The organism is Acinetobacter sp. YH12218 (assembly GCF_013417925.1).
GTDB lineage: Bacteria > Pseudomonadota > Gammaproteobacteria > Pseudomonadales > Moraxellaceae > Acinetobacter > Acinetobacter amyesii.
Genome location: NZ_VPDB01000008.1, coordinates 1 through 57,671, shown reverse-complemented (window position 1 = coordinate 57,671; position 57,671 = coordinate 1). Strand labels below are relative to the sequence as shown.

Genomic DNA, 57,671 nt, shown 5'->3' with positions numbered 1-57,671 from the left:
AAGCCGACGTGCATCCAGTAATTAACATACTGTTCGCCAGTAGATGCCTCAGATTGCGCAATTTCATTTTCATGATGTGGGAAAGTTAAGTCTGAACCGCCACCATGAATATCAAAATGGTTACCTAAGCAGCAGGTCGACATCGCTGAACATTCAATATGCCAGCCCGGACGACCATAGCCCCAAGGCGAAGCCCAAGAAGGTTCATTTTCTTTGGCATGTTTCCAAAGCACGAAGTCAAAAGGATGTTTCTTTTCTACTTCTACATCAACACGTTCAGAAGCACCAGCCTGCATGTCGTCAAGTTTACGACCCGAAAGACGACCATATTTGGCAAACTTTTCAACTTCAAAATAAACATCGCCATTTGCAGATGGATATGCTGTACCTTTGTTAACCAAGTTACCAATCATATTCTGCATTTGATCGATATAGTCTGTTGCACGTGGTGCTTCATCAGGTGCTGCACAACCTAAATTGGCAGCATCTTCGTTCATGGCCTTGATAAAGCGATTGGTTAAAGCAGTAATGCTTTCGCCATTTTCATTGGCACGAGCAATGATTTTGTCGTCAATATCGGTAATGTTGCGAACGTATTTAACGTTCCAGCCCTGACTGCGCAGGAAACGGATAATGTAGTCGAATGCAACCATAACTCGAGCATGACCAATATGACAGTAGTCATACACGGTCATTCCACAGACATACATGTCGATATGTCCTTCTTTACGAGGTACGAATTCTACTTTTTTACGTTGCTCTGAGTTATATAGAACAAAAGGTTGCATAGGTCTTCAAATTGTTTCTACCAAAAGATGGCTCATCTTAACCTAAGCATTTTTATTCATAAAGTTAAAACCCAAAAAAGCAGATATTTTTTAATGCTTGATGTCTTTGCGTTGCTAAAAATAGCGTAGAAGGCTCATTGGATTCGGTCTGAATCTCATTCGAGTGCTGAATTCAATTTATCTGTCCGGAAGATAAAAATGAAGAAATGCATCTTTTCTGCATAATTCATGAATTCTTATACATTTGGAAACGTGCTATTTGCATAGATATGATAAAATTGTGAAAATTTTTTATTTTGAAAGTGAGAGCGCACCTCTCACGGCTTAAGGTATAACAACTTTGAATCCACCAAATATGCCGAATCAAGTCGATTTTCAGAAAGTCGCATTAGAAACTTTGCGTATTGAAGAGCATGCTTTACAAGTATTAGCGACTCAAATAGATGATCGTTTTAGCCAAGCCTGCGAAATCATTTTACAGTGCAAAGGGCGTTTAGTGATTACTGGTATGGGTAAATCGGGTCATATCGGTCGTAAAATGGCCGCTACGTTTGCCTCGACCGGTACGCCATCTTTCTTCATGCATCCGGGTGAAGCGGGGCATGGTGATTTGGGCATGTTGGTTAAAGGTGATGTGCTCATTGCAATTTCAAACTCAGGTAAGAGTGATGAAATTATGATGCTCATGCCGTTGATCAAACATTTGGGCATTCCTCTAATTACCATGAGTGGCGACAATAAAGGCCCAATGCCACAAAATGCTGATGTCGCATTGACCTTGGGTAATATTCAAGAAGCATGCCCTTTGGGTCTAGCGCCGACTTCAAGTACCACTGCAACATTAGCCTTAGGTGATGCCCTTGCAGTTGCATTATTGGATGCACGTGGCTTTACCTCAGATGATTTCGCACGTTCTCATCCTGCTGGAGCGTTGGGTAAGCGTTTGTTATTGCATGTAAAACATCTTATGCATACAGGTGAAGACTTACCCAAAGTGTCGCCAGAGACACCAATGAATAAAGTCCTGTACGAAATTTCAAATAAACGTTTGGGTCTCACCACGATCGTCGATGAAAACGATACCTTATTGGGCATTTTTACCGATGGTGATTTACGTCGTTTGATTGATAAACAGCAAGGCTTTGATGTGAATATGAAAGTCTCAGAAGTGATGATTAAAAATCCTTTGACGATTTCACAAGAAGAACGTGCGGTACATGCTTTAGAACGTATGAACGAAAAGAAAATTACACAATTTGTAGTTGTTGATGATGCCAATAAAGTGATTGGGATTATCAGCATGCATGATCTGATTCAGGCTGGGGTAAATTAAGAAAATGGCATCGTATGTATTGCTAGAACAAGCGCGTCACATAGAAGCACTGGTACTGGATGTAGATGGAATTTTAAGTGATGGATTTGTAACGTTGACCAATAGTGGCGATGAAATCAAATCTTTTGATATTCGTGATGGCTTGGGCATGAAGTTAGTGCAAAAAGCGGGTATCAAAGTCATCATTATTACCGGCCGTAAAAGTAATATTGTTGAAAAACGCATGTCTGACTTAGGTGTCGATTTGGTCTTTCAAGGACGTGAAGACAAAGGTGTTGCCTTGACTGAAGCCTGTGCACAGTTTGGTATTGATCCTTCAGATTGCCTATATATGGGTGATGATTGGCCGGATCTTTCAGCCTTTGCTATTGCAGGGATGAAAGTGACCGTACCGAATGGACATTTAGAAGTACGTCGCCGTGCAGATCTTGTTACGCAGGCGATGGGTGGACGTGGTGCTGTTCGTGAAATCTGCGATATGCTTTTAGTTTCTAAAGGTGTATACCAGGAACTACTTGAAAAATATGCAAGTGCACCTTATTAATAAATTGATGCAGTCATTGGATTGAATCTCCGCTTATGGATACTAAAGTTTTATACGTGACAGCTGTGGTCATTGCTGCAGTAAGCGGTGGTTTTTATTATTTCGGTGGAAAGGGTAATAAGCTTCAGGCGGACTCTTCGAAAAGTATGACTTACTCAGCTGAAAACATTAACCTGACGCAGACTGATGAGCAGGGAAAATTGCATATTCGTGCGCAAGTCGATCGACTTGAGCAGGATTTGCAAAAGCAAACGTCTCATTTGGTCAATCTGAAAGCATCGACCTATCAAGATGGTGCTGTCGATGCCACGTTTTTTGCCAAACAAGCCAATGGTATGGACGATAACCAAAAAGTCGTGCTGAGTGACAATGTGGTTGCAACGAAATTGATGCGTGAAGGGCAAATGGAGTTTCGTACTGAGGAACTAACTGCTTTTCCAAAACAGCGTGAAATAGAAACGGACAAGACTGTAACGGTGATTTCACCACAAGCCGAATTTGTCAGCCAAGGTTTAAAAGCAAATTTAAACGGCGGTCAATACGAATTTTTTAATATTCGAGGAAAGTATGAACCATAATTTTAATCGAAAAACTGCAAAAACTTTCCTAAAACGTACAGCGCTACTCGGTTCACTGGCGTTATGTTCAGTTGCAGCTTTTGCTTTGCCTTCAGACCGTAATCAACCGATTTCATTGGTTGCCGATCGTGCAACATTTAATGAAAAAACTGGGATTACGACGTATACCGGTAATGTCATCATTGAACAGGGTTCGATGAAGCTTCAGGCAAACTCAATCGTTGCGAACTTAAACAGCAAAAAAGAGATCAGTACGATTACAGCAACGGGTGGGCCAGCACATTTCCAACAAAAAACTGACCCTGCCAAAGGCTATGCGAAAGGCCAAGCACAGAAAATCGTCTACAATGCTGAAACAGGTATTATCACCATGACGGGTGGTGCTTTGTTGCAACAAGATGGTGCAAGTATTCGTGGTAATAGCTTGAAATACAGTATGAATAAAGGCGATATCGTTGCTGAAGGTACGCCAAATAAATCTGGATCTTCTTCAGGTCGTGTACAAATCGTGATTCCGCCGTCAAGCACTAAGTCCTTCCCAGGAGCACGTGATTAATGGAGCAGACCTCGCAAGTTCAAACTTTATGTATTAAGCATTTAGCCAAAAACTACAGTAAGCGTTGGGTGGTAAAGGATGTGTCCTTTAGCATGCAAAGTGGTCAAATTGTGGGTTTACTTGGTCCAAATGGTGCAGGTAAAACCACAAGCTTCTATATGGTTGTTGGCTTAGTTCGTATGGATAAAGGTGAGATTCATTTAGATGATCTTGATTTGTCTGACTTGGCAATGCATGAGCGCGCACGTAAAGGTATTGGTTATCTACCTCAAGAAGCATCTATTTTTAGAAAATTAACCATTTCTGAAAATATCATGTCGATTTTAGAAACCCGTAAAGATCTAAATAAGCAACAACGTCAGCAACGTTTAACGGAATTGCTTGCTGACTTTAAAATCACACACATCAAAGATTCTCTTGGTATGAGTGTGTCGGGTGGTGAGCGACGCCGTGCGGAAATCGCGCGCGCGTTAGCTGCAGACCCTAAATTTATGTTGCTAGATGAACCTTTTGCAGGGGTCGATCCTATTTCAGTGGGTGATATTAAAGACATTATCCGAACATTGAAAGATCGTGGTATTGGCGTATTAATTACAGATCATAATGTGCGTGAAACCCTTGCGATTTGTGAGCATGCTTATATCGTGAGCGAAGGTTCAGTGATTGCAGAAGGTACTCCAGAAGAAGTCCTTGCAGATGAAACGGTACGTAAAGTTTATCTTGGTGATGATTTTATCGTTTAATTGAATAATATAAGAAATTTCCCGTTGAATGGCGCTAGTTTCATTCAGCGGGTTTATGTTATTGTCTGAAATGACAAAAACTGAGCGATTAATCTAAAAAATTAACAAGAATTCAGTATACTTTAAACTAAAAATACGACCTGCAAAAATCATGCGATTACGAAAGATGAATGGTCCAGAAGTTGGGCGTCCGCGTAAAAATAAGTGTAATTTCTTTTGTATATTATTATTACCCTTTTCCATTGGTTCAGTGTATGCAGCAGATACTAGCACTGCACAAAGTACCATTCAAAAGACATTAGATAAGATTTTTTTACCTAATAAGCCTAAACCTTCTGCCGAAAAAATTAACATCACCGAACTCAGTAAATATAATTTAGATACCTCACGTGTCCAAGAAATGCCAGCCGTTGCTTATGGTCGAACACAACAAGGCAGCTATAATCCAAACACAGTAGCGAAGAATCTAAGTTTTATTGATGCGATACATATCGCCGTCCAAAGACGTCCAGAAATCACACAAAGTATTGCTACAGTCGCATCGCAAAACGCTAATATTGACCTAGCGAATGCTGCATATTATCCCCAAATTTCAGGTGGATTGAGCACTGCAGATCTGACTAAAGGCGAGCGTGGACGTCAGTTGGTATCTTTAAATGCGACGCAGATGTTATATGACTTTGGTAAAACCAAAAGTGCTGTCGGTATCGAAGAAGCAAAAATGTTACAAGAGCAGGCTAATGTACTTGTAAATTTAGATGAAGTTTCTTTTGATGTTGCAAATGCCATTATCAACATTAAACGATATCAAGAAGTTGCTAAAATTGCGCAGCAGCAAATTGCCGGTGTGAGTCGGATTGCTGAGATTGCTAATTTACGTGCAACCGCAGGGATCAGTAGTCAAGCAGACCCTATTCAAGCCAAGTCAAATTTAGAAGCTGCGGAATCAAATTTAATTGTGCAAGAAACTCAACTTCGACAGTACCAACAGCGACTTCGTACCTTGTTAGGTTTTGATGTAAGTCAGATCAATTGGGTGATACCCGATCGGATCTTAACTGCAGCGGCTTTATATGAGGATCCGGACTTCAAGATGATTCCGAGCATGATGAAAGCACAGGCTGGAGTTCAAGTTGCCAAACTGCAAAAGCAACAGTCAAAATTAAGTGCTTATCCAACCCTCAATGTCAAAGGCAGTCTGAGTCAGGCGGTGAATGGCCGTAATCCAAATAATGATGAAGATGATGGTTTATATAATTCAATCATGTTGGAAGCCACCAGTAATTTTTACCAAGGTGGTGCAATTGCAGCGCAAACACGTGCCGCAAGCTATGCAGAAGAAGCAGCAAAAGCACAAGTAAATACAGTGTATTTGGATGTGATTGATCAAGTCCGAATGATTCGTGAACAAATCGAAAATAAAAAGCGTCAAATGTCGATATTGGTGCAGCGCCGTGAAACAACGGTAAGAACCAAAGAGCTGTATCAAGAACAATATAAATTAGGCACTCGAACGGTTGTCGATCTACTGAATGCAGAGCAAGCCATACATAGTGCCGCACAAGAAATTGTGACATCGCAATATGATATCTACTCAGCACTTGCACAGTACATCCAAGTGACAGGGCGTTCACGAAATATCTATGAACTTAATAATATATCTATTCAGGGGTTTGAAGTTCAGCCATGAGTAATACAATAAATTATCAACCGTGGCTACAAGCGGTTCTGAATATTGCAAAGCATTATCGAATTGAACCCTCTGAAGAACGTATACGGTTGCAGTTGGATTGGGATCAACACAAAAATGCCGATGAACTGGTCGCAGTTATGGCACGCCAAATTGGATTAAGTGTTCGTAAAAACAAATACGACATAAATCTGCTCAATCCATGGCGCTTACCTGTATTGGTTGAGTTTATCAGTGGTGAAGTGGGTGTGGTAGAACGCATCGACGTAGACGGTAATGCCAGTGTCCAATTGAGCGGAGATGAAGGTTTATCTCAAGTCTTCTCTATTGAACGATTGAGCCATGGCGTTCGCAATATATATATTCTGCGTCCAGAGTCATCTGTACCCGATGCACGTGTTGATGAATACATCAAGCCGTTTGAAAAAAATTGGTTCTGGTCGATCGTTTTAAAAGACTGGAAACGCTACATCGACATTATGTTTGCTTCATTAATGGCAAATATCTTGGCCCTAGCCACCATTTTATTCTCAATGAATGTGTACGACCGTGTCATTCCATCTCAATCTGTGCCGACTTTATGGGTACTTGCGGGTGGGGTGTTAATTGCAGCGATATTTGAGTTTGCATTACGTGTTTCACGAATTTATTTGTCGGATATTATTGGTAAACGTGCCGATTTGAAAATTTCAGATCGTGTATTTGGTCATGCATTAAGAATTAAAAATAGCGAACGCTCAAAATCTACAGGTACTTTTATTTCACAGATTCGTGAATTAGAAGGGGTACGCGAAATGGTCACCTCGACGACTGTTACTGCGATTGCCGACTTACCGTTTTTCTTCTTGTTCCTGTTCATCTTCTGGTTAATTGGCGGCAATCTATTTTGGGTTATGCTGTTGGTGGTTCCTTTGATGATTATTCCAGGGATTTTGGCGCAAAAACCATTGGCTAAACTTGCACAAATGGGTATGCGCGAGTCTTCGATTCGTAATGCCTTATTGGTTGAATCTGTGCAAGGTATGGAGGATATCAAATTACTTCGTGCTGAATCACGTTTCCAAAACCAATGGAACCACATGAATGAAGTGTCTGCTGATGTCAGCATGCGTCAACGTAAAATTGTAGGCTTAATGTCGGCATGGACGCAAAAAATTCAGGGTCTAACGTTTGCAATTGTTGTACTTGTCGGCTGTTTTGCTGTGATGAAAGGTGAAATGACCACAGGTGCTTTGGTGGCTTGTTCGATTTTGTCCTCACGAATGTTAGCACCGATTTCTGCATTGGCAGGGGTATTAGGTCGTTTACAACAGGCAAAAGTGGCAAAAGCCGGTCTGGATGAGCTCATGAAGAAACCTGTCGATCAACCGGATTATTCTCACCTTATTCATCGACCATCAATTAATGGTCATTATGAACTCAATGGTGTGTCATTTAAGTATGGTGAAGATGATCCACGTCCGAGTCTTTTAATTCCAAAACTGGAAATTAAGGCCGGAGAAAAGATCGCAATTTTGGGTCGTAATGGTGCTGGTAAGTCGACGCTTCTTCAGTTGTTATCAGGTATGCAAACGCCTGTACAAGGCAAAGTTAAATTAGATGGGATTGAGCTGTCTTTAATCGACCCCGCAGATGTACGTCGTGATATGGGGCTATTGAACCAAAATGCACAGTTATTCTACGGTACGATTCGTGAAAACTTGACCTTGGGTGCTCCGTTGGCTACGGACGAACAATTGATTGAAGTACTGAAAATTACGGGTGCAATTCACTTTGTTCAAGAGAAAAAAGAAGGGCTAGACCATATTATTTTAGAAGGTGGTGTAGGCTTCTCTGGCGGTCAACGCCAAGCATTGCTGCTTGCACGCTTATTGATTCGTCAACCCAATATTCTATTGCTTGATGAACCTACAGCGGCCATTGATGACGTATCTGAAAAGCAGTTGATCGATCATTTAAAAGGTTATTTACAAAACCGAACTATGGTGGTGGCAACACACCGTCGTGCGGTACTTGAGTTGGTTGACCGCATTATTGTGGTGAACGAAGGTAAAATTGTCATGGATGGGCCTCGTGATCAAATTCTGAATCAGAATGCTCAGAAAAAAGTAGCTGGGGCTTAAATCATGAGTGAAAATAAACAAGAAATACAACGCTCGACCAAAGTCAGCTTTAAAGAGCCACCATTACCAAAATCGAGTTTAATCATTTGGATTATTACGATTGGTCTGGCTATTCTTTTAATCTGGGCTTGGTTATTCAAATTAGAGGAAGTCTCTACAGGTACAGGTAAAGTGATTCCATCTTCGAAAGAACAAATTGTTCAGTCGCTTGAGGGAGGGATTTTAACCAAATTGAATGTGAAGGAAGGTCAAATTGTTGAACAAGGTCAAGTCCTTGCACAACTCGATCCAACTCGTTTTGCATCAAATGTCGGTGAAACTGAGTCTTTACTTGTGGCATCTCGTGCAACAGCAGCGCGTTTACGTGCAGAAGTGAATGGTACGCCACTCAGTTTTCCTGAAGATGTTCAAAAGATTCCGGCCTTAGTGAATGAAGAGACTGCTTTATATCGTTCACGTCGTGCAAACTTGGAAGAATCAGTTGCAGGCTTAAAACAAGCTTTGGTATTGGTTCAACAAGAATTGGCCATGACTGAGCCGCTCGTTGCCAAAGGTGCAGCAAGTGAAGTTGAAGTGCTTCGTTTAAAGCGTTCAGCGAATGACTTACAAAATCAGTTAAACGATGTCCGTAACCAATATTTGGTGAAATCACGGGAAGAATTGTCGAAAGCCAATACGGATATTGAATCACAGCAACAAGTGGTGAAAGGCAAATCGGATACGTTGAGTCGTACGGTATTTAAATCTCCAGTACGTGGTGTGGTCAAAGAAATTGATGTGATGACATTGGGCGGTGTGATTCCGCAAAATGGTAAATTGATGACTATTGTACCCTTGGATGAACAGCTTTTGGTTGAAGCACGTATTTCACCGCGGGATATTGCTTTTATTCGTCCGGGTCAAGAAGCCTTAGTTAAAATTACGGCTTATGATTATTCGATCTATGGCGGCTTAAAAGGTAAAGTGACCGTCATTTCACCAGACACGTTACGTGATGAAGTGAAACAAGATCAGTTCTATTATCGTGTTTATATCCGTACAGATAGTGATAAATTAAGCAATAAAGAAGGTAAAAGTTTTAGTATTACACCGGGTATGGTGGCAACAGTTGATATCCGCACAGGCTCGAAAACTGTACTTGAATATTTAATCAAGCCATTCAATAAAGCCAAAGAAGCACTTCGCGAACGTTAATAACGCAGTGCCAATCAAGCCTCCAGTTTTGGAGGCTTTTTTGTGGATGTAAGTCTTTCAAAAAACGCTATAATGTCCTTTGATACAGGATCTAAAGACGTTATGCCATTTACACTCGCCGCACAGTTTGAATATGAAGAAGACATTAAAAAAAGTCGTTTTCAAGCCATCGCAGTTCCTGTGGAAAATGAACAAGCCGTTAAAGAATTTCTCGAAGCCAATAAGGATATCTCAACAACACATCAGTGTTGGGCATGGAAAATTGGACATACCGTACGTTTTAATGATGATGGTGAGCCTTCAGGCACAGCAGGTCGGCCCATTCTAGCAACCATAGAAGGGAATGACCTAACCAATGTTTTGGTCTTGGTTAATCGTTGGTATGGCGGAATTAAGCTCGGGACTGGGGGCTTGGTACGTGCCTATGGTGGCTGTGCCGGTCAATGCCTTTTACAAGCTGAAAAAATTGAACTCATTGAGAAGAAAAAAGTGCAATTTAGTTGTCAGTTTAATGAGTGGGCAATTTTCCAATATGAACTCAATCAGCAGCAAATTGAATTTCAGGAAGACTACACAGTGGAAGGTGTAAATGTACTTGCATCATTGCAAATTCATCAAATCCAACCACTGCAGTTAAAGATACAAGATGTAACTCGCGGACGTGAACAACTGCATATCGTCGAGGCTGATGAAGATGAATGAACAAGATCCATTATTGAAATATCGAGAGCAACATAAGCATCGTCTGAATTATATGCCTTGGTTGTATTGGTCACTTAAACCGAAAAATCGTGGTTGGGCCGAAGCTTGGCAACAGGAATATCAAGACTATCTCAAATCGATGGAAACCGTTGAAATTGGTGAAAACTGTTTTATATCGCCATTGGCTCATATTTTTGCCGAACCGGGACGTAAGATTGTTATTGGAGATAACAGCTTTATTGCGGCGGATTGCACTTTGCATGGCCCAATAGAAATAGGCAATGAAGTGGCGATCAATCATCACTGTATTTTAGATGGTGGGCGAGTGGGCATCAAAATTCACGATCAGGTTCGTATGGCGGCATATTGCCATTTATACGCTTTTGATCATGGAATGGATGTTAATCAACCCATTTATCAGCAGGCTGTACGATCACAAGGGATTGAGATAGAGCGTGATGTTTGGTTAGGGGCGCATGTTGGAATCAAGGATGGCATTCACATTGCTGAGCAGGCTGTGGTCGGTATGAACAGTATGGTGACGAAAAATGTTGAAGCGCGTGCAATCATTGCGGGAAATCCTGCAAAACTCATTCGATATCGTGAATAAATAATCGCCAAATAGGTCATAAATCGTTTTTATGCTTACACAAATGCATGCACAGTGAAACAGAGTTGTGATAAGTTAAAAATAACAAACAACATTTTATAGCCAAGCAATAATAAAACGAGGGCTAATCATGAAACGAGTTATCGCCTGTATCGACTCTTCTCCATGCATTAATGCACTAGCTGATGCTGCTGCTTGGGTTGCTAAACAAACTCACCGTGAGTTGGTTTTACTGCAAATACTTGATTACTATCCGGCAAGTTATCACTTAGGTGAAATCAGTGGAGTGATTGGGTTTGAAAGTAATGCTATGCTCTTGAAAGAACTCGCGGAGTTAGAACAAAAACAAAGTGATTTAGCGTTAGATTATAGTAATAACTTGCTCAAACACATTTCTGAAATGATCCAAGATAAGCATGGTATTCAAACCACCCATATTCAGGAAAAGGGCGACTTCTTAGAGCAAAGTTTTAATGTGTTGCAAGATGACGATATTGTTTTAATTGGTCGCGTGGGTGAACGTTCAGCAGAGCGCAATAAGCCGCTTGGTAGTAATGTTGAAAACTTTATACGTGGTGCAAGTTGTACAGTTATGACTGTAGGGCCAACGTTTAAACCACCGACTCGTTTTATTTTTGCCTATGAATATTCGCCTAAATGCGTTGAGTTAATGAAGCGTGTGGCACAAAGTGATCTACTCAAACTCTTACAATGTCATTTGGTTTATGTTGGAGATCACCCACAAATCTTGGATGATCCAAAAAATTATTTAACCAATGCCGGTCTCGATGTGGTGACAGAATACCGTTATGGCGATGTTTCGGAAAATATTCTGGACTATCAACAAGAGCATGGCATTCAGTTAATCGTACTTGGCGCTTTTAGCCACAGTAAAATCCATCAGTTCTTCTTGGGCAGTATCACCACCAGTATTTTCAGAAATTCGAGTGTTCCATTGTTGGTTGTAAAATAAGTTGAGCAAACGAACAGAGTTGATTTAAAAACAATCAGAGTTATCCTCATAAATTGTGGATAACTCTGTGTGCAGTGTTTATAAGTAATTGTTTTGAAAATAAAATACTGTATTGATTATTTTTTATACCTTTACTCAAGATGTCTAAAAAACACCTCGATTAAGATTATTTAACGATTGCAATTGCAAAACCATCATGACCTTTACAACCTACAGTTTGAAGTGCCGTGCAGGATAAAATTTTCGGATGATTTTGCATAGCTTTGAACATATCACGAATACCTTCAATGCTTGGTTTATGGTTTTCAGCATTCAGAATCTCACCTGCACGAATCACATTGTCTAAAACAATCACTGTACCTGAATGAGATAAATTTAAGCTTAATTCTAAATATTCAGGGTAGCTCTGTTTGTCTGCATCGACAAAAATAAAGTCAAAAGGTTCGGTATCTTCAGGAAGGGCACGTAAAATATCTGCCGCACGACCACATTTCAGTTCTATCGTTTGTGCAAGCTTTGCATTATCAATATTTTCTTGACCGAGGGCAGCATGTGTATCACGACCTTCAATGGTCAGAATGTAACCATCTTCAGGTAAGGCACGTGCTAACCACATGGTGCTATAGGCTGCAAAAGTTCCAAGTTCTAAAACGCGTTTACACTTGTTCATTTGGATTAACATTTGAAGCAGCATGCCTTGATTAGCCGCTACAGCAAGATGATCAGGAAAGCCACGTTCATCCGTATGTTGAAGTGTTTGGGTCAATATTGGATCTTCAGGAATTAAATGTGAATCGATGTAAGCATCAATGTCTGTCCACATTTGTTGCATGTTGTCGCACCTCGTGATTGATGCAAGCATTTTAAACCTTTCCACCAACATCGCAATTTATTGTTCTATATTTGAATATTTTATGTACAAAAAAGACCTCCGAAGAGGTCTTGATATGACGATGTAATGTTTTAGTAATTACACATTGATGAGCGACTTGAGTGATCAGGCCCCCAAGTACGGTAGCCTTGAGTATCAATATGAATTTGTCCGCTGGCATATAAACCTAATCCCATATTGAGACTCTGCCCGTGTTGTGACCAAAATTGGCATAAACGGAACTTGGTATTTTCAATATAACTGTAGTCTTCGGGCTGCGGGTACGCAGGTCCAATACGGAAATCAATCGCAGAGTTGTATAAGTGACGAGATGAACTTGCACCACCGGCACACTGGTTCAAAGGCAAATCACGATAAACCGATGTCACTTCAAAGTCCGTTAAGATATTGGCAGCTACTAAATATTTAAAGACACGTAAGGTTGCAATTTGGTTTTGCCATAATTCACGGTTAGGTACCATATATTCTGAGCGACCACATTTTTGCCAGTCACGTGCAGTACGCATCAACTCAAATGAAGGAATGATATTGCCTACACCATTTTTCTCTAAAAAGACTTCATAGTCTCGAACGCGACGTAAATTATCGACAGACGCGACCCACGAATTGTAGGCATAAGGCACCACTTTAGGCGGGGCTTGTCTGATGGTCGTCACTTTTTCTTGAGGTATGTAAATACGTTTACCGTCGGGAGTTGTAATAGTGTGACCTTGTTTTTGTGGTGTAGTTGTACAACCAATGAAAACAAGAGGGAATATTGCAACGGACAATAATCCCTTGAGTAAATGCTTCATTATAGAAATCAATTATTTATAAACTCGTTCTATTTTAATCCAATTTGATTGAGAAAATTTGAATAATTTGCAATGAAATGTGTGCTTTAAGTATAAAAAAAGATCAGCATGTGCTGATCTTTTCATGAAAGCGTAAAATTACTTTTCAAGATATTGTAATTTATCAGCTTTACCGTTCCACTCTTCACGGTCGGCAGGTTGATCACCAATTTGAGTGATGTTCGGCCATTTTTGAGAAAGTTCAGTATTAAGTTCGATAAATACTTCTTGACCTTCAGGTAACTCATCTTCAGAGAAAATCGCGTTAGCTGGACACTCAGGTTCACATAGCGCACAGTCGATACATTCATCTGGATTAATAACAAGGAAGTTTGGACCTTCATAGAAACAGTCAACAGGGCAAACTTCTACGCAGTCTTGATATTTACATTTAATACAGTTTTCAGTGACAACAAAGGTCATGGCGACAGCTACCTAAAAAATATGGTTCTAATAAACTAATGGTGTATTTTAGGCAAAAAATAGGGTAACTAACAATTCCTTTTATTGATAATTATTATATGCAGTGCTGTTAAAATCACTAAAAACTGAACAATTTATGTAAATTTCACAATGAATGAGAATCATACTCAAAAACTAATTAAATTACATCTGTTTATCGAACAATATTTTTATGTGCATTTTAAGCATGAAACATTTTAGAACATTAATTTTTTATCAATTTATTGCTGAATAGCCGCGGTAGTAGATAGCAAACATTCACTAATTTACGCGTTTGAATGGTGTCAATGCAAAGAACACCTTCATTGGTGTTCTTTGCATATCTCATCTATCGCTTCTGCTCAATTTAGATCTTAAGTAAATCCTTTAAAGCGTAAAGCTGTTGTAATGCTTCACGTGGACTTAAGTTATCGATATCAATATCTGCTAAGGCATCAAGTACGGGCGATGTTTTTTCAACTTCAACTACGCGTTCAATGACTTCAGGCTCTGCGAGTGCCGAGAATAGATCGGTTTGTACAGCCGTATTGAGTTGCTGTTTTTGCTGAGTTTCTAATATATGAAGGCGATTTTGCGCTTCTTTGATCACAGCTGCAGGAATACCTGCAAGCTTTGCCACCTGTAGACCATGACTTTGACTCGCTGGGCCTTGTTGAACTTTATGCAGTAAGATCAGGTTGCCATTTAGCTCACGAGCAGTCACATGATAGTTATCTATATTGGCGTCTTTGCCTAACTCGGTGAGCTCAAAATAATGCGTTGCAAATAGGCATAAACATTTAATGCGACGGGTGAGATCGAGCACACATGCCCACGCCAAAGATAAGCCATCATAGGTACTCGTACCACGTCCGACTTCATCCATCAGTACCAATGATTGATTGGTCGCATGATGTAGAATCTGTGAGGTTTCAGTCATTTCCACCATGAAGGTTGATTTGCCTGTAGACAAGTCGTCGGCAGATCCTATACGGGTAAATATCCGATCGATCGGCCCTAATACGGCAGATTGGGCAGGGACAAAGCTACCACAGTAGGCTAATAAGCTGATTAAGGCAGTTTGGCGCATAAAGGTCGATTTACCGCCCATATTTGGCCCTGTGATAATCGCCATGCGGTGATTAAAGTCCAAACTAGTATCATTTGGAGTAAATGCTGATTTGCTCAGAGATTCCACAACTGGGTGACGTCCGGCTTTGATTTTGATCCCAACTTCAGGGCTATATTCAGGACGTGACCAATTTCGTAATCGAGCTTGATGGGCAAAATTAGCCAGTAAATCAATTTGCGCTATAGCGGCGCTCATCATTTGTAAGTTGCCAATATCTGCACGTAACTCATCAAGTAATAGCTCAAAGAGCATTTTTTCGCGCGCTAATGCACGTGACTCACTCGAAAGCACCTTATCTTCAAACGATTTCAGCTCAGGGGTAATGTAGCGTTCCGCATTTTTTAGAGTTTGGCGGCGAATATAATGATCAGGTGCTTGCTCAGCCTGTGCTCGAGTCAGTTCAATATAGTAGCCACTGACACGGTTATAGCCAATTTTTAAGGTTGAAATTCCGGTTTGTTCACGCTCTTTGATTTCGAGATCAATGAGGAATTGTCCTGCATGGTCACGAATTTTACGCAGTTCATCGAGTTCAGTGTCGAAGCCCTCGGCAATCACATTACCATCACGTAAAAGCACCGGCGGGTTTTCTACGATGGCAGACATAAGACGCTCATGTAAGCCGTGAAAATCACCCATTTCATCATTTAACTGAGCGATCAGCTTAGATTGATGTGCCTGAATGATCGGTTCAAGTGCATGTCGAAGATAGGGAATTTGTGCACAAGTTTGACGTAACTGAACAAGGTCTCGTGGTCGAGCACTGCCGAGCGCTACACGAGATAGCACTCGTTCAATATCGCCAATTTCCTTGAGAACTAAGCGGATCGGAGACTCATGATAGCCTTGCAGCATCGCTTGTGAAGCATCTAAACGCGCATCCAATAAAGCGGTATCTCGTAAAGGCTGCATTAAGGTACGACTTAATAGACGGCCACCCATCGCAGTTTGGCAATCATTGATTAGTTGGAACAGGGAAGTACCATGTTCAAATAGGGGATCAATCAGTTCTAAGTTACGACGAGTGACGGGATCGAGCGCCACGAAATCACTACTTTGTTCGAGTTGAATGCTGCGGATATGTGGTAAAGCGGTTTTTTGAGTGACTTTTGCATAGTGAATCAAAGCCGCTGCGGCAGCTTTCGCCAAAGGTAAATGGTCAATACCAAAACCTGAAAGTGTGGCTACTGCAAATTGGTCACACAGCGTTTTTTGCGCGTTATTTAAATTGAAGTCGACATTTGGACGCTTGGTAACAGGGCAGTCTAATTGACGTTTAATTTGCTCGACAATATTCGGGTCAATGAGATCTTCATCAATCAAAATTTCGCTCGGCATTAAACGTGAAAGTTCGATTGCCAATTGTTCCAGTTGATAGTCCATTTGCTGAACTTTAAAAATACCTGCACTGAGGTCTAGTAAAGCAATCCCGATTTGATTTTGTTGTAAGCAGATCGCGACTAAATTGGAACTTTGATGAGAGGCAATCAGTGCATCGTCTGTTAATGTTCCCGGGGTAATGATACGAACAATGCCGCGCTCAACTGGCCCTTTGCCAGTTACTTCACCAATTTGTTCGCAGATCACCACCGTTTCACCTTTTTTTACAAGGCGGGCTAAATAGCCTTCAGCTGCGTGGTACGGGACGCCAGCCATGGGAATGGGCTCACCATTGGCTTTACCACGATGCGTCAGTGTAATTCCTAAGAGTTTTGCTGCTTTATGCGCATCTTCAAAAAAGAGCTCATAAAAATCACCCATCCGATAAAACATCAGTGAATGCGGATTTTGCATTTTGACTGACATGTACTGTTGCATCATAGGTGTTAGTGTGGATGGGTCAGGTACTATATTTTCTGTATTCATATCACTTAACACCTTTAAAATTAATAATATTTACAAATAATTGCATACAAAACTTTTCCTGACGAATCCTATTGAATCTTGTCTAAACCTGAACAATCCAATGAATAAGTATACCTTTTGGTGTACCTTTTCTTGGTGTGTTGTTAAAATACTAAGAATAAGATGAGTCGATTTTTGAATTTCTGAAACGGATTCTAACAAAAACTGTGGCTTTGTTTCTAAGGGGATTTCTAGGTGAGTGAAAAAGAAACTCAAGCAACGAAAAAAGTTGCTTTATCTGCTAAAGCGATAGAGAAGATGAAGAATGATAGTTATAAAGCCGATATAGGTGAAAATGAAGGCTTGCGAGTATATAAAGGGAAGACTGGATTAACATCTTTTATATATCGTTATCGTAGTCCTATCGATAACTCGTTAAAAAAAATGAAGATAGGTACTTTTCCTGAATTATCTTTGGCTGAAGCAAGGATCGAGTTGCAAAAGTTAAAAGCTCAAAGGCGCTCAGGAATTTGTCCAAGTACTTACGCAAAAGAAGAAAAATTGGAAAGGCTAACTAAGCTTCAAGCAGAAAAAGAGAAAGAGGAACTTCATCAATTTACAGTTAAAGATTTAATCGAGTTATATCTTACAAACGTAATCGAAGATAGGTACGTAGATGATCCAAGATCTGGGCTAAAGAAATTGATTCGAGGGTCTCGTAAGAAGAAGGGGCAAGATGAAACAAGAAGAACGCTGTATGGAGATGCTGTAAAAGTCTTAGGGCATTTACCTGCTGAAAAAATTACTCGTAAAGATATCGTGCAGTTGGTGTCAGATATAGTGGCAAGAGGAGCCAATGTTCAGGCAGGTAGAGTTTTGTCTGAATTAACTTTAGCTTATGAGTACGCTATTGGGCTTGAAAAGTTTAAAGAAGATTTTGCTAACCCAGCTTTGTTGGCAAAGGCAAGTGCGAAACAAGCTAGATTAAAGCTGACTTGTACGAAAGGAACTAGAGTTTTAAGTGATGATGAATTAAGGCGTGTTCTGCAGTGGTTGCCAACTTCAGGATTTTCAGCAAAACATAAACAAGTATTGATGATCACATTATGGACAGGGTGTCGAACTGGTGAAGTCTGTGAAGCAAAATGGGCAGATATAAATTTGGATTCTAGAACATGGCATATTAGACAAAGTAAAAATGGTTCAGAACGTTATGTTCAACTATCTCGTCAGTGTGCTGAATTTATTGCTAATCTTCCTAATAAGCATTTGGAATATGTTTTTCAAATGGAAAAAAGTGGAAAACCACTTTTGCAAAAAACCATAACTGAGTGTAAGTGGAGAATGAAAAATCCAGAGAAGATGACATACAAACAAACATATAGATCAGAACAGCTTTGGTTGAATGACATGCCTGACTGGAACCCACATGACTTAAGAAGGACGGTGCGTACAGGATTGTCACGCTTGGGATGTCCTGCAGAAGTAGCGGAAGCAGTATTGGGTCATTCTAAAAAAGGAATACAAGGTACTTATGATTTGCATACTTATGAAAAAGAGTGTTCTGAGTGGTTACAGAAGTGGGCTTATCACATGGAGTCTTTAGTTAATTAAACATGCTATCTATAAGTTAAATTAAGCGACATTAATTGTCGCTTTACTATTTTTTTATGAAATTCTCAGTTGCATAAATAATTTATTAATGTACATTTGTTCTTGAAAATTAACATAAAATCTTTAAAAAAATCGAGGGGCATATGTCTGATATTAATAGCTATTTACGTCAAGAGTTACCAAAATTACATAAATCTAATGTACACGTTGCACCAAATCTACCTGAGAAAAAACTCAATAATGCCGTGAAGTCTTTTAAATATGCAGGCAGTCCTGATAATGTCGTAGCTTTATTGGATATCACAGTATTTGGTAGTGGTGCAGATGGAATTCTCTTTACAGGGGAACAATTAATTGTAAAACCTACATTTGCTGATCCAATCGCCATTAAGTTTAATGAAATTGTGAAGGTCAGATTTGAAGAAACTAACCCTAAATTTCCTCATGTAATTATTGTTACGAAAGAAGAAAAAATTAAATTAGAAAATATGAGTACTAGTTGTAGTTATAGTGAACTAACTCGTATTTTGAATCATGTATTGACGCAATTCGAAGACTTTAAAGAACAACGGCAGTCAATTCCATTAGAAGAAATGAGCGAACAACTAAAAATCGCTTATTTAAAAATTATCGTTAATATGGCTTATGCAAATGATCAAGTTATCGATAGAAATGAATTGGCAGAAATCTTCCTTTTAATGAATCGTCTTGGTTTGGAGCAACAAAGCCGGTTTGATGTAAGATCATACCTTTTTAATCAAGAAGGGTTATTAGAAACTGAAAAATTATTTGAAGAAATGAATAGTAATATTGTTGAAGGTCAACACAATACTGTTCATATCTCCTTGGCAAAAGATCTAATAAACATCTTTTTCTCAACCCAAAGTAGAGATCTTCTACAATTTGAATTTTTTAACCAAAATCGTTCCCTTTTCCAAATCAACGAGGCTGATATTAGTATCATCATTGAAGCATTGGAAATGGACTATAAATTGTTAGAGGAGGATTTCACAGACGATAAAATGAAAAAAGCCTTTTCTGAGTTGTCAGCAAAAGCTGCTGCTGTTGGCACACCTTTAGCTGCAGTATATTTGTCAGGCTCAGTAATTGGTATGTCTGCTGCTGGTATGACATCAGGTTTGGCTATGCTGGGTATGGGAGGTGTGTTGGGCTTTTCAAGTATGGCAACAGGTATTGGTGTTGCTATATTGATTGGTGTTGGTACGTATGCAGGTGTAAAAAAACTAACGGGTTCGGATGAGCTAAGTAAATATAAGCGTAAACAATTAATGCTTAATGAAGTTATTAAGCAAACGCAAGATACAATATCCACTATTGTTGGGGACATTAATTACGTTACTTCTAGATTAAATCAGACAATTGAGAAAGTGAGTCAAGTCAGTGGTAATGCTAACGCATTATTAGAAGTGAATGCAAAACTTAGACAACAAATGTCTATGTTAAAAGGGATTACTGGTGCGGCAGATATTTTGAATCATAAAGTGCATGAAGCTGAGGGAGATTCTAATAAGCTGAAATGTCCTTTAATTTTAGATATTTCCAAATTACAAGCTTTAACAACAGAACCAACAAAGAAAAAATTCTATGACTTTATTATGGATTTTTATGTTGAAAAAGAAGTTATTGTAGAAAAAAACAATGAAAAGCAAAGAGTTAAGAGGTTGGTTGTTGATGACTCTAAGAAAGCCGATTTTTTACAGTTATCGAAAGCTTTCGAAGTGATTGGTTATTTTAATGTGGGTGATGTACTTGCTGGAAAAACAAAACAAGCGCTAACAGGTTTATTCACATGATTAAAAAAGATCTTGTAGATGAGCAAGCATATAGTCTAGTTATGCAAGATCTTCAGCTATCTTCTGCTCAAGCTAAGCTTGGGCAGATAGATGGTGTAATGAATCAGCTCAATTCTGATTTGGATAAAATTCTTTTGGAAACACAAGATTCACTGAATAACTCTGAATTCTTAATAGGGGAGGTTGAGAGAGAGCTTCTAGAGTTTTCTATTGTTCATGATGAAGAAATCATTTTTATTGTTGAGGAAGAGAAAGTAGCTGAGGAAATTTTCCCAATTCAAAAATCTAGTTATACACCTTTAAGTTTACTTGAGACGATCACTTTCTCGAAAGATAACTCATGGTCGGATTATCAAAGAACTCTTAAAGATTTTCAGGAGCATAATGGTATTTATGTCTCTGAAGATCCTTTCATGGATTTAATGACACCTTCTCAGAAGGTTGCCTTACAAAAGAGAATCAAAGAAGAGTTTTCTTTAAAGAATGCAAACTGCGATCAGTATGATTATATGATTGCAGGTACATGTGGGGTAATCGGTGGTTTGGTTGATGTTTTGTTTGTAGGAATGCCTGGACAGAGTCCTCTAGGTAACTTAACCGATGATGCAACGAATCAAGCAGTTCAGCTTTTTGCAAAAATGAATGGTTGGAAGGGTGCAAAAGAAGGTAAAGATCCGACATCAAGTGCTATTGGTTTCTTAGAACGTACTTTTAAAGTTAACTATGATCATCGGCATTCTGCGGATGTTGATGGATTGTTTAAAATGAGTACACAAAACCACCATATAAAGAGTCTTGGTCATTCACCAGATTTGTGTGGATTATTCTTTTCATTGTTAGATCAGTTTAATGATACTGCAACATTCGTAGGAATATTTGATGTAATTAATGACAATGGGATTAAGGTGGGTGAAACATCCAAGCTGATCAGAGTTAATACAGCTACTAATGAACTTCAAGGTGGTAACTTAATCGCCAAGATATATTGTGGTTTTATCAATTGGTTAGGACATTTATTTTCGGATGTGGCAGGTTCATCAGGTGCGTTAGGTCGAGGATCAGGCATTCCAATTCCTTTCTATTCTTTGCTTCAATTTGCTAATTTTGGATCTTTTGGTCAACATAGGCATAGCTTTGCTACTTTAGCTGTTAAGGTTTTTGAAGCTGGATATGATTTTAGGCATGGTATGGCAATGGCAATCCCTGTCGCTATTACTGAGTTATTGACAAGATTTATGTGGTCTTTGAAGCAAAAAATTTATCATCATAAAGATTGGTTAGATTGTATTCCTCTGGTAAATGTACCTGAGGTAAGAAGAATGCTTCTAGTAGCACATGGTACTTTGTGTATCATTGATGGTCTTGATGCAGGAATTAAATCAGCAGGTGAGCCAGTGCAGTTTTTGTTGAGAACAAATCTTATAGGTTGGTCAAGATTTTCATTATTAGCTTTAAAGGAAGTCCAAGCAAAATTCCGAGAGGGTGATTTAGACTTGGATGCTGTGGATGAATATTTAGATAAAGAATATAGAAGGCTGAAATTATCTCCTTATTAAGATGAAGACAGAACACCTTCAGAAACTTGTGTTCTGTCTTAAATTTAGTTCAATGCTGAGACACTATTTTTTAAACCAATTTGTATATCATAAACGGAAGGCTCATCCTCGGGATGTGGATGGGTGTGAGATGTTGTATTAGTGAGGTTATAAAATTCATCAACAATATCTGCACCATCCTCTAAGTTTATTTCAAATAGTGCATTAGCCAAACCCTGCTGTGCGGTTCGATCTAAGGCTTCTTGGTTAAACCCTGCTTGCTTACTTTGCTGATCAATTTGATTTGCCGTATGAATAGCTGACTGCAGATCTATTCCATCCCTCAAAGTTAAGTCAACGTAGTACACAGGCTGTCGATAGCTTTGAGTGGTACTTTTGCCACGGAGTATGAGCTGTAATGGTAGGCATGAAAGTAGACCATTCGATGCGGCGTGGTAATAGCTCAATCGGGCAGCCAAAGTGCGTATGCTATTAAACCCTGTCGTTCTAAAAATGAATGTGCCAAATTCATCTGACTCATCTAAGTTCACATGTAAACGTCCATATGGTTTGCAGTGTCCACCTTGAGCTAAAGGACACAGATCAGGGGAAGGGCATGGATGTTGTTCCACACCTTGATTGGTTAAACGCTGACAGGTTTGACCATCACCCACACAGAGGGGTCGTCCAGTTTGACGATCAAACATTGTGTACTCTGCTCGCAAATTAAGATCAGGATCATTGAAAATCATTCTGACAGGAATTGTACGAAGTTTCTGATTTGGTGCATTTGAACGAAGCTGTTCATCTAAAGGATGTTTTATCCATCCTTCTTTATTTTGAATCTGTGAGGTAATGGTAAATTGATCATCTTTTTCAGGTAAGCGTTTACCGTTCTTCTCTACAACTCGTCCAATACTAATCCGCCCTAGTACTGGTGGAGTAATTGCTAAACCTTTAATCATAAGTTCTGCTCCAAGTATTTTTTTATTACTGACCCTTTGATATGTAAGACAAAGATAAAAGATCAGAATGAAAGGCAAAAACTTCCAATAGGACTCGCCACACTTTCGAGTGTTGGTGAGTTGGGGGAGTTTTTGCCGTTTTGGTGAAAGTAATGAAGGATCTATTTAGTCTTGATAGATATTGAATCGACGACTGCCTTGTCTTCTCAATGGATATTGCTCTATGAGATCAGGCTGATGTTTTAATAATGATTTGGTGTCTAAGCTGACACTATTATTGGATTTTTTCCAAACTACCGAACCACGGCTAAACGTGGCACGCTCTGCATCTTTCATCATCATTTGGATTTGATGTTTTAGCTCATCGAAGCGTTCTTGCTTATGCTGAATCTCTTCTTTCAGTTTGATTAGCTTATCGAACATGAGATTGGCTGTTTCATTCTGAGAGAGATCTTCAACTGTTAGTGGTACATGGGTTGGGTAGAGTTGCTGAATCGCTTTGGATGCAGATTCACTTGCGTCAACAGATGGTGGTATATCCTTTTCCACACATTCCCAAAAATAACGTTCTGCATTAATGATGTGCTGAATCACAGATTCAGAACGTGTTACTTTGAAAATCTTAGTCTCATGTCCGCATAGCAATACACAGACATGTGCCGACTGTTTTCCAGTGACTGCCAATTGATGTTGTACCTGACACAAGACATACAAAGGCACACCATCACGCCAAAGCTTAGCCCCATGTTCTCCTGCAGTTTTGCATTCAAGTATCTGTACTTCATCACTACCTACAACAGCGTAATCCAAGTTTGCCAACATAAAGTACTTGTCAGGATCAGGGTGCTGTAAAACAGCATTGACCCGACGTACCTTATTGTTGGTGTGCATGCTGTAATACTCAGCCACCAATGGTTCAAGTTGCTTCCCCCAGTATAAAGGTGCAACACCTGTGCTTTCATCTTCAATGGACTGAGCTTGGCGACCTGTTTTGATCAGCCACAGTTCTAACATCGACATATACGGATTTAGACCACATGCTGTTGCTGCATCACTGCTACCGATACCTTGCTTACGAACTTCAAGCCAATCTTGATATGCCATATCTTTGGTATTCACTAATCGTTTTGCTGAGCTTGCTCGCTTGGTTGTGGTTAATGGGTTTAATGCCGTTTGCACACCTGCTTGTACAGTCTGATTTGAAATCGGTGCGATTTGATTCATAGTTCATCCTTTTAAGTTTTACTTTTAGAAAAAAGCTCATAAAAAAGCCATACCTGACCTTAAGTCGGGTATGGCGATATAAATGTTGATGGTGGTTGAAAACAGGGGGGGCTATTTCTAAGCCTAAGACTTAAATTAACTCAGGCAATTAAAGATAAGGCTTGTTCTAGACCTCGTTGTTTAAGACTTGCTCCAGCTCCAAACCATCCTGAGTCCAAGCGGTGATCTGGACTCATGGAACGACGTTCATGATCAACAAATTCAGTGATCGAACATAGCAAGCCATAGGCTGTATCTTTAGCAGATGAAAGATCAGCTCCACGCCCTTGACCATTAAACATCTCTAAGGCTTTGGTCATGGCTCTGCCATTGGGTTCAGTCTTGTTTTGCTGTGGTGGATTGCTTGCTACCTGACGGTAGAATTGAATGATGTTCTCTTCAGGATCAGAAATTGACATGGTGCTATTGTTGAACACGGCATCAAAGTAAGCCTTGGCTTCCTGTTGACTGACTTTACGCTGAGTAAGCTGTTTCATCTCATACATGTGCTCATCCCATGCACGAACTGAAATACCTAATTGCTGTTTTACTTTCTCTGCATCGAACTTGGTGCTATGTGGTACTTTAACCACACCTGCGCTTGCAGTTGCACCTTTAAGTGCAATGGCAAGTGTGTTATTACACACGACTCGAATACTCGTAAATTGTGCTGTAGTTGCCAATGTACCATCGCATGCTGATGCTAGTAGCACATAGCCATTGCTGACATCCTTACCTTTCAATGCTGTGCTTTGTCCTGTACGTGCTAAAGCCCAGAACTTCTTACCACCTTTCAGTACTCCTGCTGTTTCCAACTCGAAGCCTGATTGTTCAGTCAGATCACGGTAGAACTCCAAAATCTCTTTTGGTTGTACTTCCTGATAACGCTGACTCACTACGGACAGTGGTGCATGGGTATCTGAGCGGTACAATACTCGCTGTTCTTCAAATGGTATGATGATGCTTTGACCACGTTCATTCTGAGCCATGTAACTGACATCAGATGATTCGATACACCAATCCATTCCTGCTTGCTGTGCCCAAACCTCAAGAGGTTGATTAGGGGTGAGTAGATTACCTAAGCCATGCCAAGGTGTTTCCCCGACATAAGCCATTTGTTCTAATTGATGTGCCATGATGGAATTCCTTTTAATATGATTGCAGACTTAATGAAGAAGACTAGATGGAAATCTTTGAGTACAGCCTTGGCAATAACACAATGATTGCTGTGACCTTGTTGGTTGATCAGTAACCGCATTAATCAGACCACCAATAAATGTTCCTGCTACACCACCCACCAATGGGGGTAAGTTAAAAGACTTTGCTACTGTCGCTCCAAGCGCGCCTAAGGTCGCAGGAGACACCACTTGAGCCAGTGCAGTACTAGACTGCTGATTCATTTCAATCATTATGATTTCTGCTGATTGGCAAAATGGGCATTTCAAGCTCATCGCCTAACTCCTCATTCAAATAATAAAAAAGGTCTGCATGAATGCAGACCTTGTTTCCATGAGCCCTGAAAAGAGCTTCATGATTCTCATGAGGATGTTATGTATCTGAAATTATTTGGAATCAGACCAAATCTAATATTAAGCAGATGTTGCTTGAGTTAATCGAGGAAGTGTATACGTGTCAAAGTTCTTATGCTCTAGATAATGGCGATACATTTGACTGAAAATAGATAGTGCTCTTTGGTTTAACTGGTGTTGTTTGCCGATCCCATTGAATAGGGGGTAGCGTGACTTTAATTCTTGCTCAAATTCACCTGAAAACAAATATTGGTATTTATGAATCACAACAAAGTCGTATCCAGTATCATCTCTGCCAAGAGCATCTTTTCTGAAAAGTCTTTGTAAAAGAATAAGTATAATCTGCTCTTCATCAGTCTCAACTACACGATCAGCTTCATTCATCAAGCGATAGAATGAATTCCATGTTTCATAGTCACCGATATGAATATCATCAATATTATAGAAAAAATTGCTCGTTTTTCTCTGCACAGTTAAAGGCAGTCCATCGCTGTTTTGAGGAATGGCAAAGGCATGTGTTTGATCATAACTGCTTGTAAACAAGATCGCTTTGAATTGATCGTTAAAATCTACGGCTTGATCAAAATTTTGGTCTACGCACAGGCGATAGTATTTTTCTAGGGAAGTTTGCCCACGTTCGAAATAAGGCTTGTATACATTAAGTAAAGCCTGTTGTTTGGTGAGGATTTTATTATTTGCCTTAATCTCTTTGATGATTGCAGTCTCGTGTTTAAGCAGTACCGCATAGCACCAATGCAAAATCCAATAGTGAGATAATTTTAGATCTTTGGATTTTTTACTTTCGACATATTCAAGATTCTCAATTAGCTCAACAACGCTATCCAAATATTCTAGCACAGATTCATCGGTGTCATAGAGTTCGCGAAGCATAGCAATTAATTGATCAGGATGGCGAATACAATCACCCTGACTTTTGAAGCCATGCATAGTCAGCTGAGCAACCAAGCCACCTAGAATGAAAAAATGTTCTTTACTATTTAAACCTGTTTTCTTACAAATGGCATGCTCAAGTGCTTTATCAAGATCTGGATGATGATCCCAACCGACTGGCTGATAGGTAGGAACATTTAAAAATAGGCTACTGGAAACGAAACCGACTTTCCCGAAGTCATGTTTATTTAAACCAACTAGACATGCAAGTAGGTCATAACCTTGCGACACAGTGAGAGGTTTAAAGTCGACAGATTTGTAAGATTGAATTTCTAGATTAAGACGTTCAACAAGCGATTTTATGTGTTTTGCGATTGGCATATCTGTACCTTTATTCGTTGCATTTTTTCTATGAGGCGCACATTTTTTTACCTCACAGTGCAACTTAAAGATCACAGCTATGAGTAAAAATTAGATAGGTATTTCAATTATTTTTTTTGCCATGTGCTAGCAAGGTCAATATCACCACTGATGGCAATTATTCATATATACATAAAGTCAGTCAAGCATTAAATGGGGTATTTAACGTGCATTTTAGTGCTTGGAAAGATAGGCTTTTTTAAATAGAAAGATAAGCTAACTTATTGAATCTTATAATTTCATCAGGAAGGGTTTTCTTCTTTGTACGAATAGTTCCATAAATTAAATTAATATATATTTTTTTACTTTTGCCTTCTTTAGTTAAAGGAACAGTTACCCTAACTTGATGGTGATCGATTGGTCCATCTCTAAAAATCTTGGTCTCGTAACCCCTTTTCTTGAACAATGTACTTACGTATTCGAGAAACTCCGCTGTTGATGGCTTGGGGTGACGTTTCTCATAAAACTTATAGAGTAATACGAAAAGTCCGGTCAGCAATGACGACTTCTGATTAAGTAAATAGGGGCTATCCTCTTGTTTGTATAATTTAGAGACTGTTTGTGTTAGCGTGGTAAGTTGGTTAATCTGCTCTAAAAGATTTGACACTTCTTTTAGCTTTTGAGGATCTTTTAAATTCAGAGTAGCATTTTTAGTCACAGCGTTATTAAGGAATTGAGTGGTTAGTTGTACTGATAGTTGGTGAAATATATCAATTATTGAACTATCCAAATTATACGGAATCGAGAGTTTTATGACGGTATCTAAATTTTCTGTATAAAACGGATCAGAGGTATGAAGCTCAAAATTCGATGCATTCCTTTTTATGCGATTGAATGGTAATAGACGCATTAGAGAATTTATTTGGTGTAGTAAGTCCTCTACATCTGACCAATTAGATTTTATCAGAAGATAAGTTGATATATATAAATCGACAAAGTAGTCTTCAATAGTAAAAAGGGATAATAGTGAGCTAAGATTATATCTAGACCGTAATTCACTAAACTGATCACAATTAATTTGAGTTATTGCATATTTAGCAAGAGGAATAGATCTTAATTGGGAATAGGTTAAGTATTTAGGTCGAGAGGTGGAGCAATAGCTTGAGCTAGTTTCATTTTGTGCTCGCCATACTAAAAATTCTTTCAATTCATGTGTAAATAACTGAAATTTATTCTTATTTAAGAAGGCGTATTCGCTATCATTAGGGTTAATCCCTATATTCTTAGCATGTTCGATAGCATATTTATAAAATTCACTCTCTGTATCTTCTAGATCTAAACTTCTTTTTTGCATAGAAATGAAGGCATCATAAGAAAACAAATTTTTTTCTTCCAAGATTAATTTTTCATATTCATTTAAAAGCAATGTTTGCAATCTTAAAGTAAAACTTGTTTTTAGAACTTCCACAAATTCTTCATGAATTGTATTGAGTTGATGTAACACTATGCCCTTATCCATTAGTTCAAGATCTAAAATAAAAGTGTGAAGCTCTTTTTCTGAAATTACACATATAGGATGAAACAATACTTACATGGTTTTTATAGGAGTAAAGAATCATGCAAGACCTTGGTGTTAAAAATATTCAAATTCTAAAGCTTCCTGACTTGATCAAAATAAGTGGTCTAAGTCGCTCAACTTTATATGAAAAATTAAATGAAAAGTCTAGTCGTTATGACGAGACTTTTCCTAAGCAACTTAAGCTGAGTCGAAATGCTGTGGGATGGTTAGAACATGAGGTTCTAGAATGGTTGGAGAGCAAAGCGAATGAGCGTTTTAACTGATTAACTTTCCATTAAGCCATCTAAGTCTATGACACGATTTTATAGGGTTTACCTATATTGGGTATCAACCAATATTTCGTAGATGCAGAACAATCACAATTTAGGATATATGTTTAATTAATAGTATTAATAAACAATATCTTAGCTATTTAAAAGTACTTGACTAAGTTATACCAGCCAATGCTCTACATGGCATTGGCTAGGGAAGCTCAACTTAAAATTTACATAATAGAGTAATCTATGAACACAGAATTCAAACAGATCAATCGTAAGTATTTTGATGTCCCAAGACCTGTCATTATGAATTATGACGAATTGGTGATGCGTCAGACTGAAGACGGATCTTTAGAAGTTCATGCTGATGTGCCAGTACATGATGCAATTAACGGTATAAATATTGTTCAATTTATTGATCAAAATAATATTGATATGTTGTATGAGATGGATCGCAAAGGTCAGTATAGACCTTTAAATACAGCACTACATAAGTTGTTTAACTCGTTTGAAAGACCAAGTATTTTGAATGAACGATTTGATGTACCTGAATTAGAAGTTTTAGATGAGGCGATCAAGAAACATATTCCAGCGCATATGCTGACCAATACAGAAGAGCCTATATTTTGGAAAATGAGTCAATCCACTCCAATCTCTTCACTGCGTGTTGGTATGGTTAAAGCAGATTTCATGAATAACCTGGTATATGAAGTATGGGGGCTAACCCAAACACCCGAATACAAGCAAGCAGTACAAAATAGATTGGAACGTAGCAATAACCAATTTCAAAAAGGGATGAAGCTGATTAACGACTTGTTTCAAGTGAAATGCAAGTTGCTCATTATGAGAGTGGACTTTGCATTGAAAGCGGAGACCAATTTATTGCTAACTGATTTGAAGACATTGATGTCCAAATTCTTGAAGAAAATTTTAGTGAGTAAGGGGGAACTTGAAGGTATTGAAGGTTATATATGGAAGCTAGAGTACGGAGTAAAAAAGGGTTATCACTATCACTGCATTTTCTTTATGGATGGCAGTAAGCATAGTAAAGATTCTTACTATGCTCAAAAGCTAGGTGAGCTATGGAAACAGGTTACAGATGATCAGGGTATCTTCCACAACTGCAATGCGAGTAAGTTTAAATATCGCAATCTTGCAATTGGTTGCATTTCTCACGATGACGAAGAGGCAAGAAAAAACTTAGAGATTGTCATGTCTTATTTATCTAAAACGGATCAGTTTTTGATGGAAAAGACACTCAAGAAATATCGGGTATTTGGTACGAGTACTAGAAAGATTGAAAAGTCTCAATCAGGTCGACCTCGGGACAACCTTAAAAATTAGCCTAAGCAATTTTCGATATTGAACTCTATTTTTTGGAATTAACACATGAAACTATCATTCGCTCAACCAGCATATATGTACTCAAATACAGACCTATCCATTGAATCACCATATGCGTTTATTGCAAGTGAGGGAGTCGTCCAGCATTGTTCACAACAGTTCTCAGTAATCACACAGAAAAGCTTTAAACTGTTTAAGCTAAAGAAATCATATGCAGGAGCCCAAATCATTGTACCTGTATCAGAAAAGACATTGGATTACATGAATATGATTAACATGTATATCCCAATAGGTGCATATGCGCTTAATAATCAAAATTATAAATTCGCAGAGCATATTCGTCAGATGAATGAGGTGCTTGAGCCAGCAATTCAGCTATTGCCGACTCGAATCAATACTTGTCAATTATCGGATCAGAACTATATCGGCTGTATTGCACCAATCTTAGAAAATATTTTGAATGCATTCAAACGATTCTCTACTAGCACATTGCATATGAAAGATATGGCTGGGCGTAAGCTGTGGATGAGTGATCAACTCAAGAGTGTTATGGCTTTGTTTAGAAAAGTGTATAACAAGGAGCAAAGAGCAAATTTAGTGGTGGTTACAGTCAATCATTTGACATTGAACATTGCACATTTAACTCAAGATGAGATTGAAAGGAAAATTTCGATTCAAGCACAGCAAGTCGTTTGTGAATTGTTGCATGAAAATGAACAAGGTGTTTTTCATTTGTTTCACAGGACATACCGTGATCTTTCTGGCGCATATTACACACAGATTTTTGTGATTACAGATCGGAATTTAATTTTTACTACAAACTCAATACTGTTAGATCCGAATCAGAGTGCAGGGTTTAATTCAGCAATAGAACACTCTACGTATATGTTTAAGGTGAACGCAGATCCACTTGATATACATGGCTTAGATGGTTTTGATCAAGAATGTGTCAAGCAGTCATTTCAACAGTTCTTATCGAGTCATCTATATCTCTACTATCAGTCGAAAGATATCTCACCTGACATAATCATCGTGAAGTAAAAATAAGAAGGAGGCAAAAGCCTCCTTTTTCATGCTTTTACTATTTATATAGCACCTAGCTTATGGCAAAGTAACCGCATTCTAAAATAATGATTTTGGTTGATTTTCAACATGACCCAAGTACAGCTTCAAGAACTGCAAAAACGTTTATGGAACATCGCAAATGACCTGCGTGGGAAGATGGGGGCAGATGAATTCCGTGACTATATTTTAGGGTTAATCTTCTATAAATACTTGTCTGAAAAAGTGTTAAACAGTGCCAATCAAGAGCTAAAAGACGAAGGTTTACAGTTTACTGATTTAGATGTCGAGAATGCAGAGCATCAAGAGTATTTAGAAGTACTTAAGCAAGAAAGCCTTGAGAACATGGGTTTCTTCTTAGAGCCAGCACAACTGTTCCATAGCCTTGCTGAGCGTGCACAAAATAACGAATTTATTTTAGATGAACTGATTCAAACGCTAAAAGCGATTGAACAAAGTACCCTTGATGCTGAGTCATCTGAAGACTTTGCCCATTTGTTTGAGGACATGGATCTTACTTCGACCAAGTTAGGCAACAATGCTACAGATCGTAATGAGCTGATCTCTAAGGTTTTAATACATTTAGATGCGATTGATTTTGATATTTCAAATACTGAAGCAGATGTGCTGGGTGATGCATATGAGTACTTGATTGGTGAATTTGCTTCAGGTGCAGGCAAAAAAGCAGGTGAATTCTATACACCTCAAACGGTTTCCACCTTGCTAGCACGTATTGTGACGCTTGGCAAAGATCGTTTGCGTAGCGTGTATGACCCGACTTGTGGTTCAGGTTCTTTGTTGCTTCGTGTAAAGCGTGAAGTCGGAAACAATGTCGATGCGATTTACGGTCAGGAAATGAACCGTACCACATACAACTTGGCGCGAATGAACATGATTCTGCATGATGTGCATTTTTCTAAGTTCGACATTAAGCAGGAAGACACTTTAAAGAAACCACAGCACATCGACATGAAGTTTGATGCGATTGTGGCAAACCCTCCGTTTTCTGCAAAATGGTCTGCTGACCCTTTATTCTTGAGCGATGAGCGTTTTAAGTCTTTTGGTAAGCTCGCACCAAGTTCTAAAGCAGATATGGCATTTGTACAGCACATGCTCTATCACCTAGATGATGAAGGCACGCTTGCGATTGTGTTACCTCATGGGGTGTTATTCCGGGGTTCAAGTGAAGGGCATATTCGTCAGCACCTCATTGAAAAGATGAATGTGGTGGATGCGATTATTGGTTTACCTGCCAATATTTTCTATGGCACAACCATCCCAACTTGTGTGTTGGTGCTGAAGAAGAACCGTGAGCATAAAGATAATATTTTGTTTATTGATGCGAGCAATGAGTTTGAGAAACAGAAGAATCAAAACAAATTATTGCCTGAACATTTAGACAATATCATTGGGGCGTATGAAAACCGTCAGGATATTGAAAAATATGCCAAAGTTGTGTCTTTAAAAGAAGTCAAAGACAACGATTACAACCTGAATATTCCTCGCTATGTGGATACCTTTGAAGCCGAAGCTGAGATTGATTTAGATGCCATTGCCAAACAGCTTCAAGCCTTAGAAATGAAAAGTCAAAAAACTGATGCAGTAATTGCAGAGTTTTGCAAAGAGTTAGGCATTGATTCACCGTTTGCGGAGGTGAAGTAATGGAAACGCCTAAGTTACGGTTTAAAGAGTTTGATGGGGACTGGGATACATCAAAAATAGATAAAATTGCTTCAGTTACTTCAGGTGGGACACCAAGTAGAGCCAATCCTGAATATTGGAATGGCGATATTCCTTGGGTAACAACTAGTTTAGTTGATTTTAATGTGATTCATTCAGCAGAAGAATTTATTACTAAAGAAGGTGTAAATAACTCATCAGCTAAATTGTTTCCTAAAGATACTATTTTGATGGCTATGTATGGACAGGGGATTACTCGTGGAAAGGTTGCTATTTTAGGTATCGAAGCAACCACAAACCAAGCTTGCTGTGCCATTAAATTAAAAGATGGTTATGATACACAATTTATTTTTCAGAACTTAATGAATCGTTATGATGAAATACGTGATTTGAGTAATGATGGTGGTCAAAAAAATCTAAGTGCTGGAATTATTAAAGATATTGAAATAAGTATTCCATCCAAAGGAGAACAAACCAAAATCGCTTCTTTTTTATCGGCAGTCGATGAAAAGATTACTCAACTCACTCAAAAGCATGAGCTACTGAGTCAATATAAACAAGGCATGATGCAAAAGCTGTTTAATCAGAGTATTCGTTTTAAAGCAGATGATGGAAGTGAGTTTGGTGAGTGGGAGGAAACAGAATTAGGAAAGCATTGTCAGATTAAGACGGGAAAACTTGATGCTAATGCAATGAAAGCTGATGGTAAATATCGTTTTTATACTTGTGCAAAAGAATTTTATTTTATAGACGAATATGCTTTTGATACTGAAGCATTATTGATCTCTGGTAATGGTGCGAATGTTGGTTACATTCATTATTATAAAGGTAAGTTTAATGCGTATCAAAGAACATATGTTCTGGATCAGTGGAAGCAAAAGATTAATTATATACAGTACTTTTTAGAACAGTTTTTAAAAGAGCGTATATATGGTGAGAAAAAGGAAGGGAACACTCCATATATCGTGCTATCGACTTTGAGTGAGATGCCATTATTGCTTCCATGTATTGCTGAACAAACCAAAATTGCTAATTTCTTATCAGCTATTGACCAAAAAATTGAAGGCGTAGCACAGCAAATTGAACACGCCAAACAGTGGAAAAAAGGCTTGTTACAGCAAATGTTTGTATAAAATAAAAGCAGTATTGAGCAATCTCAATACTGCTTTTTTATTGAGATTTCATCATGAACAACATAAAACAAAAAACTGAAACATTAAGTCATAACTTGCAAGAATGGCTCAAAAAACACTTTGGCAATAAAGATATTGCACAGTATAAAAATCTAGCTTTAAGTCTTATTTTCTATAAGTTTTTATCAGATCAATTTGAGCAGTTTGCAAATGAAAATTTAGACGGAGAGATTACTTACAGTGCCTTAGATGACCATCAGCATGCAGACCTGATGATTGCTCTCCGAGAAGAAGGACAAGACTCTTTAGGGTATTTTATTGCACCCATACACTTGATTGGTTCATTTGCTCAGGATTATAGCAATAATAATGAATACTACTTTTTAGAAGAGTTTGATAAAGCAATTCTCCATTTTCAACAAAACCTAACAGATCAGTCGAAAGAAGTCTTTGATGGGTTGTTAGCTGACATTGATACCACAAGTTCATTACTCGGTAGTTCAGCTAAAGTCAAAAATCAGACATTAGGTTCAATGCTGTTAGATTTGAATGCAATCAATCTCTACTCTAAAGATGAACCTAAAATTTTAGGGGGAGCTTTCTTTAGTTTAATTGAATTTATGGCAATGAGGTTGGGTAAGAAAAAAGGAGATTTCTATACGCCAGCTCATGTGTCAGCTTTGATGGCAAGTATTATTCGGACTGAAAAAAGCCGAGTTCGTACACTTTACGACCCCACATTTGGCTCTGGCTCATTACTGATTAAGACTGACCAAATGCTAGAATTTGTCGATCAAATCTACGGGCAAGACCTGATAGATGGTAATTTAAAAACAGCGCGTATGAACTTTCTAATCAATGGATATCATTATTCAAAATTGAAACTAGAAAGTGACGATACTCTAGAAAAGCCCAAATATACTGAATTAAAATTTGATGTGATCGTCTGTAATCCAAAATTTTCCCAAACTTGGAACAATAATAATGCCAAAAAGAGTGATCCACGATTTGCAAGCTATAGTAAGCTAGCACCAAAGACAAAAGCAGACTTTGCGTTTATACAACATATTGTGTATTCACTTGAGGATGATGGAATAGCAGTTGTACTCATTCCTCATGGTGTCCTATTTAGAGGGGATTCAGAGGGCGTGATCCGTAAATATTTGATTGAACGTCTAAATTGTATTGATGCAGTGATTGGGTTGGCGAAAGATCTTTCACCTGTCATTGATACAGAAGTTGCTATGTTGGTATTAAAGAAGAACAGAAAGCCAGAAGATAAAGTATTGTTTATTAATGCCAAAGAATTTTGTGTAAAGCAAAAGGCTTTTAATATTATATCACCACAGCAAATTGCTGAAATTACACAAATATATAGTACCAAAAAAGTAATACCCCAAATATCCGCTTATGTGGAACGGACAAAAATTGTTGAGCATAGCTATAACCTGAATATCCCACGCTACATTGATTTATTCGAACCTGAGCCTGAAATTGATATTGACGATGTGGCTCTAAAATTGGAAAAAATAGATGAAAATTTAGAAGAGATTGATTTGGATATAAGAAAATTTTGTGACGAGTTGGGTGTTCGTTATCCGTTTAAAATTTGATTGTTAAATAGAAAGAAAGGGGGAGAATAAATGAATGTTGAACTAGATTGGCATGAGCCTATAGGATTGGGAAGTTCAAGTACATTGAAAGAGAATGTAAAGAACTTTGACTTATCATTACTTCCTGAAATTTCAGGCGTATATATTTTTTATAGAGAATATGGGGGCTATCAAGAAGCACTTTACGTTGGAAAGTCTGAGAATATTCGCACACGTATGAAGGCTCACTTTAACAGTATTAAGTTGATTGATGGACTTGTTGAAACACCTAAAGGTCAAAAAAAGCTTATATTTGCGGAAGTGAAAACGCGTTCGGATTTGGCGAAAGCTTTAGCCCAAGCAGAAAAAGGATTGATTAATCAGTTAGATGATGAAAAACATCCTTTACTTAATCGTAAATTAATGAAAGATCAGTATGACTTTATTATTTCCAAAGGGAATGGTTTAAATATTATTGATGAAGAAATAGCTGTATTTTCAAACAAGGCTTAACTTATTTATCATTGCATGACCATCGTCATGCAGTGATATTTTTATCTTACTTTTTTAGATGTAACCAGCCAGGGTGAATCACAACATCCTTAATATCGCTGCTATGGATTGAACGATAATTAGATTGTAGACCTTCATCCATTGGAATATGGAAGCGAGCAAAAGCACCTTGATTAATCACATAGTCAAACATTTCATGTTCATCTAATTCCAATACTCTTTTTGTTGGATCTTTATGAGTAAGGGAATTATGTGAACTTTCACGTCCTACACGAAAACTAATTTGTCTTGTTTTTCTATTTTTTTGTTGATATGGAAATAACTTTTCTCCTGACTCTGTCAGTAAATAAAAAGAATCACTATATATTTCATTAAAAATAGCCATAAACCTTCCGTTGTATATGAAATGCACTTAATAAGTGCTATTTTAACATTTTAAAATGATTTAAATCATTGTTTTATAAATATCGAATAAGAGACTGAAGAGTGAGTACACAAGCAGAACTTGAGCTAGAAAATAACTTCATTCAACAACTTGAAGGACTAGGCTATCAAAGGGTGTATCTACGCACCGAAAAGGCATTGCTTGATAACTTAAAACTACAAATTCAAAAACTTAATCAACTCTCAAATCCATTTTCAGAACAAGAATGGAAACAGGTTTGGCATTACCTTACTAAAGAAAATACCGTATTTAGAAAGGCACAGTTATTACGTGATCGTTTTCCATTAAAATTTGATGATGGCACAGTCAAACATTTGTATTTTCTTGGTGAAAATGCATTAGACAATACTTTTCAAGTTTCTAATCAAATCGTATCTGACCATTCTACTTTGAATGGTAAGACCAGTCGTTTTGATGTGACTTTATTGGTGAATGGCTTTCCTCTGATACAAGTGGAACTAAAACGACGTGGCGTAGAAATTCAGCAAGCCTTTAAGCAAACGATTGAATACGCAAAAACAGCTTATAAAGCAGGTGATGGCTTATTTGGTTATATCCAGTTCTTTGTAATCAGCAACGGCGTGAACTGTTTGTATTATGCCAATGGTACAAAGAGTATTGAGTTCGCTTTCCCTTGGGCAGATGAAAACAATAAAAACATTAATGACCTTACAGAATTTACGAATGCATTTTTAAATCCTGCACATGCCTTCAAGATGCTGTCTCAGTACATTGTCTTGCATCACTCAGATGAATTTTTGATGATTCTGCGCCCATACCAAATCTATGCGATTGAGCGTATGGTTCAGCATGTACAGACCTCAAAGGAAAATGCCTATATCTGGCATACAACGGGTTCAGGTAAAACATTAACTTCGTTTAAGGCAAGTCAATTGCTAATCAAAAATCCTGAAATTCGTCGTGTCATTTTTGTGGTTGACCGTAAGGATCTAGACGAACAAACCTATACAGAATTCAATGCCTATCGAGAAGGCTCTGTAGACAGCACCAACAACACAGCGAATCTGATCCAACAGTTACGCTCTTTAGATAATCGTCTTGTTCTCACCACCATCCAAAAGCTGAATAATGCGATCACTAAAGATCGACACCAAAAAGAGATGGCGGATCTACAAGATGAAAAAGTCATTTTTATCTTTGATGAATGTCACCGTAGCCAATTTGGTGAAACCCATCAGAACATTAAACGCTTCTTTAAAAATGCACAGATGTTTGGTTTTACAGGCACACCGATCTTTTCCACCAACAGCCTAAAGAAATCGGGTGAGACCTTTACCACGGAGTATCTATTCCCTGTAAGACTGCATGAATACCTGATTGTAGATGCCATCACAGACAAAAACGTATTGCCATTCCAAATTGATTATTGGGGTAAATACAGCAATACAGATGCAAGTGAGCCAAATGAGCAAGTTGAAGCTATTGATACCAAAGAGCTTTACGACCATCCAGAACGCTTGGAAAAAATTGTTCGTCATATCTTAAGCATCCATGATAAGAAGACTAAGAACCGAGAGTTCTGTGCCATGTTCTGTGTCAGTTCAGTCGAGAACTTGATTCAGTATTATGAGCTATTTGAAAAAGTGCAGGCAGAAATGGCGGAAGAGGCAAAACGTAATGGAAGCTATTTTCAGCCTATCTCCGTAAGAACGATATTTTCTTACGCGACAGAAGAGCAAGATCAGCAAGCAAGTATAGAAGAAACAGAAGCAGGTATGATTGCTGAAGAGCCTGTAGATGCACCAAACAGTGTAGACGAGTCACGTAAAGCCAAATTGGATCGTTATATTGCACAGTACAATGCAACCTATGGTTCAAGCTACAACACGACAGAAAGTTTCTATGAGTATTATCAGAACCTTGGCAAGCGAGTGAAGTTCTATAACATCAAGTATGAAAAAGATGAGCAGATTGACTTACTGCTTGTGGTGAATATGTTCCTGACAGGGTTTGATTCAAAACCACTCAATACCATCTATGTCGATAAAAACTTAAAATATCATGGTTTGATTCAGGCATTCTCACGTACCAACCGTGTATACAAGCCATCTAAGCCATTCGGTAACGTGGTGTGTTATCGCAATTTAAAACAAGCGACAGATAAAGCACTGGCATTATTCTCAAATAAAAATACCGTTGATGTTGTCACTGTACCTGAAATGAATGTTTTCTTAGGACAGTACGAAACAGCAGTAGCGCAGTTAAAAACCTTGACGCCAAACTGTCAGAATGTAGATGACTTAAAGCTTGAAGTTGAACAATTAAAATTCGTGGAGACGTTTAGAGAAGTCTTGCGCCTCAGTAACTTACTCAATATGTTTACCGAGTTCGACAAAAATAAGGCGCCAATCAGTCCGCAAGATTTGGAAGACTATAAAGGGAAATATAAAGACCTCTATAACCGCATCAAACAGCCATCTGATGGCAAGGAAAAAGTCTCTGTCTTAGATGATATCGACTTCCAGCTTGAATTGGTGCATAACGACCGTGTGAATCAAGATTACATCATGGCACTGCTTGGACTGATTGCAGGGGCATCAACTCAGGCGCAGAAAGATCAACGTAGAAAAGAGTTGATGGATATGTTGAGCAATGATGCCAAGATGTATAACAAAAAAGACCTGATCGAAAAATTCATCAATGAGCAATTGCCAAAGATGATCACAGGTCAAACAGTGAAGCAGGCATTTTCAGCATTTTGGGATGCAGAGCGAGCTCAAGCCTATGAGGGTTTCTGCCGTGATGAGCAATTGAAAAAGCCTGAGTTTGATAAAGTGGCAGATAACTTTAATTTTACCGAGCGTCTTCCATTGCCTCACGAAATTAAAGAACTCCCGATTCAAAAACCGCCGTTGCTTAAGCGTAATCGTTATTTCGCAGAGTTACATGCCAAGACTTCAGAATTGTTAAGCCGATATAGTTTGAAATTGTAATGGGTACTAAAAAACGAGTGACATTGTTACAGGGTGATATCACGACTTACCCTGTGGACGCAATTGTGAATTCTGCAAATAAGTCATTGTTAGGTGGTGGTGGTCTAGATTATATCATCCATAAAAAAGCAGGCTTGCAAATGAAGCAAGCCTGTATAGAGCTGAATAAGCTCAAGGGTGGATGTCCTACAGGGCAGGCAGAAGTCACCATCGCAGGCGATTTGCCAGCGCAATACCTTATCCATGCCGTTGGACCAAGATGGTTGGATGGTAAGCATAATGAAGCAGAATTGCTATGTAGTGCATACTCAAATGCCTTGATCAAAGCGAATGAAGTACGTGCTAAAAAAGTTTCATTCCCTTCCATCTCTACAGGTGTTTATGCTTTTCCAAAGCAATTGGCAGGAGAAATAGCGATAGGTACAGTATTATCTACCTTGCCAGATTATTCATGGATAGATGAAGTGGTTTTTGTCATCAAGGATGCTGAAAATTATCAGATTTATCAGACTATCTTGAGCAATCTACATGATGAAAATTTAGAAATTAAGATTGAAAAAATATGACCACCGCAACACTCACTCCGAGAGTGATCTCGTTAAAAGAACTGTACAAACAGCATTTAAGTATTCCTGATTATCAACGTCCTTATAAGTGGACAGAGAAGCATGTCAGAACACTGTTTGATGACCTAGATTATTTTGTTGCAGGAATTACAACAAAGAACCGTGATGATGATCGTTACAAGTATCGTCTAGGGACAATTGTTCTGCATAAGGAATCTGATGAAGCAAAAAAAAATATTGTAGATGGTCAGCAACGTACACTCACTTTTTATTTAATTTGGCATGCTTTGCAGGCGAGAAAGGCTCAACTTAACAAGTTGGGGTTGCCTGAGTTCAGTTTAGGGATTCCTGCTTGTCGCATCACCCAAGAAAACTTACGTCGAAATTACGAAGTTGTTGAAAAGCTGATTGATAAGCCTCGCTCAAAGCCCTTAGATGAATATTTTAATATTCTGCTGAGTAAATGTGAGTTCGTGGTTGTTGAACTCAGCAAACTTTCTGAAGCATTCCAGTTCTTTGATTCACAGAACTCCAGAGGATTAGATCTTCATCCACATGATTTGTTGAAGGCATACCACCTGAGAGAATTTGATCCATCAGAATCTGAGTTGAAAACCAAAGCCGTTCAGCAATGGGAGCAGAGGGATGAAAAGGAAGTTCATCGAATATTTTCTCATTTCCTCTATCCCATCAGACAATGGACGAAAGGGGAAAAGGCATTCCACTTTGGTAAAGAGCAGGTGGAGGGCTTTAAAGGTTTGTCACTGTATCAGGAAGATCAGTTTCCACTGAGCCAGTCATATCGTATCTTGCACAGTATGGTTGATGAGTACAACAATGATCGCTTCCGCAAGGTAGATAACATACATTTGGCTTATCCATTTCAAATCACTCAAACCATGATCAATGGACGACGTTTTTTTGAGTGGTTTAGCCATTATGAAAGTAAAGCTTTGGCATTGCTTAATTCTAATTCACGAGATCATGATGATTGGGTCGAGCCATTATTAACAACAACAATGTCGCAAAAAATTTGGCAAGTCATTAATGGTACCTTGACTGAAAATCCTAAAGATTATGATTATTCTGGCAGAACAAGGACAGGTGATGGCTATGTACGAAAAGTGCTCAATGCTTTTTTGTTGGCTTACTATGATCGCTTTGGTGAAGCGGAGTTTTCGAGTGCTTTGGAGATAGGATTTATTTGGGCATACAGCTTACGCCTTAAGCAATCCAGTATTTATGAGTCTAGTATTGAGAACCATGTGATAGGTCAGAATCTCTTTAAGCGTTTGGGCGAATCACTAAGACCCAAAGAATTCTTTAATTTTTCCTTGAATATCTATATCAAAGCTAGCCAAACAAGCAAAGCCAAAGGTATTGAAAAATTGTTCAAAGAAATGAAATACATGGCGGAGCAAGCATAATGTCTATAGCGCAATCAAAGCCATATACTATCTTGGAATTATTAACTGAGAAGGAAGTAAATTATCAAATTCCTGTATATCAAAGAAATTATGCTTGGGGAAGACCACAGATTCGAGCATTGATACAGGATGTTTATGACTATTATTTAAAGTCACAGACCACTCGTGAAAACTATTATATCGGTAGTTTGGTGGTCGCAAAGAAAGAGCACTACTTTGAAGTGTTAGATGGACAACAACGCTTTACAACCTTAAATCTTATGGCTTTATTTTTAAAGTCTAAACTTAAAAATCCAAAATTAGATCAATTCAATACCATACGCTTAAAATTTGAAAGCCGTGAAAAGTCAGAAATTCTTCTAAATGCATTATGGAAGTTTGTGAGTAATCAATCTCAATCTATCGAACAAGAAATAGATCGATTAAACGCACAACATGGGGATCACGCTATTCTCAGAGGTTATCGCATTATTCAGGAAGAATGCCTCAAGATTGTCCAAGAAGATAAGCTTGCAGAGTTTGCAGGCTATCTATTGGATCAGGTTGTAATTTTACGCACGATCATTCCAGAGCTTGCTGATGTGACACATTATTTTGATGCACTGAATAACCGTGGGGAGCAGTTAGAAGCGCATGAAGTGATTAAGGCACATTTTCTAAGTTTATTAAGTACGAATGAAGATGATCGTCATGTGGTTCATCAAGTCTGGTCAGCATGTCAGGATATGTACAAATATGTTGCCTATGGTTTTAACCCAACTGATAGAAAGCAAATATTTGGTGATTCATATCATGAATGGTGTGTCAAAGACTATGAATACCTTAAGTCATGCCTATCTCTCGAAACGCAATCGAAAGATGTAAGTACAGAAGGTAATAGCTCTTATGGGGATGAGCTGACTTTAGAAGGAATTCTAAAGCTTAATCCTGTTCCTATGAGTCAGAATCCCAATGAAGAATCGAGTGAGCGTTTTGCAAGCATCATTGATTATCCAAACTTCCTGATGCAAGTTTTGAAAATTTATGTCAAAACGCAGTTGAAAGATGGCGATGCTAGCAAGATTGCACTCGATGATAAGACTTTATTAGAAAGCTTTAAACACACAATTGTAGATGCAAGTCATGCCAAAGCCTTTATTTACCTCCTTTTAAAAACACGATATTTATTCGATCTGTATGTCATCAAACGTGAGAATAGTCCTCAGCACAAAGGTTGGTCACTCAAGAAACCTAAATACTATAGTTCTGGTAATGTGAGCTATGTGAATACCTTTTCACAATCTGAAACGGAGGGCGAAAGTGAATTCGCATTAGAAGGTGGTCAAAGAAACCTCGTGATGCTTCTATCTGCATTTCATGTTTCCTACCCGACACATGCACGTAAGAACTGGTTGTTGAGCGTTTTATATTGGCTCATAAATCATAGTGACAAAAGTATTGATTTCGATGCTTATTTTACATTTGTGGAAAATTTTGCACGTACTTTGATCACAAATCGGTACTTAAGTACAAAGCAAGACTATGAAAGTTTTATGTATGGCGACGAAGCTGATCGTAACAATGTGGTCACTGCAGAAGATATAGAAACGCATTTTACTTATGGAAAGCTTCCTTACTTCTGTTTTAACTATTTAGATTACCTTTTGTTAAAGAAGGAAAAAGGGAGTCATACTAAGTTTTACTTTAGTTATAAGGACTCAATTGAGCATTTTTATCCGCAGGATCCTAAGGTAGGCGATGCATTTACTGATAAATCGGTGTTACATAGTTTTGGTAATTTAGGCTTAGTGAATCAAAGTGAAAACTCTTCACTTACTAATGATATGCCGATTCAAAAAGCGAATTGGCTAAGGAAGCATACGAAAGTACCAATCAGTTTGAAGTTAGAGTTGATGATGCAGATTGTTGAGAAGAACGAATCTGAGTGGAATGAAGCGAGTATAGAAAAACATCAGCATGATATGATAGAGTTACTGATAGAAGATTTAAACGGAAAAGCATGCTCTTAGAGGCATGCTTTTTTATTATGTATACCTTTTAGTGTACTAAATCTCAAGTGGTTATAAAAAATATAATAAAATCAATAATAAGATACTAATGCATCATCGGGGTCAGGGTTGAAAGGTCAACTTTGGAATTATCAGCTTGCATGAAACGAAATACCTTAAAATAAAAATTTGTGCGCTGCTAAACGAAAAACACTGTTTTGATGAAAATTGGATTTAGAAAAAGTCCTTATATTTATATTGTCTCTTCATTCAAAACCACAGGTGTACGTTAACAAATCGTGTTGCTGATTCTAGCAAAAAAAGTGACAGGAAAATGCCAGAAAAGGTTTGTCTGCATGTAAAAAAAGCAGTCAAAATATTATTTATAAACGCTAAAAAGTCTGTGTGTAAATTCAACAATGGATAAATTCACAAAGCGATAGACTGACTCAAACATCTAGCTGCGCTTCACCCTCAGCTAATCGATATTGGTTGCGACCGCTGCCTTTTGCAAGGTAAAGCGCTTGATCGGCAGCCAATATAAATTTTTGAATTTTATCAGGTTTAGATGGAATGATCGTTTCCGTACCGATGCTAATCTTCACAAATTTAGACATATGGCTGGCTGGATGTGGAAGTTCGAGTGATTAAATTCTGCGTAATAAATCGGCTGCCAAAGGTTCAATTTTCAGCTTCAGTTAACACCCTAAAGAAGAGTAAAAAACCTTCGCTGCCATAGTGTGCAGCTAACTCACCATTTCGATTGGTGATTTGAGACAAAACCTCAGTAATTTGTGTGAGGCAGATGTCACCCGCCTGATGACCTAAATGATCATTTTAATTTTAAAAAAATCGATATCGATCACCATGATGCTTAAAGGCTGTTGATGGCGTAGGGCATAATGCCATAGCTGTTCTAAAGCTCCTTATAACGGACGACGGTTTGCTAGCCCAGTCAGTGGGTCATGTTCTACCAACCCGCAACCATGGCAATATAAAAACGCATACCAACAAAGGCATAGATGATGACCACGGTATACATCATGGCAGCATGTAATAGCGCATCATTGTGATAATTACCAATCATGGTAATGATGATAAATGTGATCGCAACAGCGCACATCGAGCCTAAACAAGTATAAGCATCAAAATAACGGTTCAAACGCGGAACAAAAGATAAAACCCATGCACTCAGAATGATAATCCCCACCCAAATGTACAGAGAAATCCATAAAACTGCGTCATGACCCGCAGGAATCACTTGATAAATCCCCGAACATAACAGGGCATACAGGAAAAAAATAATGATCCCGCGAAAACGAAATTCTTTCGCCGCTTCATCACGGTAGAGCGGCTGATAAATGGATTCTAAATTTGGCGTAAAATAAACTTTATTTAATCGAGTTTTGATTAAACCCTCAATTTCATCCCGATGAAGTAACTTTGAGCCTTTTAATTTCATAATTCGATATGCTCATAAAAAATTTAGGATATGTGCACAACTTTTTTGTCTATATTTAACCCGTATTTATCTCTAATATAAGATTTGTATAAAATTTAACAAGTGATTTTGAGTTTTAAAATGATTAAAAAATAAAGGCTTATATAATAATTATGTGAATATTGGCATATTCAAGTAAATGCAGAAATGAAAAAAACCGATCCTGAGATCGGTTTTAAAATATGTAGATCAAATTAAATGCTGTATTGGATTATGGTTTATAGAGGCCAAGTTCAATCAAATGCAAACGTAATATACGGCGTAGTTCGAGTACAGCTTCTGGGGTTTCTTGAATTGAATGACCACCTTTAATGATCTTTTCTGAAACAGCACCCTCTAAATGCGCACTGGTGTATGGCACGACATCATCTGAGATTACATTTTTATCTTGGCTGTTGGTGTTATTTCCCATAATTGAGTGAAACTTCAAACCTATACGTGGCTGAATATCTTCAGTGAGCGCAATAAATTTGGATTGGTGGCTTAAGTCACTTGGTCCATTTTGGATTAAGCCGTGGTCGATTTCACGGAATAAATCTTTCAGGTCTTCTTCCTGAGTTAACACATCACCCATGGCTGATAAGAAAGCGCCCGGAAGTTTAATGATTTTTCGAGCAGCTTTGGTAAACCAACGATCTGCGTATTCAGTACCACGATGCGGTGCAGCCAAGAAAATCGCACGGCTGAAATTTGGAATATCGTCAATTACCATACGCTGCTTCACGACTGGAATATTGCGGTACTGATTTAATTGACGTGAGTTCATCATTTTCAAAGCAGATTGTGTGGTATCGGCTTGGCTAACCAGTAGTCGTGCAATAATTCCGCCCATACTATGACCAACTAAAACCGCATCTTTTTTAGCTGCAGCATTGGCGTCGACTTTATTAAAAGTTTGAGTCAATATGGAATAAATTTGGAAGCGGCTTTCAATAATCGGCATGTTGGTTGAATAGAACACTTGCCACACTTGATAATGCTCACGTAGCACAGAATCGCCCATAATATCGTTAGTCAGACGAATCCATGCTTCAGGGCTACTAGCAAGACCATGTACCAAAACGATGACTTTTTTGTCAGGATTATATGGTTCAAGCATGTATAAATGTGGCATCGTGAGTTTTTCATCACGGTCAATCAGGGATAAATATGCTGCCTTGCCCAAGTTGTTTTGTGCTAACCAAAGACCATAAGGTGCAGAAAAATTGGCTGCAAGGGCATAGTTTTTATTGGCAATATTGACCTGTTCATATTTGTACGGGTCGTAAGCCTTAATTTGAAACTCATGCTGATTTAAAATTTGATCAACTGAAGTTGTGGTGCTTACAGGTTCCGCTGTTAAGGTTGCAGCTAAATAGCGCGCTTGATGGATATTAGGGTTTGAACCAGACGGATATTTAAAATCTATTGGGTTGATAATGTATTTGGCTTTGCCTGTTTCAACTGTATGTTCTTCGGGTAAAACCACAAGGAATTCGGAACCAAAACCATCTCGGCGGGTAATTGAACGTAAACCTGAGAAGTTGAGGTTATAGGTTGACATCAATTGTTCAATTTTACGATTTTTGAGTTCTGGGTAATGGCTGAAGTCAATATGATAGGTGGTTTGTCCGACTTTGATCTGTTGGGTGACTTCTTGCTGTTTATAACGTAGTGCATAGCTGCTAACCAGTTTAGCAATCCCTTGATTATAGAAATCTCGGATTTGAACTTGGCGGTTATCAAAAATACGGTCAGCAGGCGCACGTTTGGTTTTAAACATATAGGCGTAGCTATAGCGAATACTTTTATCCAGTAGCGTCAGCTGTTGATCTAAACATTTGTTATAAGTGTCTTGTTCAATTTTTTGTTTTTCTTCTGATTTGTGGCTACTGAGAAGACCTAATTTACAGGCAGAAGAAGACTCATATTCAATGGCTTTTGCTAAATATAATTCACTTGCCGTAGACAGTAACTGTTCGTCTTGAATTTGTGGGATTTGTTGTAGTTCATCAACACAGGCTTTCGGGTCTTCTATACACGCTTTGGCTTCACGACCTGTCATCGACAAGACATTTAAACTGGCTTCGCTGAGTTTGTTTCGAGAAATAATACTTTCACGTTCATTGGCAATAGAAACGTTGAGTTTTTGGTTTTTGACACTGACGACCTGACATCCACTCAGTACGCTGGTACTCATGATTCCAAGGAGCAGTATTGTTTTAGTATTTAGCTGCATAAAGGGGTCGCACATTGGGTTGAATATTTTCAAATCATACGATAATTGTCAGGATTTTCAATTCGCCTTAAATGAAAAAAGACCGTTAAAACGGTCTTTTTTCAAAAGAATTTTCTAAATCGTTACAATTAAGATGTAGCTTTAGGTGGATTTAGAACTTGCCAAACATTCCAACGGCCTTGCTTTTCAATTTCTTGAATTAAACGATCAGCAACTTCTGCTTCTTGTGGATATTTAACTTTATAGTTCTTTAAAACCTGAATGGCGTTCTTTTTTTGTTCCATTGCAATGTAGTTATTTGCTGCAGAAAGATACGCTTCTTGAACACCGGCTTTCATTGCTTTGTCTAAGTATGGAATCGCTTCACGTTGACCACCACCTTCAGATAAACCAAAACCGAACCAGAAGTTTGCTTCTGCATCATTTTGGTTGATTTTTAAAATACGTTGTGCGTAAGTTAATGATTTAGTTGTGTACACAGAACCTAAGTCGAGGTTACGTGCCATCACACTGGCTTTAAATGCACGAACTAAAATATCAAAAGAAGCATTGTCTTTAGACGCAAGCGTATCTAATTTTTGCGTCACTTCTTTAAGTTTAAGCTCAAACCCTTTGCGTTCTTGGCGTTGAACAAAACGTGGTGGATAGTGACGTGCTTTACCTTCAACAAGCTGTAAGAAATCATCAATTTCAGTAATGTCGATTTCATTGTCACCTGCTAAAGCAGCAAATTTCATCGAACGTTCTTTGCTGTCAACAGTGGGGATAATCAGGCGGTTTTCTTCAAGAGTTAATTGCTTAGATGGGTCGGTTGGGCTAGTTACCACCATCTTAGTCACAGGCTGTGCTGCAGCTTTTTGTAAATTTAATTCAAAAGGAGGTGGTGCATCGTAGTTAAATGGGTTGAGTGCGTAGAAAGGTGGAGTCAGTTCAGGCTCTACAAAAATCATGGCATCTTTAGGAGCATTATTTTTAGTTGGGGCGCTTCCACAAGCGGCAAGGGTTAAAGCAATACAAGCAACTGCCAAGGGCTTAAGCGTCATATGATTCATCCATTAATTTATTTTATACAAAAAAGCATGTTGGTCAGTCTAAAAAAACTCTGAACAACATGCAAGTTAAAGGCAACTTATTATGATTGCTTTTGGTTAAGCTTTAGATTGATTACTTTGAGCTTCGCATTCGCGGCGCACATCTTCAATGATTTTAAGTTCTTCCTGACTAAAAGGTTGTTCATTAAGCTGTTGCTTTTTGAACGTTGGGTCAAGGAGAGACAAACGCTGACACAAATTATTCATACGTTTTTCATTGTGCTGAATACGATCTAACAACACACGCATACCTTCTAACATTGGGTCAGTTTGGTCTTGTGTTGCAGCATACGGTTGGAAACCAATACTTTCTGCATAATCGCGACGACGGCTTTCAGCTTCATCTTTTGGCTTATCTTTCGTGATAAAGCGTGCTGGATTACCTACAGCGGTAGTATCCGCAGGAACTTCTTTGGTCACCACGGCATTTGAGCCGACTTTGGCATTTTTACCTACCGTAAATGGGCCTAAGATCTTTGCACCAGCGCCAACCACTACGCCATCTTCCAAGGTGGGGTGACGTTTGCCTTTATTCCAAGTTGTGCCCCCTAAGGTCACACCATGGTAAAGGGTGACATCATCACCAATTTCAGCTGTTTCACCAATCACCACACCCATACCGTGGTCAATGAAGAAACGACGACCGATTTTCGCACCCGGATGAATCTCAATGCCTGTGGCAAAGCGGCTAAAAGAAGACAATAAGCGAGCTGAGCCTTTACACTCTTTTTTCCAAAGTTCATGTGCCATACGATGCATGATCAAGGCATGAATTCCTGGATAAGTCGTTAAGACTTCGAGCGTATTTCGTGCAGCAGGATCGCGCGCGAATACAGCCTGTATATCTTCTTTGAGCTGCTTAAGCATTAGATTGATCCTCATTGTCTGTAGATTTTTTCCATGTTCCGTTATTTAAAGCCTGTACTCGGCTAAAGATGCCACGTAATAAGTGGTATTCCATACGATCTAATTGTATACGTCCAAATAGGCGACGCAAGCGTAAAGGTAATAATCTTGGATTTTTTGGATCCATAAATTCAATCTCTGCCAGCATTTTTTCAATATGCGGGTAGAACTGTTCCATCATTTCATGGGTCACCAAAGGTTCATCCCATTCCATATCGATGTCATCGGTAACATGCATGTTGGCATCAGGATTTGCAGTTAACTCAGTATGTGCAAGGGCAGCCATACGCATTTCATAGCAAATTACCTGAATCGCTTGGGCAACGTTCAAGACGCCATATTCAGTATTCACTGGAATAGTGACATGGTAGTTGGCCATTGCCAATTCTTCATTGGTCAAACCACGGTCTTCACGGCCAAACACCACGGCAATTTCTTGTTGTTGTTCACAGACCGCTTTGAGAGACATTTCAGCAGCAGGGCGAGCGTCAAGTAATGGCCATGGGATGGTACGACTACGCGCACTAGTACCAAAGACAATATGACAATCTTTAATGGCTTCTTCTAATGATTCAACGATTTCAATTTGATCAATTAAATCGACAGCACCGGCAGCCAAAGCATTAATGTCCGGATGCGGGTAAGTCTTCGGTGCAACTAAGACCAACTTTGAAAGTCCCATGGTTTTCATGGCACGTAATGCACTACCAATATTTGCGGGTAATGTTGTATTCACCATGACAATACGCACATGGGAGAGATGTGCTGAAACCGCAGCATTGTCAGTTTGATTCATGATATTTCCAATATGTTTATTTAAAAAAGCAGTTCAAACAGCGTTTAAACTTTAAGAAAATTGATTGGCTTCTGCTTGATATAAATCCATGGCATCATCCATGCTCATCCCATCTGGCGGTGGCGGAACCTGCGCAGGAATAGAGGCTTGTTCATAACTTACCGCTTTGGCAGCTTTGGATTTGACATGATATTCGACATGCAAAGATTCTTTGCCGAAGTAGTCACGCAGCTTAGACAGTAATTCATCTAGTGGGGCAACTTTCCAGTTTAAGCCCAAATGAATGTCGGCCGTCGCATATGGATAGTCAATATATAACTGCACAGGGATATGCGTACACATATCGACATTGCAAAAAGGCAGTAAAATATTTTGGATATCGCGTGATAGCGTTTTACTAAAATGTTCAGGTGTTAATTTAATTTGAATGGCATTGGCACGTTTTTGACGGATTTCATTCAAACTGAAGGCTTTAGTTAAGCGACCCATTGGCCGATCAAAACCTTCACGTTCGTAAATTTCACCTTCAATGACCACCACTTTTTCGTTTTGAATCACATCTTTGAAGCGGTTAAAACGTTCGTGATTCGCAGACACTTCTATACGTGCAGTACCATCATCGAGCGTCACCATCATGCGGTTCGGGAAGTTGGCAATATCGACGACGAGGCCTGCAAATACTGTAGTGACACCACGTCGTGTAGGCGTAAGCTCATTAATGCGCTGTGAAATAAAGGCTTTTAGCTCCGATCGATACACATCGATCGGATGACCTGTTAGATAAAGCCCAAGAGTATCTTTTTCACCTTTAAGCCGAACTTCATCTGACCACGGTTTAACAGGTTTAGAAGGTTTACGCTGAACTTCTTCAACTTCACCAAATAAATCCATCATCCCTGTTTCGCGGTTTGTACGGGCTTGGTCAGCCGCTTGTACAGCTTCTGGCAATTGCGCCATCAAGTCAGCGCGTTCTAATCCTAAACAATCCAATGCGCCACCACGAATCAATGCTTCAAGCGTGCGCTTATTGATTTTTTTTAGGTCAATACGATGGCAGAAGTCAAACAGATCTTTATATGGGCCATCTTGGATACGTGAGTCAATCACAGACTGCATGGCAGCTTCACCGACACCCTTGATCGCACCTAAACCATAGACGATGGTTTTTGGATCGCTGGCATGGAAATTATATAAAGACATATTGACCGAAGGTGGCAAGACTTCAAGACCATTAATACGACAGTCATCGATCAAGAACACCACGTTATCGGTATTCTGCATTTCCGAGGTCATCACTGCTGACATAAATTCAGCAGGGAAATGTGCTTTTAACCAAGCGGTTTGATATGCAACAAGGGCGTAGGCTGCGGCATGGGATTTGTTAAAACCATAGCCTGCGAATTTTTCCATATAATCGAAGATATGGTTGGCCGTATCTGCATCAATACCTTTGGTTGCAGCACCTTCAGTAAAGATCTGACGGTGCTTAATCATTTCTTCGACTTTCTTTTTACCCATGGCACGACGAAGTAAATCCGCGCCACCCAAGCTATAGCCAGCACAGAACTGCGCTGCCTGCATTACCTGTTCCTGATACACCATAATGCCGTATGTCGGTTCAAGGACACTTTCTAGTAATGGATGTAAGTATTCAAACTCGCCACCATGCATACGGTAAATAAAGTCTGGAATCAGGTCCATCGGGCCTGGACGGTATAAAGACACGAAAGCAATAATTTCTTCGAACTTACTTGGACGTGCCTCTTTCAGCATTTTTTTCATGCCGACGGATTCAAACTGGAAGACTGCTGTGGTGTTTGCATCTGCGAACACAGCATAGGCAGGTTTGTCATCCAAAGGAATTAAGGAAATATCGACAGGTGTAGTGATATCTGGACGGGCATTAATGTGCTTAATGGCATCTTCGATTACCGTTAAGTTACGTAAGCCCAAGAAGTCGAATTTAACTAGACCTGCAGCTTCCACATCGTCTTTATCGAATTGGGCTACACGGTTAGTTCCATCTGCATCACATAGGACAGCCGAATAGTCAGTTAACTTAGTTGGTGCAATAACCACACCACCGGCATGTTTACCTGTATTACGGGTAATGCCTTCAAGTTTGAGTGCCATTTCCCAAATTTCGGCTGCATCGTCGTTATCAGGATTTGATGGGTTGGTGACAATATCTTTGAGCTGTGGTTCGGCCTCAATCGATTCTTCCAAACTTAAACCTAAAGGCTTGGTTGGAATCATTTTAGAAATACGGTCAGCCAAACCATAAGATTTACCCAAGACACGGGCTACGTCACGAATTGCACCTTTTGCCGCCATGGTACCGAAAGTTGCAATCTGAGAGACCGCATCTCGACCATAAGTGCGTGCAACATAGTCAATAACACGGTCACGACCTGCAATACAGAAATCGACGTCAAAGTCGGGCATTGATACACGTTCAGGGTTTAAGAAACGTTCGAACAGTAGGTCATAACGTAGTGGGTCTAGGTCGGTAATTTTTAAACTATAGGCAACCAAGGAACCTGCACCCGAACCACGGCCTGGACCAACAGGCACGCCATTACCTTTAGACCATTGAATAAAGTCCATGACAATTAGGAAATAACCTGGGAATTGCATAGTCAGGATGATCCCGACTTCATAAGCCAAACGTTCATCATAAGGCTTACGAATTTCTGGCCAGTCGTCACCACGTTGTTCGACAGGGTACAAATGCGCTAAACGTTCTTCTAAACCTTCTTTTGATAAATGTTCAAAATAGGTGTCAATTGTATGACCTTCAGGAATTGGATAATCGGGAAGGTCATGGAAGCCTAAACGTAGTGACACATTACAGCGTCGTGCAATGTGATAGGTATTTTCTATAGCCGTTGGAATGTCTGCAAACAGCTCCGTCATTTCCTCGGCAGTTTTAAAATACTGTTCAGGGCTATAATTTTTAGGGCGACGATTGTCACCAAGGACATAACCATCGGCAATACAAACGCGTGCTTCATGTGCCTCGAAATCTTCTTTACGTATAAAATGCACATCGTTATGAGCAACCACACCAATGTTAAATTTCTTCGCAAGTTTTACTGCTTCGTGAATAAAGTCTTCTTCACCCGAGCGCTCAGTCCGTGTAATCGCTAGATAAACACGATTGCCAAATTTTTCGACCCATTCAGCTAACAGAGGTTCAGCTTTTTGCGGGTTGGAAGAGCAAAGCATTTTGCCGACATCACTTTGCATACCCAGTAAAACAATCAGGTCTTGGTGTTGATTTAAAATCCAATCTTTTTTTACGCAAGGAATATCAAGCTGTTGACCTGAAATATAACCTTCAGAAACCAACTCTGTTAGACTGCGCCAACCTTTATTGGTCATCGCTAGAAGAGTAGCTTTGTGCTCAGCATCATTCAAACGAAGGGTCGAACCAAAAATCGGTTTAATGCCTTTATCTAAGCACTTTTTATAGAATTTTACAGCAGCATGTAGATTTGAAAGGTCAGTAATGGCCAGAGCGGGCATTTCATCTGCAGCTGCAGCTTTTACAAGATCAGGTATACGTACAATAGATTCAGTAATGGAAAATTCTGTAAAAATACCAAGATGTACAAAGTGCATAGATGAGTCCCTGCGAAAACAGCTGCTGATTTTAGCATGCTCTGAGTTCAAACTTGCGTTTATTGCATGGCTTTATACAGATTTATAAATTCACTGTTTAATCAATAAACGCTGTATGATAATCACCATTTAGCAAGCAATACCTTGATTAACTAAAAAGCTATCAATTTGCTATTTTTAAAGTTGAAGAGTAGATTGCCAATATAGGGTAAATCATAGTTATGCGGCTCTTTCAGCACGCATTTTGCATGAGTCGGTGAGAGTAAAATCACATAAGCAATTTCATTGGGATTGGCTAATTTTGCACTTTTGGTAAAGTCTTTTACAAATTGTTGATAGTCATATTGGCTTATCAGATGTTTTGACCCAATTTGAATTTTATCGCGTATTTGAGTGGATTTATCCCATTCCATCCAAACATCCCCTTTGGTTTGTCCAAGTTGGGCGAAGCTGCTTTTATTTTTATAGAATGAATCATTTTTAACTTGAGGATTGTCCTCTGCATAAATTTCAAATTTTAGAAATTTACCTTTTGATGTGACATGAAATTCAGTATTGCCGGTACATTCTGAATATTCATATTTAAGCTTTACTGGATTTTTGCTGATTAATGCATTTGCTTTTGATGCAGGCAAGGGTAAGGCTAAGTCAACATCATTTACCTTAATACTAGTGACATAGTCATAATCAGCAATGGATGCAGATGCTGCTGAAGTGATCAATATCTCAGTTGTGAAAAAAGTTAAGCGGAAAATTTGTGCTGGCAGTGTAGTTTCCATGGGGAATATAAAATCCTGTTCTTTTGATGTTTTGTCGTAATTCAAGTTTTTGGAAACGTAATGTTGAGGGGCGAATTTTAAATTCTATTGTGTTGCTAATTTGCCGTCAAAGTAATTTAGGGTCAAAGAAATCTTGGTTTTAGTTCTGCATTAAAAACTAAATTTTAAACACTAAAAAGCCCTCCGAGGAGAGCTTAAATATATGAATTATGCAGGCTTAGCGCAGTTTCGATAACCAGTCCCCCAGACTTTGAACAATTTGTACCAAAATCAACAATACAATGACGGTCATGATGACCACGCTACTATCAAAACGTTGATAACCATAAGAAATGGCAAGATCACCGATACCGCCTGCACCTACTGCACCCGCCATGGCTGTTGCACCAATTAAGCTAATGGTTGCAGTCGTTAAGTTTAAAATTAAAGAGCTACGAGACTCTGGTAGGACAAATTTAGTAATGATTTGCAGCGGAGATGCACCCATCGCTTGAGCAGACTCAATGATGCCGTCATTCACTTCAAGCAACGAAGTTTCAATCAGACGACCAATGTAAGGACCAACATAGATTGTGAGAGGAACAATTGCAGCCCAAGTACCAATTGAAGTACCCACAATGACTTTGGTCAAAGGGATGACTGCAATCAGGAGGATAATAAATGGCAATGAACGCAGCGCATTCACTATCGGGTTCAAACCATGGTAGATGACACGGTTAGGCAAAATGCCTTGTGGACGTGAGACATATAAGATCACGGCCTGGATAAAACCCCAAATACAGCCGAAGAGCATGGCAAAGAACACCATGTGAAAAGTTTCTTGTAGGGCAGTGACGAACTGATCCATAGACAAAGAACTTTTCCAAAAGGGTGCTGTAATTTGAGTCAGCCATTGAACAATTAAATCTCTCATTGCTGAACTCCTGCTTGAGTGACTTCAACACCATGTTGTTCTAAGAACGCCACCGCTTGTTGAATCAATGCTGTATCACCTAATAGCTGAACGAACATTTGTCCAATCACCGCACCATTAATTTCAGTCATATTGGCAAACAAAATATTCAGGCTAATATCAAACTGTTTAATTACCGCCTGAATCACAGTTTCTTGTGCCGAACTGCCGAGGAATTTTAAACAATAAATACTGTTATGATTTTGATTTTCTAAATTATTTAAAATATTAACAGGGAGCTGTTGCTGTAATACAGTTTGAATAAAGTTTTTCGTTGTATTGTGTTTTGGCTGACTAAAAATCTCTAAAGTTGAGCCATGTTCGATGACTTTCCCTTGTTCCATTACCGCAACATAATCACAAACGGATTCAATCACATCCATTTCATGGGTGACCATGACAATGGTAATGCCTTGTTCTTGATTGATTTTCTTTAATAACGCCAATACCGATTTGGTGGTTTGCGGATCGAGAGCAGATGTTGCTTCATCACACAGTAAAATTTTAGGATGATTGGCAAGCGCACGGGCAATCCCGACACGTTGTTTTTGACCACCAGAGAGCTCATCTGGATAGGCATTTTTCTTATGTTTTAGGTCAATAAATTCGAGCAACTCTTCTAAACGTTTTTGGCGTTCAGCTTTAGCTACACCTAAAAGTTTAAGCGGCATTTCAATATTTTCTGCAACTGTTTTGGTTTGCAGTAAATTGAAGTGCTGGAAGATCATGCCAATATTGGTTCTTTCTTGACGAAGCTCTGCCGAATTTAAAGCAGTAAAGTCTTTATCATGAATAATAATTTGCCCTTCACTAGGACGTTCTAGCAAATTAATTAAACGGATTAAGGTACTTTTGCCTGCACCACTGTAGCCAATTAGACCGAAAATACAGCCATCTGGAATGTCCAGATTAATCTGATCCAGTGCTGTAACGGTTTGGCCTTTTAGCTCAAAATGCTTGGAGATATTTTTAAATTGGATCATAGCGTCAAAAAAGGGTTCAAAAATGAAAAAACAGGCAAAGTAAACTTTGCCTGTTTATTTGAAGAAATTATATTACTATTTTGCTTCAGTGAGGTAGCTAGTGGGTTTGTTTACATCAATTTTAGTACCACCAAAATGTTCATCGATGTAAGCTTTAACTGCTGGAGTGTGATAAAGCGCGCCTACTTTTTGTAGTACTGGGTCATTTTGACGGTCAGCAGCAACAGCAAGAATGTTCACGTTCATTTTTGTACTTTGATCGATTGGCTCATAGTAAACCGCATCTTTTAGTACGTTTAAACCACCTTCCATTGCAAGGGTATTACCCAAAACAATCGCATCAACTTCGTCTTTCACACGAACTGCCGTCGCCATTTGAATTGGCTTGATTACGATTTTCTTCGCATTTTCAGTGACGTCAGCAGGTGTGCCTTTTACATCGTCAAAATCAGCTTTAAGTTTGATTAAGCCAGCAGATTGAAGCAGTAATAATGCACGTGATTCGTTTGCACCATCATTTGGAATCGCAATGGTTGCACCTGTTTTAAACTCTTCAAGTTTTTTAACTTTGCTTGAATAGATACCCATGGGTTCTAAATAAGTTGTCGAAAGCGGTGCAATTTTATCTTTATTGTTGTCGTTAAACGCAACCATATAGGCATATGATTGGAATGCGTTAACATCAATTTCTTTATTCGCTACAGCAGTGTTCATAGACACATAGTCAGTGAAGTTTTTCACTTCAAGTTTAATGCCAGCTTCTTTGGTTTCAGGAAGCGAAGCAATGTAGCGCCAAATATCAGCATCCGAACCAGTCGAAGCCATAGTGACGGTTTGCACTTCTGCAGTGTCTTTTTGTTGTGCTGCGTCAGTTGCAGGAGCTTCTTGTTTACCACAGCCTGAAAGGCCAACAGATAAACCGAGAACTAATCCTAGGAGCTTTTTCATATATTCACCCGAGTAAATTTATAAAATTAATAAATTCACAAATCATATTATGGAGAGATTTACTTAAGTCTTTTATCAGACAGGCTGATAGATGCTTAATAATTTAAAATGCTACACAGACTTATACAATTAGATCTGAGTCTATTTCCAAATGGGAAAAGATAGCCATTGCAAGCTGCTGTAAACAAAAGATTTAATAAAGCAAATCTCTATATTTCGCTAGGCATCATATCAATTTTTTATTATTCAATATAGTGATTAGGACTTACGCATTGACTGATTCAAAAAAGTATTAAAATACTTTATAAAGTATCTGTGATCAGACGAATTAAACATGCTTCTACAGCAACTTGTACATTACCCATTTATATGGGCTTTCTCATGA

Annotated in this window: 48 protein-coding genes and 2 pseudogenes (1 of these 50 running past the window's edge); 26 read left to right on the top strand and 24 right to left on the bottom strand. The window is 38.7% G+C overall.

Features of this window, described 5'->3' with window-relative positions; all coding sequences use genetic code 11:
• Nucleotides 1-788, bottom strand: the 5' portion of a protein-coding gene (gene cysS / locus FTV03_RS03890) for a cysteine--tRNA ligase (RefSeq protein WP_180040054.1). 634 nt of this gene lie to the left of the window's left edge; 788 of the gene's 1,422 nt are visible here — the first part of the coding sequence; it begins with the start codon at nucleotides 786-788; its stop codon lies beyond the left edge, outside the window.
• A gap of 355 nt (nucleotides 789-1,143) precedes the next feature.
• Between cysS and FTV03_RS03885 the strand changes: the two genes are divergently transcribed.
• The 11 genes from FTV03_RS03885 (at nucleotide 1,144) to FTV03_RS03835 (ending at nucleotide 11,834) form a co-directional block, all read left to right on the top strand.
• A complete protein-coding gene (locus tag FTV03_RS03885) occupies nucleotides 1,144-2,121 on the top strand; it encodes an SIS domain-containing protein (protein WP_168377848.1) in 978 nt (325 codons plus the stop codon).
• Between the two features lie 4 nt (nucleotides 2,122-2,125).
• Entirely contained in the window at nucleotides 2,126-2,665 is a 540-nt protein-coding gene (locus FTV03_RS03880) for an HAD family hydrolase (protein WP_078188762.1), read from the top strand.
• A gap of 35 nt (nucleotides 2,666-2,700) precedes the next feature.
• Nucleotides 2,701-3,243, top strand: a complete 543-nt coding sequence (gene lptC, locus FTV03_RS03875; protein ID WP_180040052.1) for an LPS export ABC transporter periplasmic protein LptC — start codon at nucleotides 2,701-2,703, stop codon at nucleotides 3,241-3,243.
• A complete protein-coding gene (lptA, locus tag FTV03_RS03870) occupies nucleotides 3,233-3,799 on the top strand; it encodes a lipopolysaccharide transport periplasmic protein LptA (RefSeq protein WP_111883783.1) in 567 nt (188 codons plus the stop codon). Before lptC ends, lptA begins: the two co-directional genes overlap by 11 nt.
• Complete coding sequence (gene lptB, locus FTV03_RS03865) at nucleotides 3,799-4,542, top strand: LPS export ABC transporter ATP-binding protein (RefSeq protein WP_180040050.1); 744 nt, start codon at nucleotides 3,799-3,801, stop codon at nucleotides 4,540-4,542. Before lptA ends, lptB begins: the two co-directional genes overlap by 1 nt.
• Nucleotides 4,543-4,708: 166 nt before the next feature.
• The gene (locus FTV03_RS03860) at nucleotides 4,709-6,232 is read left to right on the top strand and encodes a TolC family protein (protein ID WP_180040100.1); all 1,524 of its coding nucleotides are present in this window, start codon (nucleotides 4,709-4,711) and stop codon (nucleotides 6,230-6,232) included.
• A complete protein-coding gene (locus tag FTV03_RS03855; RefSeq protein ID WP_078193563.1) occupies nucleotides 6,229-8,355 on the top strand; it encodes a type I secretion system permease/ATPase in 2,127 nt (708 codons plus the stop codon). Before FTV03_RS03860 ends, FTV03_RS03855 begins: the two co-directional genes overlap by 4 nt.
• 3 nt (nucleotides 8,356-8,358) lie before the next feature.
• Entirely contained in the window at nucleotides 8,359-9,549 is a 1,191-nt protein-coding gene (locus FTV03_RS03850; protein ID WP_180040048.1) for an HlyD family type I secretion periplasmic adaptor subunit, read from the top strand.
• 102 nt (nucleotides 9,550-9,651) lie between these two features.
• Nucleotides 9,652-10,251, top strand: coding sequence for a YigZ family protein (locus FTV03_RS03845; RefSeq protein WP_180040046.1), 600 nt, complete (start codon nucleotides 9,652-9,654; stop codon nucleotides 10,249-10,251).
• Entirely contained in the window at nucleotides 10,244-10,861 is a 618-nt protein-coding gene (locus tag FTV03_RS03840; protein ID WP_180040044.1) for a DapH/DapD/GlmU-related protein, read from the top strand. The genes FTV03_RS03845 and FTV03_RS03840 overlap by 8 nt, the downstream gene beginning before the upstream one ends.
• Nucleotides 10,862-10,991: 130 nt before the next feature.
• Nucleotides 10,992-11,834, top strand: a complete 843-nt coding sequence (locus FTV03_RS03835; protein ID WP_078188753.1) for a universal stress protein — start codon at nucleotides 10,992-10,994, stop codon at nucleotides 11,832-11,834.
• A gap of 166 nt (nucleotides 11,835-12,000) precedes the next feature.
• Here the strand turns inward: FTV03_RS03835 and FTV03_RS03830 are convergent, their stop codons facing one another.
• From FTV03_RS03830 to mutS, 4 genes are all read right to left on the bottom strand, one after another.
• Complete coding sequence (locus FTV03_RS03830; protein ID WP_078193558.1) at nucleotides 12,001-12,666, bottom strand: O-methyltransferase; 666 nt, start codon at nucleotides 12,664-12,666, stop codon at nucleotides 12,001-12,003.
• Nucleotides 12,667-12,797: 131 nt separating this feature from the next.
• Nucleotides 12,798-13,520, bottom strand: a complete 723-nt coding sequence (locus tag FTV03_RS03825; RefSeq protein ID WP_078188751.1) for a D-Ala-D-Ala carboxypeptidase family metallohydrolase — start codon at nucleotides 13,518-13,520, stop codon at nucleotides 12,798-12,800.
• 138 nt (nucleotides 13,521-13,658) lie between these two features.
• On the bottom strand, nucleotides 13,659-13,982 hold the full coding sequence (fdxA, locus tag FTV03_RS03820) for a ferredoxin FdxA (protein ID WP_004651686.1): 324 nt from the start codon (nucleotides 13,980-13,982) through the stop codon (nucleotides 13,659-13,661).
• 385 nt (nucleotides 13,983-14,367) lie between these two features.
• A complete protein-coding gene (gene mutS / locus FTV03_RS03815) occupies nucleotides 14,368-16,998 on the bottom strand; it encodes a DNA mismatch repair protein MutS (RefSeq protein WP_180040042.1) in 2,631 nt (876 codons plus the stop codon).
• Between the two features lie 234 nt (nucleotides 16,999-17,232).
• On the opposite strand from mutS, the gene FTV03_RS03810 reads away from it, so the two are divergent.
• The 3 genes from FTV03_RS03810 (at nucleotide 17,233) to FTV03_RS03800 (ending at nucleotide 21,961) form a co-directional block, all read left to right on the top strand.
• On the top strand, nucleotides 17,233-18,591 hold the full coding sequence (locus FTV03_RS03810) for a site-specific integrase (RefSeq protein WP_180040040.1): 1,359 nt from the start codon (nucleotides 17,233-17,235) through the stop codon (nucleotides 18,589-18,591).
• A 143-nt stretch (nucleotides 18,592-18,734) separates the two neighbouring features.
• Nucleotides 18,735-20,405 carry a hypothetical protein gene (locus FTV03_RS03805; RefSeq protein WP_180040037.1) on the top strand — a complete coding sequence of 557 codons (1,671 nt, stop codon included), beginning with the start codon at nucleotides 18,735-18,737 and terminating at the stop codon, nucleotides 20,403-20,405.
• A complete protein-coding gene (locus tag FTV03_RS03800; protein ID WP_180040035.1) occupies nucleotides 20,402-21,961 on the top strand; it encodes a hypothetical protein in 1,560 nt (519 codons plus the stop codon). Before FTV03_RS03805 ends, FTV03_RS03800 begins: the two co-directional genes overlap by 4 nt.
• A 44-nt stretch (nucleotides 21,962-22,005) precedes the next feature.
• Here FTV03_RS03800 and FTV03_RS03795 read toward each other — a convergent pair whose 3' ends face one another.
• The 6 genes from FTV03_RS03795 to FTV03_RS03770 all read right to left on the bottom strand — a co-directional run bounded on the left by FTV03_RS03795 (nucleotide 22,006) and on the right by FTV03_RS03770 (nucleotide 28,452).
• On the bottom strand, nucleotides 22,006-22,905 hold the full coding sequence (locus tag FTV03_RS03795) for a hydrolase or metal-binding protein (RefSeq protein WP_180040033.1): 900 nt from the start codon (nucleotides 22,903-22,905) through the stop codon (nucleotides 22,006-22,008).
• Nucleotides 22,906-23,070: 165 nt separating this feature from the next.
• Nucleotides 23,071-24,129 (bottom strand): YqaJ viral recombinase family protein, encoded by a 1,059-nt coding sequence (locus tag FTV03_RS03790; protein WP_180040031.1) that lies wholly within the window; start codon nucleotides 24,127-24,129, stop codon nucleotides 23,071-23,073.
• Nucleotides 24,130-24,269: 140 nt separating this feature from the next.
• A complete protein-coding gene (locus tag FTV03_RS03785; protein WP_180040029.1) occupies nucleotides 24,270-25,304 on the bottom strand; it encodes a DUF932 domain-containing protein in 1,035 nt (344 codons plus the stop codon).
• A gap of 30 nt (nucleotides 25,305-25,334) precedes the next feature.
• Nucleotides 25,335-25,619, bottom strand: a complete 285-nt coding sequence (locus tag FTV03_RS03780) for a hypothetical protein (RefSeq protein WP_180040027.1) — start codon at nucleotides 25,617-25,619, stop codon at nucleotides 25,335-25,337.
• Between the two features lie 138 nt (nucleotides 25,620-25,757).
• Complete coding sequence (locus FTV03_RS03775) at nucleotides 25,758-26,969, bottom strand: hypothetical protein (RefSeq protein ID WP_180040025.1); 1,212 nt, start codon at nucleotides 26,967-26,969, stop codon at nucleotides 25,758-25,760.
• A gap of 238 nt (nucleotides 26,970-27,207) precedes the next feature.
• The gene (locus FTV03_RS03770; RefSeq protein ID WP_180040023.1) at nucleotides 27,208-28,452 is read right to left on the bottom strand and encodes a hypothetical protein; all 1,245 of its coding nucleotides are present in this window, start codon (nucleotides 28,450-28,452) and stop codon (nucleotides 27,208-27,210) included.
• 113 nt (nucleotides 28,453-28,565) lie between these two features.
• Here FTV03_RS03770 and FTV03_RS03765 point away from each other — a divergent pair, with 113 nt between their 5' ends.
• The 8 genes and pseudogenes from FTV03_RS03765 to FTV03_RS03735 all read left to right on the top strand — a co-directional run bounded on the left by FTV03_RS03765 (nucleotide 28,566) and on the right by FTV03_RS03735 (nucleotide 36,108).
• A complete protein-coding gene (locus tag FTV03_RS03765) occupies nucleotides 28,566-28,790 on the top strand; it encodes an AlpA family transcriptional regulator (RefSeq protein ID WP_180040021.1) in 225 nt (74 codons plus the stop codon).
• Between the two features lie 240 nt (nucleotides 28,791-29,030).
• A complete protein-coding gene (locus FTV03_RS03760) occupies nucleotides 29,031-30,128 on the top strand; it encodes an inovirus-type Gp2 protein (RefSeq protein ID WP_180040019.1) in 1,098 nt (365 codons plus the stop codon).
• Between the two features lie 45 nt (nucleotides 30,129-30,173).
• Complete coding sequence (locus FTV03_RS03755) at nucleotides 30,174-31,169, top strand: hypothetical protein (RefSeq protein WP_180040017.1); 996 nt, start codon at nucleotides 30,174-30,176, stop codon at nucleotides 31,167-31,169.
• A 111-nt stretch (nucleotides 31,170-31,280) separates the two neighbouring features.
• Nucleotides 31,281-32,852, top strand: a complete 1,572-nt coding sequence (locus tag FTV03_RS03750) for a type I restriction-modification system subunit M (RefSeq protein WP_180040015.1) — start codon at nucleotides 31,281-31,283, stop codon at nucleotides 32,850-32,852.
• Nucleotides 32,852-33,343 (top strand): annotated as a pseudogene (locus FTV03_RS18145) (restriction endonuclease subunit S); the annotation flags it as partial. The gene FTV03_RS03750 and the pseudogene FTV03_RS18145, both read left to right, overlap by 1 nt.
• Nucleotides 33,332-34,003: pseudogene (locus FTV03_RS18140) on the top strand (restriction endonuclease subunit S); the annotation flags it as partial. The pseudogenes FTV03_RS18145 and FTV03_RS18140, both read left to right, overlap by 12 nt.
• Nucleotides 34,004-34,056: 53 nt before the next feature.
• Complete coding sequence (locus FTV03_RS03740) at nucleotides 34,057-35,616, top strand: type I restriction-modification system subunit M (RefSeq protein ID WP_180040011.1); 1,560 nt, start codon at nucleotides 34,057-34,059, stop codon at nucleotides 35,614-35,616.
• 30 nt (nucleotides 35,617-35,646) lie between these two features.
• The gene (locus FTV03_RS03735) at nucleotides 35,647-36,108 is read left to right on the top strand and encodes a GIY-YIG nuclease family protein (RefSeq protein WP_180040009.1); all 462 of its coding nucleotides are present in this window, start codon (nucleotides 35,647-35,649) and stop codon (nucleotides 36,106-36,108) included.
• 46 nt (nucleotides 36,109-36,154) lie between these two features.
• Here FTV03_RS03735 and FTV03_RS03730 read toward each other — a convergent pair whose 3' ends face one another.
• Nucleotides 36,155-36,493, bottom strand: coding sequence for a hypothetical protein (locus FTV03_RS03730; RefSeq protein WP_180039986.1), 339 nt, complete (start codon nucleotides 36,491-36,493; stop codon nucleotides 36,155-36,157).
• 101 nt (nucleotides 36,494-36,594) lie between these two features.
• On the opposite strand from FTV03_RS03730, the gene FTV03_RS03725 reads away from it, so the two are divergent.
• The 4 genes from FTV03_RS03725 to FTV03_RS03710 are packed head-to-tail and all read left to right on the top strand — an operon-like array spanning nucleotide 36,595 to nucleotide 43,509.
• Nucleotides 36,595-39,507, top strand: a complete 2,913-nt coding sequence (locus tag FTV03_RS03725) for a type I restriction endonuclease subunit R (protein ID WP_180040007.1) — start codon at nucleotides 36,595-36,597, stop codon at nucleotides 39,505-39,507.
• Nucleotides 39,507-40,073 carry a macro domain-containing protein gene (locus FTV03_RS03720; RefSeq protein ID WP_180040005.1) on the top strand — a complete coding sequence of 189 codons (567 nt, stop codon included), beginning with the start codon at nucleotides 39,507-39,509 and terminating at the stop codon, nucleotides 40,071-40,073. Before FTV03_RS03725 ends, FTV03_RS03720 begins: the two co-directional genes overlap by 1 nt.
• Nucleotides 40,070-41,500 carry a DUF262 domain-containing protein gene (locus tag FTV03_RS03715; RefSeq protein WP_180040003.1) on the top strand — a complete coding sequence of 477 codons (1,431 nt, stop codon included), beginning with the start codon at nucleotides 40,070-40,072 and terminating at the stop codon, nucleotides 41,498-41,500. Before FTV03_RS03720 ends, FTV03_RS03715 begins: the two co-directional genes overlap by 4 nt.
• The gene (locus FTV03_RS03710) at nucleotides 41,500-43,509 is read left to right on the top strand and encodes a DUF262 domain-containing protein (RefSeq protein ID WP_180040001.1); all 2,010 of its coding nucleotides are present in this window, start codon (nucleotides 41,500-41,502) and stop codon (nucleotides 43,507-43,509) included. Before FTV03_RS03715 ends, FTV03_RS03710 begins: the two co-directional genes overlap by 1 nt.
• 428 nt (nucleotides 43,510-43,937) lie before the next feature.
• On the opposite strand, the gene FTV03_RS18135 is transcribed toward FTV03_RS03710, so the two are convergent.
• The 12 genes from FTV03_RS18135 to FTV03_RS03660 all read right to left on the bottom strand — a co-directional run bounded on the left by FTV03_RS18135 (nucleotide 43,938) and on the right by FTV03_RS03660 (nucleotide 57,286).
• Complete coding sequence (locus FTV03_RS18135; protein ID WP_257231038.1) at nucleotides 43,938-44,105, bottom strand: diguanylate cyclase domain-containing protein; 168 nt, start codon at nucleotides 44,103-44,105, stop codon at nucleotides 43,938-43,940.
• A 64-nt stretch (nucleotides 44,106-44,169) separates the two neighbouring features.
• A complete protein-coding gene (locus tag FTV03_RS18130) occupies nucleotides 44,170-44,268 on the bottom strand; it encodes a hypothetical protein (protein WP_257231037.1) in 99 nt (32 codons plus the stop codon).
• 190 nt (nucleotides 44,269-44,458) lie between these two features.
• Nucleotides 44,459-44,950, bottom strand: coding sequence for a hypothetical protein (locus FTV03_RS18125; RefSeq protein WP_373685112.1), 492 nt, complete (start codon nucleotides 44,948-44,950; stop codon nucleotides 44,459-44,461).
• 250 nt (nucleotides 44,951-45,200) lie between these two features.
• Nucleotides 45,201-47,168 (bottom strand): esterase/lipase family protein, encoded by a 1,968-nt coding sequence (locus FTV03_RS03700; protein WP_373687942.1) that lies wholly within the window; start codon nucleotides 47,166-47,168, stop codon nucleotides 45,201-45,203.
• 167 nt (nucleotides 47,169-47,335) lie between these two features.
• Nucleotides 47,336-48,250, bottom strand: coding sequence for an ABUW_2363 family tetratricopeptide repeat lipoprotein (locus FTV03_RS03695; RefSeq protein WP_180039997.1), 915 nt, complete (start codon nucleotides 48,248-48,250; stop codon nucleotides 47,336-47,338).
• Nucleotides 48,251-48,355: 105 nt separating this feature from the next.
• Nucleotides 48,356-49,165: a serine O-acetyltransferase gene (gene cysE, locus FTV03_RS03690; protein ID WP_180003858.1), complete on the bottom strand. Its 810-nt coding sequence runs from the start codon at nucleotides 49,163-49,165 to the stop codon at nucleotides 48,356-48,358.
• Nucleotides 49,158-50,000 carry an RNA methyltransferase gene (locus FTV03_RS03685; RefSeq protein WP_180039995.1) on the bottom strand — a complete coding sequence of 281 codons (843 nt, stop codon included), beginning with the start codon at nucleotides 49,998-50,000 and terminating at the stop codon, nucleotides 49,158-49,160. The genes cysE and FTV03_RS03685 overlap by 8 nt, the downstream gene beginning before the upstream one ends.
• A 51-nt stretch (nucleotides 50,001-50,051) precedes the next feature.
• A complete protein-coding gene (dnaE, locus tag FTV03_RS03680) occupies nucleotides 50,052-53,624 on the bottom strand; it encodes a DNA polymerase III subunit alpha (RefSeq protein WP_180039993.1) in 3,573 nt (1,190 codons plus the stop codon).
• A gap of 152 nt (nucleotides 53,625-53,776) precedes the next feature.
• Nucleotides 53,777-54,448, bottom strand: coding sequence for a hypothetical protein (locus FTV03_RS03675; protein ID WP_257220665.1), 672 nt, complete (start codon nucleotides 54,446-54,448; stop codon nucleotides 53,777-53,779).
• A gap of 172 nt (nucleotides 54,449-54,620) precedes the next feature.
• The gene (locus FTV03_RS03670; RefSeq protein ID WP_078188742.1) at nucleotides 54,621-55,316 is read right to left on the bottom strand and encodes a methionine ABC transporter permease; all 696 of its coding nucleotides are present in this window, start codon (nucleotides 55,314-55,316) and stop codon (nucleotides 54,621-54,623) included.
• Nucleotides 55,313-56,338 carry a methionine ABC transporter ATP-binding protein gene (locus FTV03_RS03665; RefSeq protein WP_180039990.1) on the bottom strand — a complete coding sequence of 342 codons (1,026 nt, stop codon included), beginning with the start codon at nucleotides 56,336-56,338 and terminating at the stop codon, nucleotides 55,313-55,315. Before FTV03_RS03665 ends, FTV03_RS03670 begins: the two co-directional genes overlap by 4 nt.
• A 75-nt stretch (nucleotides 56,339-56,413) precedes the next feature.
• Complete coding sequence (locus FTV03_RS03660; RefSeq protein ID WP_168377622.1) at nucleotides 56,414-57,286, bottom strand: MetQ/NlpA family ABC transporter substrate-binding protein; 873 nt, start codon at nucleotides 57,284-57,286, stop codon at nucleotides 56,414-56,416.
• Between the last annotated feature and the right edge of the window lie 385 nt (nucleotides 57,287-57,671).

Excerpts from the sequence above, each read along its gene's own strand:
- FTV03_RS03860 (WP_180040100.1), top strand. The coding sequence starts at position 4,709 with ATGAATGGTCCAGAAGTTGGGCGTCCGCGTAAAAATAAGTGTAATTTC.
- lptC (WP_180040052.1), top strand. The coding sequence starts at position 2,701 with ATGGATACTAAAGTTTTATACGTGACAGCTGTGGTCATTGCTGCAGTA.
- FTV03_RS03685 (WP_180039995.1), bottom strand. The coding sequence starts at position 50,000 with ATGAATCAAACTGACAATGCTGCGGTTTCAGCACATCTCTCCCATGTG.
- FTV03_RS03835 (WP_078188753.1), top strand. The coding sequence starts at position 10,992 with ATGAAACGAGTTATCGCCTGTATCGACTCTTCTCCATGCATTAATGCA.
- FTV03_RS03845 (WP_180040046.1), top strand. The coding sequence starts at position 9,652 with ATGCCATTTACACTCGCCGCACAGTTTGAATATGAAGAAGACATTAAA.
- FTV03_RS03740 (WP_180040011.1), top strand. The coding sequence starts at position 34,057 with ATGAACAACATAAAACAAAAAACTGAAACATTAAGTCATAACTTGCAA.
- FTV03_RS03670 (WP_078188742.1), bottom strand. The coding sequence starts at position 55,316 with ATGAGAGATTTAATTGTTCAATGGCTGACTCAAATTACAGCACCCTTT.
- FTV03_RS03785 (WP_180040029.1), bottom strand. The coding sequence starts at position 25,304 with ATGGCACATCAATTAGAACAAATGGCTTATGTCGGGGAAACACCTTGG.
- FTV03_RS03800 (WP_180040035.1), top strand. The coding sequence starts at position 20,402 with ATGATTAAAAAAGATCTTGTAGATGAGCAAGCATATAGTCTAGTTATG.
- FTV03_RS03850 (WP_180040048.1), top strand. The coding sequence starts at position 8,359 with ATGAGTGAAAATAAACAAGAAATACAACGCTCGACCAAAGTCAGCTTT.
- fdxA (WP_004651686.1), bottom strand. The coding sequence starts at position 13,982 with ATGACCTTTGTTGTCACTGAAAACTGTATTAAATGTAAATATCAAGAC.
- FTV03_RS03720 (WP_180040005.1), top strand. The coding sequence starts at position 39,507 with ATGGGTACTAAAAAACGAGTGACATTGTTACAGGGTGATATCACGACT.
- FTV03_RS03805 (WP_180040037.1), top strand. The coding sequence starts at position 18,735 with ATGTCTGATATTAATAGCTATTTACGTCAAGAGTTACCAAAATTACAT.
- FTV03_RS03790 (WP_180040031.1), bottom strand. The coding sequence starts at position 24,129 with ATGAATCAAATCGCACCGATTTCAAATCAGACTGTACAAGCAGGTGTG.
- FTV03_RS18135 (WP_257231038.1), bottom strand. The coding sequence starts at position 44,105 with ATGTCTAAATTTGTGAAGATTAGCATCGGTACGGAAACGATCATTCCA.
- FTV03_RS03880 (WP_078188762.1), top strand. The coding sequence starts at position 2,126 with ATGGCATCGTATGTATTGCTAGAACAAGCGCGTCACATAGAAGCACTG.
- lptB (WP_180040050.1), top strand. The coding sequence starts at position 3,799 with ATGGAGCAGACCTCGCAAGTTCAAACTTTATGTATTAAGCATTTAGCC.
- FTV03_RS03780 (WP_180040027.1), bottom strand. The coding sequence starts at position 25,619 with ATGAGCTTGAAATGCCCATTTTGCCAATCAGCAGAAATCATAATGATT.
- mutS (WP_180040042.1), bottom strand. The coding sequence starts at position 16,998 with ATGAATACAGAAAATATAGTACCTGACCCATCCACACTAACACCTATG.
- FTV03_RS03750 (WP_180040015.1), top strand. The coding sequence starts at position 31,281 with ATGACCCAAGTACAGCTTCAAGAACTGCAAAAACGTTTATGGAACATC.
- FTV03_RS03775 (WP_180040025.1), bottom strand. The coding sequence starts at position 26,969 with ATGCCAATCGCAAAACACATAAAATCGCTTGTTGAACGTCTTAATCTA.
- FTV03_RS03730 (WP_180039986.1), bottom strand. The coding sequence starts at position 36,493 with ATGGCTATTTTTAATGAAATATATAGTGATTCTTTTTATTTACTGACA.
- FTV03_RS03855 (WP_078193563.1), top strand. The coding sequence starts at position 6,229 with ATGAGTAATACAATAAATTATCAACCGTGGCTACAAGCGGTTCTGAAT.
- FTV03_RS03840 (WP_180040044.1), top strand. The coding sequence starts at position 10,244 with ATGAATGAACAAGATCCATTATTGAAATATCGAGAGCAACATAAGCAT.
- FTV03_RS03715 (WP_180040003.1), top strand. The coding sequence starts at position 40,070 with ATGACCACCGCAACACTCACTCCGAGAGTGATCTCGTTAAAAGAACTG.
- FTV03_RS03660 (WP_168377622.1), bottom strand. The coding sequence starts at position 57,286 with ATGAAAAAGCTCCTAGGATTAGTTCTCGGTTTATCTGTTGGCCTTTCA.
- FTV03_RS03755 (WP_180040017.1), top strand. The coding sequence starts at position 30,174 with ATGAAACTATCATTCGCTCAACCAGCATATATGTACTCAAATACAGAC.
- FTV03_RS03765 (WP_180040021.1), top strand. The coding sequence starts at position 28,566 with ATGCAAGACCTTGGTGTTAAAAATATTCAAATTCTAAAGCTTCCTGAC.
- FTV03_RS03710 (WP_180040001.1), top strand. The coding sequence starts at position 41,500 with ATGTCTATAGCGCAATCAAAGCCATATACTATCTTGGAATTATTAACT.
- cysE (WP_180003858.1), bottom strand. The coding sequence starts at position 49,165 with ATGCTTAAGCAGCTCAAAGAAGATATACAGGCTGTATTCGCGCGCGAT.
- FTV03_RS03795 (WP_180040033.1), bottom strand. The coding sequence starts at position 22,905 with ATGATTAAAGGTTTAGCAATTACTCCACCAGTACTAGGGCGGATTAGT.
- FTV03_RS03760 (WP_180040019.1), top strand. The coding sequence starts at position 29,031 with ATGAACACAGAATTCAAACAGATCAATCGTAAGTATTTTGATGTCCCA.
- FTV03_RS03825 (WP_078188751.1), bottom strand. The coding sequence starts at position 13,520 with ATGAAGCATTTACTCAAGGGATTATTGTCCGTTGCAATATTCCCTCTT.
- FTV03_RS18125 (WP_373685112.1), bottom strand. The coding sequence starts at position 44,950 with ATGAAATTAAAAGGCTCAAAGTTACTTCATCGGGATGAAATTGAGGGT.
- FTV03_RS03665 (WP_180039990.1), bottom strand. The coding sequence starts at position 56,338 with ATGATCCAATTTAAAAATATCTCCAAGCATTTTGAGCTAAAAGGCCAA.
- FTV03_RS03700 (WP_373687942.1), bottom strand. The coding sequence starts at position 47,168 with ATGAGTACCAGCGTACTGAGTGGATGTCAGGTCGTCAGTGTCAAAAAC.
- FTV03_RS03830 (WP_078193558.1), bottom strand. The coding sequence starts at position 12,666 with ATGCAACAAATGTGGACAGACATTGATGCTTACATCGATTCACATTTA.
- FTV03_RS03735 (WP_180040009.1), top strand. The coding sequence starts at position 35,647 with ATGAATGTTGAACTAGATTGGCATGAGCCTATAGGATTGGGAAGTTCA.
- lptA (WP_111883783.1), top strand. The coding sequence starts at position 3,233 with ATGAACCATAATTTTAATCGAAAAACTGCAAAAACTTTCCTAAAACGT.
- FTV03_RS03885 (WP_168377848.1), top strand. The coding sequence starts at position 1,144 with ATGCCGAATCAAGTCGATTTTCAGAAAGTCGCATTAGAAACTTTGCGT.
- dnaE (WP_180039993.1), bottom strand. The coding sequence starts at position 53,624 with ATGCACTTTGTACATCTTGGTATTTTTACAGAATTTTCCATTACTGAA.
- FTV03_RS03695 (WP_180039997.1), bottom strand. The coding sequence starts at position 48,250 with ATGACGCTTAAGCCCTTGGCAGTTGCTTGTATTGCTTTAACCCTTGCC.